56 protein-coding genes, 1 tRNA gene and 1 pseudogene (2 of these 58 running past the window's edge) are annotated in these 56,359 nt (G+C 70.2%); 43 read left to right on the top strand and 15 right to left on the bottom strand.

The annotated features are described in order from the left end of the window. The 9 genes and pseudogenes from ABZ642_RS29555 to ABZ642_RS29515 form a co-directional block, all read left to right on the top strand. Positions 1-1,560, top strand: partial view of a beta-N-acetylhexosaminidase gene (locus tag ABZ642_RS29555; protein ID WP_360489484.1) — the 3' portion only. 105 nt of this gene lie to the left of the window's left edge; 1,560 of the gene's 1,665 nt are visible here — the last part of the coding sequence; its start codon lies off the left edge, out of view; its stop codon occupies positions 1,558-1,560. 331 nt (positions 1,561-1,891) lie between these two features. Then, entirely contained in the window at positions 1,892-2,785 is an 894-nt protein-coding gene (locus tag ABZ642_RS29550; RefSeq protein ID WP_360489483.1) for an FAD binding domain-containing protein, read from the top strand. Then, positions 2,782-4,578: a 2Fe-2S iron-sulfur cluster-binding protein gene (locus tag ABZ642_RS29545; RefSeq protein WP_360489482.1), complete on the top strand. Its 1,797-nt coding sequence runs from the start codon at positions 2,782-2,784 to the stop codon at positions 4,576-4,578. Before ABZ642_RS29550 ends, ABZ642_RS29545 begins: the two co-directional genes overlap by 4 nt. Next, positions 4,575-6,887 (top strand): molybdopterin cofactor-binding domain-containing protein, encoded by a 2,313-nt coding sequence (locus tag ABZ642_RS29540; RefSeq protein WP_360489481.1) that lies wholly within the window; start codon positions 4,575-4,577, stop codon positions 6,885-6,887. Before ABZ642_RS29545 ends, ABZ642_RS29540 begins: the two co-directional genes overlap by 4 nt. 2 nt (positions 6,888-6,889) lie before the next feature. Next, positions 6,890-7,111, top strand: a pseudogene (locus ABZ642_RS29535) (phosphotransferase); the annotation flags it as partial. Positions 7,112-7,283: 172 nt separating this feature from the next. Next, entirely contained in the window at positions 7,284-8,462 is a 1,179-nt protein-coding gene (locus tag ABZ642_RS29530) for an SUKH-4 family immunity protein (RefSeq protein WP_360489480.1), read from the top strand. Between the two features lie 745 nt (positions 8,463-9,207). After that, on the top strand, positions 9,208-10,899 hold the full coding sequence (locus ABZ642_RS29525; RefSeq protein ID WP_360489479.1) for a helix-turn-helix domain-containing protein: 1,692 nt from the start codon (positions 9,208-9,210) through the stop codon (positions 10,897-10,899). 184 nt (positions 10,900-11,083) lie between these two features. Further along, a complete protein-coding gene (locus ABZ642_RS29520; protein WP_360489559.1) occupies positions 11,084-11,464 on the top strand; it encodes a GntR family transcriptional regulator in 381 nt (126 codons plus the stop codon). Position 11,465: 1 nt separating this feature from the next. Then, positions 11,466-12,032: an HD domain-containing protein gene (locus ABZ642_RS29515; protein WP_360489478.1), complete on the top strand. Its 567-nt coding sequence runs from the start codon at positions 11,466-11,468 to the stop codon at positions 12,030-12,032. Here the strand turns inward: ABZ642_RS29515 and ABZ642_RS29510 are convergent. Both ABZ642_RS29510 and ABZ642_RS29505 read right to left on the bottom strand, forming a co-directional pair. After that, on the bottom strand, positions 12,020-12,493 hold the full coding sequence (locus tag ABZ642_RS29510) for an NUDIX domain-containing protein (RefSeq protein WP_360489477.1): 474 nt from the start codon (positions 12,491-12,493) through the stop codon (positions 12,020-12,022). The genes ABZ642_RS29515 and ABZ642_RS29510 overlap by 13 nt on opposite strands. A gap of 2 nt (positions 12,494-12,495) precedes the next feature. Continuing rightward, positions 12,496-13,254, bottom strand: a complete 759-nt coding sequence (locus tag ABZ642_RS29505) for an XRE family transcriptional regulator (protein ID WP_360489476.1) — start codon at positions 13,252-13,254, stop codon at positions 12,496-12,498. A 488-nt stretch (positions 13,255-13,742) separates the two neighbouring features. Here ABZ642_RS29505 and ABZ642_RS29500 point away from each other — a divergent pair, with 488 nt between their 5' ends. From ABZ642_RS29500 to ABZ642_RS29425, 16 genes are all read left to right on the top strand, one after another. Beyond that, positions 13,743-14,192 carry a transcriptional regulator gene (locus ABZ642_RS29500; protein WP_360489475.1) on the top strand — a complete coding sequence of 150 codons (450 nt, stop codon included), beginning with the start codon at positions 13,743-13,745 and terminating at the stop codon, positions 14,190-14,192. A 93-nt stretch (positions 14,193-14,285) separates the two neighbouring features. Further along, positions 14,286-14,576, top strand: a complete 291-nt coding sequence (locus ABZ642_RS29495) for a hypothetical protein (RefSeq protein WP_360489558.1) — start codon at positions 14,286-14,288, stop codon at positions 14,574-14,576. After that, positions 14,573-14,926 carry a hypothetical protein gene (locus ABZ642_RS29490; RefSeq protein ID WP_360489474.1) on the top strand — a complete coding sequence of 118 codons (354 nt, stop codon included), beginning with the start codon at positions 14,573-14,575 and terminating at the stop codon, positions 14,924-14,926. Before ABZ642_RS29495 ends, ABZ642_RS29490 begins: the two co-directional genes overlap by 4 nt. Beyond that, positions 14,923-16,041, top strand: a complete 1,119-nt coding sequence (locus ABZ642_RS29485) for a conjugal transfer protein (RefSeq protein ID WP_360489473.1) — start codon at positions 14,923-14,925, stop codon at positions 16,039-16,041. Before ABZ642_RS29490 ends, ABZ642_RS29485 begins: the two co-directional genes overlap by 4 nt. Further along, complete coding sequence (locus tag ABZ642_RS29480; protein ID WP_360489472.1) at positions 16,038-16,652, top strand: GGDEF domain-containing protein; 615 nt, start codon at positions 16,038-16,040, stop codon at positions 16,650-16,652. The genes ABZ642_RS29485 and ABZ642_RS29480 overlap by 4 nt, the downstream gene beginning before the upstream one ends. Further along, on the top strand, positions 16,649-16,990 hold the full coding sequence (locus ABZ642_RS29475; RefSeq protein ID WP_360489471.1) for an RRQRL motif-containing zinc-binding protein: 342 nt from the start codon (positions 16,649-16,651) through the stop codon (positions 16,988-16,990). The genes ABZ642_RS29480 and ABZ642_RS29475 overlap by 4 nt, the downstream gene beginning before the upstream one ends. Before the next feature lie 76 nt (positions 16,991-17,066). Further along, positions 17,067-19,346, top strand: a complete 2,280-nt coding sequence (locus ABZ642_RS29470) for a cell division protein FtsK (RefSeq protein ID WP_360489470.1) — start codon at positions 17,067-17,069, stop codon at positions 19,344-19,346. A gap of 139 nt (positions 19,347-19,485) precedes the next feature. Next, positions 19,486-19,755: a hypothetical protein gene (locus ABZ642_RS29465; RefSeq protein ID WP_360489469.1), complete on the top strand. Its 270-nt coding sequence runs from the start codon at positions 19,486-19,488 to the stop codon at positions 19,753-19,755. Next, positions 19,752-19,946 carry a hypothetical protein gene (locus ABZ642_RS29460; RefSeq protein WP_360489468.1) on the top strand — a complete coding sequence of 65 codons (195 nt, stop codon included), beginning with the start codon at positions 19,752-19,754 and terminating at the stop codon, positions 19,944-19,946. The genes ABZ642_RS29465 and ABZ642_RS29460 overlap by 4 nt, the downstream gene beginning before the upstream one ends. Positions 19,947-19,958: 12 nt before the next feature. Further along, entirely contained in the window at positions 19,959-20,462 is a 504-nt protein-coding gene (locus ABZ642_RS29455) for a hypothetical protein (protein WP_360489467.1), read from the top strand. Between the two features lie 15 nt (positions 20,463-20,477). Further along, positions 20,478-20,810, top strand: a complete 333-nt coding sequence (locus ABZ642_RS29450) for a hypothetical protein (RefSeq protein ID WP_360489466.1) — start codon at positions 20,478-20,480, stop codon at positions 20,808-20,810. Between the two features lie 91 nt (positions 20,811-20,901). Next, positions 20,902-21,615 (top strand): SAM-dependent methyltransferase, encoded by a 714-nt coding sequence (locus ABZ642_RS29445; RefSeq protein ID WP_360489465.1) that lies wholly within the window; start codon positions 20,902-20,904, stop codon positions 21,613-21,615. Beyond that, on the top strand, positions 21,612-22,490 hold the full coding sequence (locus tag ABZ642_RS29440; RefSeq protein WP_360489464.1) for a bifunctional DNA primase/polymerase: 879 nt from the start codon (positions 21,612-21,614) through the stop codon (positions 22,488-22,490). Before ABZ642_RS29445 ends, ABZ642_RS29440 begins: the two co-directional genes overlap by 4 nt. Positions 22,491-22,662: 172 nt before the next feature. Next, on the top strand, positions 22,663-24,210 hold the full coding sequence (locus ABZ642_RS29435) for a YfjI family protein (RefSeq protein ID WP_360489557.1): 1,548 nt from the start codon (positions 22,663-22,665) through the stop codon (positions 24,208-24,210). A gap of 341 nt (positions 24,211-24,551) precedes the next feature. Beyond that, positions 24,552-24,779, top strand: coding sequence for an excisionase family DNA-binding protein (locus tag ABZ642_RS29430; RefSeq protein ID WP_360489463.1), 228 nt, complete (start codon positions 24,552-24,554; stop codon positions 24,777-24,779). A gap of 84 nt (positions 24,780-24,863) precedes the next feature. Continuing rightward, complete coding sequence (locus ABZ642_RS29425; RefSeq protein ID WP_360489462.1) at positions 24,864-26,108, top strand: site-specific integrase; 1,245 nt, start codon at positions 24,864-24,866, stop codon at positions 26,106-26,108. 850 nt (positions 26,109-26,958) lie between these two features. On the opposite strand, the gene ABZ642_RS29420 is transcribed toward ABZ642_RS29425, so the two are convergent. Continuing rightward, positions 26,959-27,033: transfer RNA gene (locus ABZ642_RS29420), tRNA-Cys, on the bottom strand. A 211-nt stretch (positions 27,034-27,244) separates the two neighbouring features. Between ABZ642_RS29420 and ABZ642_RS29415 the strand changes: the two genes are divergently transcribed. The 4 genes from ABZ642_RS29415 to ABZ642_RS29400 all read left to right on the top strand — a co-directional run bounded on the left by ABZ642_RS29415 (position 27,245) and on the right by ABZ642_RS29400 (position 32,550). Next, positions 27,245-28,687 (top strand): MFS transporter, encoded by a 1,443-nt coding sequence (locus ABZ642_RS29415; RefSeq protein ID WP_360489461.1) that lies wholly within the window; start codon positions 27,245-27,247, stop codon positions 28,685-28,687. Between the two features lie 174 nt (positions 28,688-28,861). Then, the gene (locus tag ABZ642_RS29410; RefSeq protein ID WP_360489460.1) at positions 28,862-30,664 is read left to right on the top strand and encodes a DEAD/DEAH box helicase; all 1,803 of its coding nucleotides are present in this window, start codon (positions 28,862-28,864) and stop codon (positions 30,662-30,664) included. Positions 30,665-31,028: 364 nt separating this feature from the next. Beyond that, positions 31,029-31,670 (top strand): helix-turn-helix domain-containing protein, encoded by a 642-nt coding sequence (locus tag ABZ642_RS29405; RefSeq protein ID WP_360489459.1) that lies wholly within the window; start codon positions 31,029-31,031, stop codon positions 31,668-31,670. A gap of 91 nt (positions 31,671-31,761) precedes the next feature. Then, positions 31,762-32,550: a S16 family serine protease gene (locus tag ABZ642_RS29400; RefSeq protein ID WP_360489458.1), complete on the top strand. Its 789-nt coding sequence runs from the start codon at positions 31,762-31,764 to the stop codon at positions 32,548-32,550. Positions 32,551-32,669: 119 nt separating this feature from the next. Here the strand turns inward: ABZ642_RS29400 and ABZ642_RS29395 are convergent, their stop codons facing one another. The 7 genes from ABZ642_RS29395 to ABZ642_RS29365 all read right to left on the bottom strand — a co-directional run bounded on the left by ABZ642_RS29395 (position 32,670) and on the right by ABZ642_RS29365 (position 37,725). Further along, a complete protein-coding gene (locus ABZ642_RS29395) occupies positions 32,670-32,843 on the bottom strand; it encodes a hypothetical protein (RefSeq protein WP_360489457.1) in 174 nt (57 codons plus the stop codon). Positions 32,844-32,853: 10 nt separating this feature from the next. After that, complete coding sequence (locus ABZ642_RS29390; RefSeq protein ID WP_360489456.1) at positions 32,854-33,438, bottom strand: helix-turn-helix domain-containing protein; 585 nt, start codon at positions 33,436-33,438, stop codon at positions 32,854-32,856. Positions 33,439-33,519: 81 nt separating this feature from the next. Continuing rightward, on the bottom strand, positions 33,520-34,401 hold the full coding sequence (locus ABZ642_RS29385) for a glycine betaine ABC transporter substrate-binding protein (RefSeq protein ID WP_360489556.1): 882 nt from the start codon (positions 34,399-34,401) through the stop codon (positions 33,520-33,522). 89 nt (positions 34,402-34,490) lie between these two features. Beyond that, the gene (locus ABZ642_RS29380) at positions 34,491-35,345 is read right to left on the bottom strand and encodes an ABC transporter permease (RefSeq protein WP_360489455.1); all 855 of its coding nucleotides are present in this window, start codon (positions 35,343-35,345) and stop codon (positions 34,491-34,493) included. Continuing rightward, a complete protein-coding gene (locus ABZ642_RS29375) occupies positions 35,342-36,574 on the bottom strand; it encodes a betaine/proline/choline family ABC transporter ATP-binding protein (protein WP_360489454.1) in 1,233 nt (410 codons plus the stop codon). The genes ABZ642_RS29380 and ABZ642_RS29375 overlap by 4 nt, the downstream gene beginning before the upstream one ends. After that, complete coding sequence (locus ABZ642_RS29370) at positions 36,567-37,214, bottom strand: ABC transporter permease (RefSeq protein ID WP_360489453.1); 648 nt, start codon at positions 37,212-37,214, stop codon at positions 36,567-36,569. The genes ABZ642_RS29375 and ABZ642_RS29370 overlap by 8 nt, the downstream gene beginning before the upstream one ends. 28 nt (positions 37,215-37,242) lie before the next feature. Next, a complete protein-coding gene (locus ABZ642_RS29365; protein ID WP_360489452.1) occupies positions 37,243-37,725 on the bottom strand; it encodes an Lrp/AsnC family transcriptional regulator in 483 nt (160 codons plus the stop codon). A gap of 121 nt (positions 37,726-37,846) precedes the next feature. Between ABZ642_RS29365 and hppD the strand changes: the two genes are divergently transcribed. Next, positions 37,847-38,995: a 4-hydroxyphenylpyruvate dioxygenase gene (gene hppD, locus ABZ642_RS29360; RefSeq protein ID WP_360489451.1), complete on the top strand. Its 1,149-nt coding sequence runs from the start codon at positions 37,847-37,849 to the stop codon at positions 38,993-38,995. A 207-nt stretch (positions 38,996-39,202) separates the two neighbouring features. Here the strand turns inward: hppD and ABZ642_RS29355 are convergent, their stop codons facing one another. Continuing rightward, positions 39,203-40,705, bottom strand: coding sequence for a tetratricopeptide repeat protein (locus tag ABZ642_RS29355; protein WP_360489450.1), 1,503 nt, complete (start codon positions 40,703-40,705; stop codon positions 39,203-39,205). A gap of 92 nt (positions 40,706-40,797) precedes the next feature. Here ABZ642_RS29355 and ABZ642_RS29350 point away from each other — a divergent pair, with 92 nt between their 5' ends. Then, on the top strand, positions 40,798-42,204 hold the full coding sequence (locus ABZ642_RS29350; RefSeq protein ID WP_360489449.1) for an FAD-linked oxidase C-terminal domain-containing protein: 1,407 nt from the start codon (positions 40,798-40,800) through the stop codon (positions 42,202-42,204). Between the two features lie 54 nt (positions 42,205-42,258). Here the strand turns inward: ABZ642_RS29350 and ABZ642_RS29345 are convergent, their stop codons facing one another. Then, entirely contained in the window at positions 42,259-42,672 is a 414-nt protein-coding gene (locus ABZ642_RS29345; protein WP_360489448.1) for an SsgA family sporulation/cell division regulator, read from the bottom strand. A gap of 237 nt (positions 42,673-42,909) precedes the next feature. Here ABZ642_RS29345 and ABZ642_RS29340 point away from each other — a divergent pair, with 237 nt between their 5' ends. Next, complete coding sequence (locus ABZ642_RS29340; protein ID WP_360489447.1) at positions 42,910-44,379, top strand: RDD family protein; 1,470 nt, start codon at positions 42,910-42,912, stop codon at positions 44,377-44,379. A gap of 68 nt (positions 44,380-44,447) precedes the next feature. Then, positions 44,448-45,149 (top strand): RDD family protein, encoded by a 702-nt coding sequence (locus ABZ642_RS29335; protein WP_360489446.1) that lies wholly within the window; start codon positions 44,448-44,450, stop codon positions 45,147-45,149. Between the two features lie 91 nt (positions 45,150-45,240). On the opposite strand, the gene ABZ642_RS29330 is transcribed toward ABZ642_RS29335, so the two are convergent. Beyond that, positions 45,241-45,534 (bottom strand): hypothetical protein, encoded by a 294-nt coding sequence (locus tag ABZ642_RS29330; protein ID WP_360489445.1) that lies wholly within the window; start codon positions 45,532-45,534, stop codon positions 45,241-45,243. A 424-nt stretch (positions 45,535-45,958) separates the two neighbouring features. Between ABZ642_RS29330 and ABZ642_RS29325 the strand changes: the two genes are divergently transcribed. Then, a complete protein-coding gene (locus tag ABZ642_RS29325) occupies positions 45,959-48,307 on the top strand; it encodes an immune inhibitor A domain-containing protein (protein WP_360489444.1) in 2,349 nt (782 codons plus the stop codon). Positions 48,308-48,428: 121 nt separating this feature from the next. Then, entirely contained in the window at positions 48,429-48,758 is a 330-nt protein-coding gene (locus ABZ642_RS29320) for a hypothetical protein (protein WP_360489443.1), read from the top strand. A 101-nt stretch (positions 48,759-48,859) separates the two neighbouring features. On the opposite strand, the gene ABZ642_RS29315 is transcribed toward ABZ642_RS29320, so the two are convergent. Together ABZ642_RS29315 and ABZ642_RS29310 are read right to left on the bottom strand one after the other, a co-directional pair. Next, a complete protein-coding gene (locus ABZ642_RS29315) occupies positions 48,860-49,444 on the bottom strand; it encodes an isochorismatase family protein (RefSeq protein WP_360489442.1) in 585 nt (194 codons plus the stop codon). A gap of 148 nt (positions 49,445-49,592) precedes the next feature. After that, entirely contained in the window at positions 49,593-50,939 is a 1,347-nt protein-coding gene (locus ABZ642_RS29310) for a nicotinate phosphoribosyltransferase (protein ID WP_360489441.1), read from the bottom strand. 56 nt (positions 50,940-50,995) lie between these two features. Here ABZ642_RS29310 and clpS point away from each other — a divergent pair, with 56 nt between their 5' ends. The 8 genes from clpS to ABZ642_RS29270 all read left to right on the top strand — a co-directional run. Beyond that, entirely contained in the window at positions 50,996-51,313 is a 318-nt protein-coding gene (gene clpS / locus ABZ642_RS29305; protein WP_351701234.1) for an ATP-dependent Clp protease adapter ClpS, read from the top strand. Between the two features lie 118 nt (positions 51,314-51,431). After that, positions 51,432-52,037 (top strand): DUF2017 domain-containing protein, encoded by a 606-nt coding sequence (locus ABZ642_RS29300; RefSeq protein ID WP_360489440.1) that lies wholly within the window; start codon positions 51,432-51,434, stop codon positions 52,035-52,037. 331 nt (positions 52,038-52,368) lie between these two features. Beyond that, the gene (locus ABZ642_RS29295) at positions 52,369-53,808 is read left to right on the top strand and encodes an amino acid permease (protein WP_360489439.1); all 1,440 of its coding nucleotides are present in this window, start codon (positions 52,369-52,371) and stop codon (positions 53,806-53,808) included. A gap of 142 nt (positions 53,809-53,950) precedes the next feature. Continuing rightward, entirely contained in the window at positions 53,951-54,373 is a 423-nt protein-coding gene (locus ABZ642_RS29290; RefSeq protein ID WP_360489438.1) for a M67 family metallopeptidase, read from the top strand. 230 nt (positions 54,374-54,603) lie between these two features. Continuing rightward, entirely contained in the window at positions 54,604-54,699 is a 96-nt protein-coding gene (locus ABZ642_RS29285) for a putative leader peptide (RefSeq protein ID WP_360489437.1), read from the top strand. A gap of 84 nt (positions 54,700-54,783) precedes the next feature. Next, positions 54,784-55,062, top strand: coding sequence for a MoaD/ThiS family protein (locus tag ABZ642_RS29280; RefSeq protein WP_360489436.1), 279 nt, complete (start codon positions 54,784-54,786; stop codon positions 55,060-55,062). 7 nt (positions 55,063-55,069) lie between these two features. Then, on the top strand, positions 55,070-56,020 hold the full coding sequence (locus ABZ642_RS29275) for a cysteine synthase (RefSeq protein ID WP_351322961.1): 951 nt from the start codon (positions 55,070-55,072) through the stop codon (positions 56,018-56,020). A gap of 245 nt (positions 56,021-56,265) precedes the next feature. After that, positions 56,266-56,359 carry the 5' end (the start) of a putative Ig domain-containing protein gene (locus ABZ642_RS29270; protein ID WP_360489435.1) on the top strand. Its footprint extends 1,961 nt past the window's final position, so 94 of the gene's 2,055 nt are visible here — the first part of the coding sequence; the start codon lies at positions 56,266-56,268; its stop codon lies off the right edge, out of view.

Here is a 56,359-nt window from a genome sequence, read left to right as displayed (position 1 = left end):
ACCGAGGGGACCGAACGCTGGCTGCGCTCGACTCTCGGTGCGGCCCTCGGGCTGCCGCTGCGGCCCGGCACCGAGGACGCCCGTGACTGCGTACGGCTGTACCTGGACGACTCGCTGGAGCCCGAGGCGTACCGGCTGAGCGTGATCGTCAACCGGGGGGTCGAGATCCGCGGCGGCGGTCCGGCCGGAGTCTTCTGGGGCGCCCAGACGCTGCGCCAGCTGCTGGGGCCGGACGCCTTCCGCCGTGCGCCCGTGCGCCCCGGGATCCGGTACGGAATCCCGCACCAGATCGTCGAGGACGCCCCCCGATTCCGCTGGCGCGGCCTCATGCTCGACGTCGCCCGGCACTTCATGCCCAAGGAAGGCGTCCTGCGCTACCTGGATCTCATGGCCGCGCACAAACTCAACGTCTTCCACTTCCATCTGACGGACGACCAGGGCTGGCGCATCCAGATCGAGCGCCACCCCCGGCTCACCGAGGTCGGCTCCTGGCGGGCCCGCACGAAATTCGGCCACCGCGCCTCACCGCTGTGGGAGGAGAAGCCGCACGGCGGCCACTACACCCCGGACGACATCCGGGAGATCGTCGCCTACGCGGCCGAGCGGCATATCACGGTCGTCCCCGAAATCGACGTGCCCGGCCACTCGCAGGCCGCCATCGCCGCGTATCCGGAACTCGGCAACACCGACGTCATCACTGCATCCAACGCAGGGGGCTCCGCCCTCTCGGTCTGGGACTCCTGGGGGATCTCTCCGAACGTACTCGCCCCCACCGACAACACCCTGCGCTTCTACGAGGGGGTGTTCGAGGAAGTGCTGGAGCTGTTCCCGGCCGATGCCGCCGAGTTCTCGGCGTTCATTCACATCGGCGGCGACGAATGCCCCAAGGACCAGTGGCGGGCCTCGCCGGCCGCCCAGGCGCGGATGAAGGAACTCGGGCTCGCCGACGAGGACGCGTTGCAGTCGTGGTTCATCGGTCACTTCGCCAAGTGGCTTTCCGCGCGCGGGCGCAGACCGATCGGCTGGGACGAGATCCTGGAGGGCGGGATCGCCGAGGGCGCGGCCGTGTCGTCGTGGCGCGGCTACGGCGGCGGGATCGCGGCCGCGCGGGCCGGGCACGACGTCGTCATGTGCCCCGAGCAGCATGTGTACCTGGACCACCGGCAGGCCGCCGGCCCGGACGAGCCCGTGCCGATCGGATACGTCCGCACCCTGGAGGACGTGTACCGGTTCGAGCCCGTTCCACCGGGCCTGGACACGTCCGAGGCGGCTCATGTGCTGGGCACCCAGGCCAACCTCTGGACCGAGGTGATGGAGGACCACGCGCGCGTGGACTACCAGGCCTTCCCCCGGCTCGCCGCCTTCGCCGAGGTCGCCTGGAGCGCCCTCCCGGCCCCGGGGGAACGGGACTTCGCCGGCTTCGAGCGCCGTATGGCCGCCCACTACCGGCGTCTCGACGCCCTGGGCGTGGCCTACCGCCCGCCGGCCGGCCCGCTGCCGTGGCAGCGGCGCCCCGGGGTGCCGGGCCGCCCGATCGACGGCCCGCCCCCGAAGCGCTAGCTCCCTTTCCCGGACCCTCCCAGGCCCCTTCCCGGAGCCTCCCGGTGCCCTCTCCGGCTTCCCCTCGCGGCTCCTCCGGCCCCGCTCCTCGCCCCGAACGCGGAGGGGAAAAAGACCCCAAGGGTCACCGAAGAGTGTCAATCGGTATGCACTGGCGATGGCGTACGAAAACGGACCAAGTGGCCGGTGAGGTGGGCGAATGCCTCCTAGCGGACCCGTGCGTTCGAGGCTTGCGAAGATGTGCCAGAGTTGCCACGTCCGCCCTGTGAGCACGTACCGTACGGCCACACAGGTGGGACCAGGTGGGGGCAGCGGGAAGGGGCAGCCGGTTTTGACCACGCACGCACCGCAGGCGGCGCAGTCCGTCACGCTGCCCACGACACTGAACGAAGCAGTGGCGGCCCTCACCGCCATGCCCGCCGCGGTCCCCGTGGCGGGCGGTACCGACCTGATGGCCGCCGTCAACTCCGGACAGCTCCGGCCCGCCGCCCTGGTCGGCCTCGGCCGGATCAGCGAGATCCGCGGCTGGCAGTACCAGGACGGCAACGCGCTGCTCGGCGCCGGACTCACACATGCGCGCATGGGCCGTCCCGACTTCGCGGCCCTGATCCCGGCGCTCGCCGCCGCCGCGCGGGCCGCCGGTCCGCCGCACATCCGCAACGCGGGCACCCTGGGCGGCAACATCGCCACGGCCGCGCCCACCGGCGACGCGCTGCCGGTGCTCGCCGCCCTGGAGGCGACGCTGATCATCGCGGGGCCGGGCGGCTCCCGCCGGGAGATCCCGGTGTCGCACCTGCTGGCCGGCGTGGAGATGCTCCGCGGCGGCGAACTGATCGGCTTCGTGCGCGTGCCGCTGCTGCACGCCCCGCAGGTCTTCCTGAAGGCCACCGGCCGCACCGGCCCCGGCCGCTCGGTGGCCTCCGTGGCGCTGGTCCTCGACCCCGCGCGGCGTGGGGTCAGATGCGCCGTCGGAGCCATAGCGCCGATGCCGCTGCGACCGCTGGAGGCCGAGCAGTGGGTGGCCCGGCTGATCGACTGGGACAACGACCGCGCGCTCGTCCCGGAGGCGCTGCACGCCTTCGGCGAGTACGTCGCGGCCGCCTGCATTCCCGACCCGGCACCCGAGCCGGACGGCTCGGTGCCCCCGCTTCCGCCTGCCGTACTGCACCTGCGGCGCACCGTCGCCGCGCTGGCCCGACGAGCACTGGGGAGGGCGCTGTCATGACCGACGAACAGCACGGAGAGGGCGCGCCCTCGGGTGGCGGCCGCTGGGACCCGCTGCCCCAGGGCGACTACGACGACGGCGCGACCGCCTTCGTGAAACTCCCCGAGGGCGGCATCGAGGCCCTGCTGTCCGGCGACAGCCCCCTGGCCGCGCCCGGGCACGGCTATGTGCCGCCGCAGATCGCGGTCGCCCCCGACGGCGAGACCTGGGGCGCGTCGGCCGACGGCGCCCAGTGGCCCGACCCGAACGCGGTCCCCCAGGAACGGCCCGTCGACGACCGGTTCACGTACCAGCCGGCGGCGACCCAGCAGTGGACGTACGAGGAGCCGCCGCCCGCGCCCGGTCACGATGTGACCGGGCAGTGGTCCATCCCGGTCGCGAGCGGTGATGTTCCGGACGAATCGGGTGAGTTCACCACATCCGCGCTCATGGAGCAGTGGGGCGGCACGCCGCCGGCGACCCTGCCGGGCGGTGCGTCCGCACCCTGGGCGACCGAGGTCCAGGGCTGGGAGCACCCCGCAGAGGCCCCAGAGGCGCCCTCAGGCGCCTCGACGGGCAACGGTGGCACTCTGGCCCCCGCCTTCGCCTCCGGGTCCGCTGACGCGACATCCGGGCCCGGCGCGCCCGCGGCGGATGAACCGGGCGATACGGGCGATACGGGCGAACTGCACCGGGGTGGCGAGTCACTTGACGCCACCGCACGCCGCGACTTCGGCGAGTCGCCCGGCACCGGCGGATCGCCCGGGGTCGGCCGGTTGCGCGCGGCCGCGGCCGGCCATACGGGCCCCGCGGGCGACACGGCCCTGATCGGCGGCGACCCGGCCCACGCGGGCGACGCGACCGCCGCCGGGCCGGCCCGGGCCCGCGCAGGCGACGACCCGCACGGCGCGCCCGCCCAGCACCCCACCGGGCGCTTCGACCCGCACCACCCCACCGACGACCCGCAGGCCGCCGACGGCGACGCGCCCGCACAGGGGCCACCCGCAGCCGACGACGAAAGCCGCGCGCCTGGTGCGGACGGGACGGAACACGCCGAGGGCGAAGCCGAGGCGGTCGACGACCACCCCCTGGCCTCCTACGTCCTCCGCGTCAACGCCACCGACCGCCCCGTCACCGACGCCTGGATCGGCGAGTCGCTCCTCTACGTCCTCCGCGAACGCCTCGGCCTGGCCGGCGCCAAGGACGGCTGCTCCCAGGGCGAATGCGGCGCCTGCAACGTCCAGGTGGACGGCCGACTGGTCGCCTCCTGCCTGGTCCCCGCGGTCACCGCCGCCGGCAGCGAGGTCCGCACGGTCGAGGGCCTCGCCCAGGACGGCCGGCCCTCCGACGTGCAACGCGCGCTCGCCCTCCGCGGAGCCGTCCAGTGCGGCTTCTGCGTCCCGGGCATGGCCATGACCGTCCATGACCTGCTGGAAGGCAACCCGGCCCCCACCGAGATGGAGACCCGCCAGGCCCTGTGCGGCAACCTCTGCCGCTGCTCGGGCTACCGGGGTGTCCTGGACGCCGTCCAGGAGGTCGTCGCCGAACGCGAGGCGCACGCCGCCGCCGACGCTGAGACGGACGGCGACGAGCCCCGTATTCCGCATCAGGCGGGACCGGGAGCCGGCGGCGTCAACGCGTCGGCGTTCGACTCCCCGGGCACCTTCGCGTCCCCCGCCCAGCGCGAGCAGTCGTCGTACGACGCCCGGCGCGAGCAGTCGTACGACCAGTCGTACGGCGGTGACCAGACGTTCGGCGACCAGAGTCAGAGCTACGGCGACCAGCCCTACGGCTCGGACGGAGGCCAGGCGTGACCAACGAGACCGTCACCACGACCACCGCCGCGGAGAGCCCCGTCCCCGCCCCCGAGCCGCTGCCGCACGGCCTCGGCGTGTCGCTGCCGGCCGCCGACGCGGGAGCGAAGACCGAGGGCACCTTCCCGTACGCGGCCGACCTGTGGGCCGAGGGCCTGCTGTGGGCGGCCGTGCTGCGCTCCCCGCACCCGCACGCGCGCATCGTGTCGATCGACACCAGCCACGCGCGCGAGATGCCCGGCGTCCGGGCCGTCGTCACCCACGAGGACGTGCCCGGCACCCCCCTCCACGGCCGGGGCACCCCGGACCGCCCGGTGTTCGCCGCCGACGTCGTACGGCACCACGGCGAGCCCATCGCCGCCGTCGCCGCCGACCATCCCGACACGGCCCGGATGGCCGCCGCCGCCGTCATCGTCGAGTACGAGGCGCTCGACCCGGTCATCGACCCCGAGCAGTCCTTCGAGGCCGAGCCGCTGCACCCCGACGGCAACCTGATCCGGCACATCCCGCTGCGCCACGGCGACCCGGACGCGGCCGGCGAGATCGTCGTCGAGGGCCAGTACCGCATCGGCCGCGCCGACCCGGCCCCCATCGGCGCCGAGGCCGGACTCGCCGTGCCCCGCCCCGACGGCGGGGTCGAGCTGTACCTGGCCTCCACCGACCCGCACACCGACCGCAACACGGCCGCCGCCTGCTTCGGCCTGTCGCTCGAACAGGTGAAGATCGTCGTCACCGGCGTGCCGGGCGCCACCGCCGACCGCGAGGACCAGGGCTTCCAGCTGCCACTCGGCCTGCTCGCCCTGAAGACCGGCTGCCCGGTCAAACTCACCGCCACGCGCGAGGAGTCCTTCCTCGGCCACGCCCACCGCCACCCCACCCTGCTCCGCTACCGGCACCACGCCGACGCCGACGGCAAGCTGGTCAAGGTCGAGGCCCAGATCCTGCTCGACGCCGGCGCCTACGCCGACACCTCCGCCGAGTCCCTGGCCGCCGCCGTCTCCTTCGCCTGCGGCCCCTACGTCGTCCCGAACGCCTTCATCGAGGGCTGGGCCGTACGCACCAACAACCCGCCCTCCGGCCACGTCCGCGGCGAGGGCGCCATGCAGGTGTGCGCCGCCTACGAGGCGCAGATGGACAAACTGGCGAAGAAGATCGGCATCGACCCCGCCGAGATCCGCCTGCGCAACGCCCTCGCCACCGGCGACGTGCTGCCCATCGGCCAGACGGTGACCTGCCCGGCCCCCGTCGCCGAGCTGCTCCAGGCGGTACGGGACTTCCCGCTGCCCGCGCTCCCCAAGGACACCCCCGAGGACGAGTGGCTGCTCCCCGGCGGTCCCGAGGGCGCGGGCGAGCCGGGCGCGGTGCGCCGGGGCGTCGGCTACGGCCTCGGCATGGTCCACATGCTCGGCGCCGAGGGCGCCGACGAGGTCTCGACGGCCACCGTCAAGGTCCACGACGGCATCGCGACCGTGCTCTGCGCCGCCGTCGAGACCGGCCAGGGCTTCACCACGCTGGCCCGCCAGATCGTCCAGGACACCCTCGGCATCGACGAGGTCCACGTGGCCCCGGTCGACACCGACCAGCCGCCGGCCGGCCCCGGCTGCCGCGGCCGCCACACCTGGGTCTCCGGAGGAGCCGTCGAACGCGCGGCCAAGATGGTCCGCACCCAGCTCCTCCAGCCCCTCGCCCACAAGTTCGGCATGTCCACCGAGCTGCTCCAGATCACCGACGGCAAGATCACGTCGTACGACGGCGTCCTGTCGACCACCGTCACCGAGGCGATGGACGGCAAGGAACTGTGGGCCACCGCACAGTGCCGCCCGCACCCGACCGAGCCGCTGAACGCGGAAGGCCAGGGCGACGCCTTCGTCGGCCTCGCCTTCTGCGCGATCCGCGCGGTCGTCGACGTGGACATCGAGCTCGGCTCGGTACGGGTCGTGGAGCTGGCCGTCGCCCAGGACGTGGGCCGGGTCCTCAACCCGGCGCAGCTCAACGCGCGGATCGAGGCCGGTGTCACCCAGGGCGTCGGCATCGCGCTCACGGAGAACCTGCGCACCCCGCGCGGGCTGATCCGCCACCCCGACCTCACCGGATACGCCCTGCCGACCGCCCTCGACGCGCCGGACATCCGGATCGTCAGACTCGTCGAGGAGCGGGACGTGGTCGCCCCCTTCGGCGCAAAGTCGGTCAGCGCGGTACCGGTCGTGACGTCCCCGGCGGCCATCGCCTCCGCCGTCCGCGCGGCGACCGGCCGCCCGGTCAACCGCCTCCCGATCCGCCCGCAGGCGGCGGTGGTCACCGGCCAGTGAGCCTGGCCGTCGTCGTCCTCGCCCCCAGCCCCGAAACGGTGGCGGAACGGGAGGCGGGGCGGCCGAAGACCGGGTACGGACCCGCGTGGACGATCGCCGACCTGGACGCGGAACTACGGCTGCGCACCCAGGCGTTGGGTCTGTGGCTGGACACCTCGGCGTTGACCGTGGAACAGACGGTGGCGGCGATTCTCACCGGGACGGAACGGGCGAGGGTCGCCTGACGTCTCTTTTCCACGGGGCGTTGTCAGTGGCGCGGCGTAGTGTTCTGGGCAGTGGGGACGGCCGTTTCGGAGGGGAAGCCCGAACGGCACACCATGCCCTGCTCAGGACGGCCTACGGCACACCACTCCGACCCACTTGCATTTCCTGAACACTTTGATCGCGGGGGCAGCGATGAGCACGACCAGCACGACCGGCAGCGGTGCGGCGGCGATCACGCTGACCGAGGCAGAACTGGACCGTTACATCACGCACGAACCGACCCGCATGTGGCTCACCGGCCCCGGACTCCCCGACACCGGCGGCCTGTTGACGTTCGAACCGCTCCGCACGGCCGGCCTGCGCACGCTCGCGGACGTCGCGGACATCACGGCCGGCCCGTCCCGGCTCGCGGAGGAGCTCCGGGACCGGCTGGTGATAGGCGAACTGCTGGCCCCGGCCGGCCTGGACACGGAGTCGATCCTCCTCGACGGCGGCACCGGCGAGATCAGCACGGCGTACCTGGTCGACCCGGCCGACCCGCGCCCGCTGGCGCCCTCGCTGGAGACGCTGCTGCGCTTCGCCGCGGTCACCGAGGAACTGACGGGCCTGCGCGGCCGTTTCGCCTCCCTCGCCGGGACCTACGGCACCAAGGCGGCCACCGAGGCCTCCCGCAAGCTCCTGGAGCTCTTCGAGGAGGGCACGGCCGGCCGCGTCCCGCCGTACTGGAAGGCGACGGCACTGATCCGCCCGCTCAGCCTGATCGCGGGCCCCGGCACGGGCTCCGGGCTCACCGTCGACCTGCCGGCCCGGCTCCTGGACCAGGAGTTCGGGCAGGGCCGGGTGGCCCGCTTCGAGGAGGTCGACTTCCCGCCCACGCTCGCCCATGAGCCGACCCGCCGCTTCCTGCGCGAGACCGGCCTCCCGGAGCACGCGGTCCTCTTCCACCTCGACCCGGACGCCCCGCTCCCCACCCTGCGGGAGTACTTCACCGACATCCACACCGGCGACTTCCCCCTGGACGCCCTGCCGCCCCACGCCGACCACCTCATACGCCTCGGCTACCTGGTCGAGGACAACAGCCTGGTCGTGGACGGCACCACGGGCGCGATCCTCAACTTCTCCGAGCCCGAGGCGACCCTCTACCCCCTCAACACGGACATCTCCACGCTCGCCTTCACCCTGTGGCTCCTCCACCACGAGCGCACCATCGACGAGCACCTGGGCCACGAACTCACCACGGAGGCCTACGACCAGCTCGCCGCGACCATGCTCCACACCCTCGCGACCATCGACCCGACCCCCACGACGATGGACGCAGATTGGCACTACTGGACGGAGCTGTTCCAGGACGAGGCGGGCGGGGTGCTCTGAACGGCCGTGGGCAAGGGGCGAGGAGCCGGCTCACCGGGCCCCGGCGGTAGGCGTGGACGACCGCCCGGACGCGGTCGCGCAGGCCGAAGGGCGGCACCCCTTCGGGGATGCCGCCCTTCCGTTCTGCCTGGTCAGGCAGGTGGAGGCCGTGGCGGGAATCGAACCCACGTAACTCGCTTTGCAGGTTTGTCCGTCCCGGCTGGGCTTGAACCCACACGCATTCGCGGGCGTTCAGGCTCGTACGATCGCCGCATGCGGCGTGGTGGAGCGAACGTCTCTGAACCAGCGCGCACTACGACGAACGAGACGGAAACTGAGACGGGCACGCCCTGCCAAGGGCGAGCGCTGGCCTTGTTCCGACCGAACGCAGGTCCCCCCAACCGTTGCTGCCGGGCTGTGTCATTGACGACTCGCAGTCAGGGTCTTCTGGGTCCAGCCAGCCAACTGGTGAAGCACCTGAACGGCCCGTAGGGCTCCCCTTGCAGTGAACGGCAGGACAGCCAGTGCCGGCAGACAAGCGATGGTCACTAGGGTCACGGGCACGAGGCAGAGAGCAACCAGCAAGACCCGTTGTGCAGTCCGTGAGACCGCGATAAGACGCGGCAAGAGGTGTGGCGAAACCAACGTTTGCTCCTAAGGAGGGGTGGTGGACGCATGCCACCTTGCTGCCGAGGAGCCGTTGCAAGTAGCCACATGTGTTGACTTCTTGGTGCAACAATAAATCGGCAGCGATAGGGGGGGCGCTTTGGAGCAAAACAGCAGGTCGGACGGGCGGCGCTCGGAAGTCGAGCTGAGCACTCTGCCTGAGGTTGCAGCATTGGCAACAGAGTTGACGCTGATGTTCAAGAGCCTTGGAGTCACACAGCAGCAATACGCAATTAGGACCAATTGGGACAAAAGTTACGTATCACGCTTTCTTAATGGCCGTCGTGTGGCAACTCAGGAGTTCATTGATCGTCTGCTGCGCGAAGTCGAAATTTGTCGCCACACGCCAGTAACGGATCAAACGCGGAATCGCCTCGGTGAGCTGCGGAGAAAGGCCCTCCGCGCTTATGATCCGGAACTGTGTCGCCTTGAGATTCTTCGAGATGAGGTCCATAAATCTCAGCGTGAGGTAAATCGCCTGCTGATGCATCAAGAGGCGCTCGAAGGTCTACTGGAGCGGCGACAGTCAGAAGCAGATAGCCTCCGTAAGGAATTGTCGCAAAGCCAGGCGGATTGGGTTGCTGATCGAGTTCAAGGTGAAGCCAGAATTTTGCAACTGGCGGGCGAAGCGGCAAGGCTAAAAGATGAGCGGGCCGAACTGCTTCAGGAGATTACGCGGCTTAGGGAGGAACTTAAGGCTACGGTCGAACAGAAGGAGGTTGCCGAGCAGCGGTGTGCTCTGCTGGAAGAGCAGGTGATGTCAGTAGAAATCGAAATGGCTCAACAGCGAGACTCTGATGGTGTTGATGAAATTGGTGTGCCAGTGGAGTATATCCAGGCGAAACTGGCGAACGCGGATGAAAGTGACGTCTACCGGGAGCTTTCAGAGTTTGCCATCAGTCGCTCTAGTGCCGATGTGGCGCGACTGTGTCTCTGGCTCGCTCTCAATTTGGCTTCCGAGTATGCGAGTCAATTGGTCGTCGACTACTGTCGACAGCGGGCAATAACTCACTCTGTTCGTCTGGTTCTATGCATCGAAGGACTTGGTTATCCCGACGGGTGGGATGCGCAAGTGGATGCAGTGTCGAATTCTCTAGTCCGTGTTGTAGCCCGGCGCTCCCTGAGCGAATTCCTAGAGTTTTGCACGCTTCTGGCGGAAGCTCGGCGCTATGATGCCCCTAGTTGGGAAGTGGTCTCTCTGGATGCTGCTGCCTATAGCTGGCTTTCGCATGATAGGCGTAGACCTGGTAGGGCCGAGAACCTTCTTCAAGTTCTCGATCACCTTGATGAGCTAGGTGAAATGGAGGCTTGGCAGAATGTTATTAAACGGTTTGCGATTGTCGGGGTGACATCGCAATACGCTCGCGCTATCGCGGAGTCGGGGCGTGAAGACTGCATTCGTATTTTTGTGCAGAGGTGGCTTCGTGGTGTGAAGTCGAATTCAAGTCCCTATCGAACAGCCAGGGGATTGGCGACGGCTTGTAGGTTCTCCAACCGCTCTATGGCTGACATGATGATTCGCGGTGTGTGTGATATTAATAGCGCTGAGGATGTTGCAAGAATGTTCCTTTCGGCCTTTGATCAAGATAAGCCTAAAAAAGAGCTAGGAAGGCGCTTGGCTATAGAGATTGTCCGTGGGGGCCTCGCTCGCCCGGTACGAGATTTCATCGCTCCCGAGCCAGCTCTGGCATTCCATGAAGAAGGGTGGCGAAATGTAGAGATTACGCCTCTCATGCGACAGGCCCTTGACTTGCTCGACGAAAGTGAGCGGAGGGCAACTAAGCAGTCCTGATTCGGGTGCTAATGGAAAATTGGCACAACCGGGGGTGGATTCGTAGAGTGTATTCCGAACGTGGCATCCTTGGTGATGAGTGACGAGCGATGCGAGAGGAGTTGAGGTGCCGGAGGCTAGTCCGCGCGGGACCTTCAAACAGATTGCGGACGCGTTGCGGGCCCAGATCGTCGATGACTCAGAGATGTCAGTGCTGCCCCCGGTCTCGCAACTTATGGAGAGGTATGCCGTCTCGCGTGGTGTTGTCCTTCGGGCGTTTCAGGTGCTACGGCGGAATGGCGATGCAGAGCCCGTACCCGGCGGGCGCTGGCGTGTGCTCAGGCGGGGGGCCGCCGTGGACCGTCGGCCGCTGGAGGAGCAGATCGCGGCCGTCATCACGGATGAGCGCTTGAAGGTCGGGGCACCGTTTTTTAGTGCGTCTGCGCTCGCCAGCAGGTTCGGAGTCTCACGGCCCACCGTGACCAAGGCTCTCGACAAGCTGGAGGCGGCTGGCGTGCTGGAGAGCGGTGGGCAGGGCAAGGTACGGACCGTCCGGGCCGTGCCGAATCGAGAGGAGCGTTCGTAGCTTGTCGGAGCTGACGGAGTGGGCGTATCCCGTGGCTGAGTCTCTGCTGGCTGAGCCGCTGCCGCGTCGCTGGAAGCATTGCCTCGGAGTGGCCGAGCGGGCGCGCACCATTGCGCTCATCCTCGGGGAAGACGCCGAGTTGCTGGAAGCCGCGGCCGTGCTGCATGACATCGGCTATGCGCCTGACCTCGCCAAGACCGGTTTCCACCCGCTCGACGGCGCCCGATACCTGCGAGACGTCGCCAAGGCAGACGCAAGGGTCGTGCACCTGGTGGCGCATCACTCCTGCGCGTGGATGGAGGCGGAAGCGCGCGGCATGCGCGAGGAGTTGGAGGGGGAGTTCCCGCGCGAGAGCGCGCACTTGAACGACGCCCTCTGCTACTGCGACATGAACACCACGCCGGATGGCACCCCCACGAATCCCGTGGACCGAATCAACGAGATCGCCGGCCGATACGGGCCGGAAAGCCTGATCGGTACGTTCATCCGTCGCGCTGAACCCGAGATCCTGGCGAGCACGGCGCGCGTCTTCGAAAGGGTGGCTGCCGCCAAGCGTCAGCCGATGTAGGGAGTCGGCCGGGCCCGGTCCATCGCGTGCTCGATACGCAGACGCATGGTGGGGTGGACATCCAATTCCGCTAGGTCCGCTGGGTCCACCCAGCGGACTTGCGTCGTCTCGTTGCTCGTCCGCAGGTCGCCGCCCACCGGCCGGGCGCGAAAGCAGATGCTGAACTGCTGGCGTACCTCGCCGTCGTCGTACTGCATGACGTGCCCCGGGTCGGTGTAGATCCCGGACATGTCTACGACTTCGGCCTTGATGCCGGTCTCTTCCCAGACCTCGCGGACCACCGTGTCACTGATGGATTCGCCCACGTCGTGACCGCCGCCCGGAAGTGCCCAGCGACCGTTGTCGGATCGCTGAATCATGAGCACCTGCCACGCGTCGTTCTGGACGAACGCGACGACCGAGGGAACGACTGAGTTGGCCGGCGGGGCGTCCGGGTCGTGCAGGTAGTCAATGCGTCCCATGATCAGGCTCCTGTGATGTCGTGTTCGGCTACTGGCCTGGCGCCTTCCCAGGTCTGCTGAACGCTATTGGCAAAGGTGTCGAACAGGCTGCCTCCGGGGAGCTGCCGCAGGTGAAGCACGGGCGCCATGTAGGCGCCGATGCCGTACACGTGCGTGTTGGCCAACATCTCGTCATCGGCGCGATAGATCGAGTTGTAGAGCACTGTGTCGTGCAGACGGAACGCAATCTCGGGGTGGCTGGTGAACAGCGGACGATAGTTGACCAGCGCATTGCGGATTTTTCCGTCCATAGTGCGGTGTCCTTCGTCAATGCCGCGTCGGATGACGGCTTCGCACTCCGGGTCGCCCATGAGTACTCGGATGCGTACGCCGCTCTCAGACTTCTCCTTCAAGGTCGAGAAGAAGAGCGGGTCCTCTGCCAGGTAGATGCCGGCATACACAAGGATGTCGATGCGCTCCGTGGCACGCTCGCACATCTCCCGCCAGAGACCTGCAGGCACGACGTGCCGATGCGGGTAGACGGCCAAGATCTCGGCCTTGCTCAAGTCGGCTGCGGAGTCCTGAGTCCGGGAGTCCTCCCACAGCGTCGTCACGTCGACCTTGAGTGCTGCTGCGGTTGTGTACTGGTGGCGCCGGTACGGCACCTTGTCCTGCGTGATCCAGCGCTCGACTGTCTTCGGGTTGACCTCGATCGCGTCCGCGAGGCTCTGGACGGTCATGCCACGGGCTAACAGGGCTGACCGCAAACGCTCGTTGGGCATCTGCACCCCTTCGAGGGACATCTAGGGACCTCTTGACGGTAGTGAGCTGATCGGGAGCTGTCCAGGTAAGGGGTGACCAACTCCCCTGACCTGCCGCGATTCTGAGTGTGCGCCAAGAAGTCCCGGTGCGAAACCAAGAGGTTCCGTCGATGTACTTGACGGATCCATGTGCGGTACCTGTAAAACAGGTACCGCAGCGACGACGCCCGGAGGGCCCTCGAAAGGGGCTCGAAGGAAGCGCCTGTTCCTTGAGAACTCAACAGAGTGCTTTGAGATTGGCGGGGCTTGTCCCCGTCCCCGTGGCGGCCGGGTGATGTCCGTCGGCCCCGGTATCCAGCCGTGAGGGCGCGGATTCGACGTCCGCCCGGGGTCACTTGGCCCGCCGCGACGTGCGGCGTTGGCCTACATCTCCGGTCGCGGCGGCACTCCCGGACAAGGACAGCCCGCCGGGCCGGATCTCCATCCCGACGCAGAGGAGTTCGCTACCGATGCAGGCTGCCACGTTCGCCGCCGTGTTCATCGCCCTGTACGTCGCCCACAGCGTGGGTGACCACTGGGCACAGACCTCGCACCAGTCCGCGCTCAAGGGCCGTCCCGGATGGGTCGGTCGGCTCGCGGACGCGCGGCACGTCGCCACCCTGACGCTCACCAAGCTCGCCGTCCTCATCCCGGCCGCCGCGCTGCTGGGACTGCACCTGTCGGTGCCCGGCACTGTCACCGGCCTCGCGGTGGACGCGGCCTCGCACTGGTGGGCCGACCGCCGCACCACCCTCGCCCGGCTCGCCGCACTGCTCGGCAAAGGCGAGTTCTACCGGCTCGGTGCCCCGCGCGCCGGCCGTGACGACAACCCGCACATCGGTACCGGCGCGTACGCGCTTGACCAGTCCTTCCACCACCTGTGGCTGCTGGTCGCCGCGCTGGTCATCGCCACCGGCTGACCCCGTTCTTCGCGGGGCGGTTCGCACTCCCGGACAGGACAGCCGACCGCCCCGCGTCCCTTCCCGACGTTCAAGGAGAGACCCACCATGCGTATGCGTACCTTCGTCGCCGGCCAGGAAGCGCACGGCGACACGGAGTTCGCGGAACTGGCGCTCGGCATTGACTTCGACCTGTTCCGGGGCCCGCTGGAGTTCGAGACCGACGGCGACCGCGAGGCCCGTGAGGACGTGGCCCGCGAGGTTCTGCGGGACCTGCGTGAGATGGGCGAGGCCGGTGACGAGATCGCCGGTTGGGACGCCCTTTACGCCGACGCGCTGACCCGTACGGTGCCGTTCCTGCGCGCCGCTCGCGGCTACCGGCCGATGACGGGGGAAGCGGCATGAGCTACGCCCTCACCCTGGAAGAGCTGACGCCCGCGCTGCGGGTGTTGCGGCTCATCGCTGCCGAGTGCGCGCATCTGCCGGCCCCGTTCGTGCACCTGACGCCCATCGAGCCGGAGCGGCTGGAGCTGTCGCTTCACGACGTTGACCTGACGGGCGACACCTTCACCGTGTTCGAGCTGTGGCGGGAGGCGCTCAGCATCCACCCTGACGCGGTGACCTTCCGTGTCCAGGGCAACGGCCGTACCCGCGTCCTGCGTGCGACCAGCCCCTACGGCGGCGGCGAAGTCACGCTGACCGCCTACGCGGACACCGCGGCCGTCGTCACGACCACGACGGGGGGTGCGGCATGAGCGAGTCCGGCAAGCCTTTGACATGGACTCAGATCGGTGTCCTGACAGCCGCGTTCGTGCCGATGCTCGCCACGGGCGTGGTCGGCGGGTTCGGTACGTACAGCAACATCGGGCACGCCTATGGCACGGGGACCGCGCTCGGTGCTTTGGGGGCCGGTGAAGGCGCCACGGCCGTCCTCGCCCTGGTCCTGCTGGGGTTGACCCTGCTGGGGCAGTCCTCGCCGCGCGTCGTGCGGATCGGGCTGTGGGCGCTGCCGGCCGCCGCTGCCGTCATGGGCGCGATGGCCGCGCCGGACTTCGGCCGGACCGTGATCTACGCCCTGACTCCGCTGGGCATGTCGGTGTCGGCGGAGGGCATGGCGTTCTTGGCCCGCCGGATCGTCGTCCACACGGACGGCCGCGACGCGGAACACGAGCAGCGCACCGCCGACATCGTGCAGGCCCTCGCCTACCACCGGGCCCGTGCCGCCCATCACCCAGTCGACCGGGTTCGCAAGCGGTCCGATCGGGCGTCGTGGCGCCTGGCCCGCAAGGTCGGCGTCGGTGACGTGGCGCTCGGATCGAGGCTGCTGGACGTGCAGCGCGACCGGATCACGGACGGCGCGGACGCGGCTCTTGCCTCGATGTTCGGCACGCCCGCTGCGATCCCCGCCAAGGTCGCAAATGTGGAGGAATCGACTGTAAGTAGTCGAGAACGGTCTACCTCTGACCTGCCCGTATCGACCCCGGCCACGGTCGTGGTCACGCGGCTGGTGGTGCCCGCTCCGGCGCCGGTCGACCTCGGCAAGTCGGGTGTCGGCATGAAGCCGATGCCCGCTGTCGTCCCGGCCGTGAAGCCGGTTCCGATCGCTCCGGCGCCCACCCGTTCGGTGCCGGCCGCGGCGACCCCGCCGCGTCGGGCGACGGGCCGTGTCCCGGTCGCCGCCAAGTCGACCCGGACCCGCCGCACCCCCGAACAGCTCTTGGCGGAAGCGCGGAAGGCGACGGCCGGATGGACGGACGCTGAGGTGACCGGGGAGGGCATCCGCCGGGCCCTGCGCACCTCGCCCGCCAACGCCCGCATGGTGCGTGACGCCCTGCTCGCCGAACGCGCCACCCAGGTGGTGACGCCGTGAGCACCCTCGCCGCGCTCTTACCGGCCGTGCCCGCTCTCGGGTGGGCGGTCCACGCCCGGTGGCTGCACTCACGGTTGACCACGGCCCGCCGTGACCCGCTCACCGGGTTGTGGACTCGGGACGCGTTCACCCGTCGGGCCCGCCGCTTGCTGCGCGACCCGCGCGCCGTGGTCGTGCTGGCGGACGTCGACCACTTCAAGCAGATCAACGACACCCACGGCCACGCGGCCGGTGACGTGCTGCTCACCACAGTCGCCGACCGCCTCGCCCACGGCACCACCCCCGGCGGTGTCGCGGGACGGCTTGGAGGGGACGAATTCGCCGCCGTCGTCATCGACCGCGACGGCACGATGGCCGACCGGCTGTACACCCTCGCCCGCGTCCTCGCCCGGCCGGTCGACACCGCCCCCGCCGTGCACACCACGGTGTCCCTGGGGTGGGTACGGGCCGGTGACCATCCCGCCGAGGACCTGTCCGCGCTGCTGCGCCGCGCCGATGAGGCCATGTACGCGGCCAAGCGGTCCGGCCGGTCCGGTCCCCGGCGGGCCCGCCTCGGGCGGCTGCTCGGATCGGTCGCCGGTCGCAGGCCGGGACGGCGCGGGGCGGCGTGAGCGCGCTGCCGGTCTTCCGGTGGCACCTCGCCCCGGACGGCTACGCCACCCGCCGCCAACTGCGGGCCCGCAACCTGCGCCCCGGCGGTCAGGGCGTCGCTGCCCAGCTCGAACGCCCCCGGCGGCGGGGCCGCCCGCCGCTGGTCGCCTACCTGTACCGCGTCGACCTCGCCAAACCGGTCCGGCCGATGACACCGGGCCGGTGGCAGGCCCACGCCGCGATGATGCGCGCCCGCCGCACTTGCCCCGAGTGCCGCCGGGACGCCGGATACGTCATCCCGCCCACGCTCGGAACCTGCGTGACCTGCGCATACCCCGAGGAACAGAGCGCCGCCTGACCCACACACGGGGCCCGGTCACGACCGACCAAGACAGCGGCCGGGCCCCACGCCTCCCCGAGAGAAGGAACCCTCAGTGAAGCACCCCGACGACGACAACGAACTCTTCAACCGACTCGAAGCCGAGATGACGGCCGACGAACTCCATGTCGTCGACAACGGCCGCGACCTCGACGCGTTCCGCGACCTCGACTCCCGCGTGGTCGACCTCGACAAGGCGCGGTCGGCCCGTACCGAGTCGGCCGACCCGACCACCCGACCCGATTCCGACCCGGCGGCCGACTCCGAGCCCGGTCGGTCGGGTGCCGAGTCGGGCGACCCGACGGCGCGGGTGTTGGTCGACTCGCCGTCCTTGAAGGCGGCCGGTCCCGGCTACCTCGGTCGGCTGGCCGCCGCCAAACGTCGCCCGGTCGTCCCCGTCTGGCTGCGGTCGCTCGCCGAACTGCGCACCGCATCCGCGTGGGTGGCCCGTCACTACGCTCACGCGGCCGGCTACCACGCCCTTCGCTCCCCGGTCTACGCCGGCCGTCTCGCCCTGCAAGCCCCCGCGGGGCTGGCGAAGTTCGTGGGCGGCACGATGCGGTGGATGGCCGACCGCGAGGGCGAACCGGTCCGCCTCGCCGCCGTCCGGCGCGAGGACGCTGCCGAGTACCTGAAGCTGTCGCGGCAGCGCGACGGCCGGGTACGCCTGCGCACCCTCGTGGCTGTGCTCGGGATGTTCATCGGCCTCGGGGCCGCGCTGGCCATCTACGTCCTCGCCCCCGACTGGCTGCAAGCCCTGTCGGTGAGTGCGGTCGTGATGGCGCTCGGTGCGGCCGGCCGCAAGGCCGACAACCCGGTCATCCACCGGGCGGTGGAACTGCCCAAGGCCACCAAGCTCACCAGTGACATCGTGCTGCGTGCGCTCGGTGCGATCGGCATCCCGGCCATCAACCAGGCGCAGGCCAAGGGCCGGGACGGGTTCGAGTTCACCGCCCCGATCACCCGCGACGGCCCCGGCTGGCGCGCAGAGGGCAACCTCCCCTTCGGCGTGACCGTCACCGACGTGATCGAGAAGCGGGAACGCCTCGCCTCCGGCCTGCGCCGGCCGCTGGGCTGTGTCTGGCCCGAGGCGGAGTCGGAGGAACACCCCGGACACCTCGTTCTGTGGGTGGGTGACCAGACCCTGAAGGCCGCGCGCAAGCCGGTGTGGCCGCTGATGAAGTCCGGCACGGTCGACCTGTTCAAGGCCATCCCGTACGGCACTGACCAGCGCGGACGCTGGGCCGAGGTCACCTTGATGTTCATCGCCGGGATCATCGGCGCGATCCCCCGCATGGGCAAGACCTTCCTCCTGCGCCTGCTGCTGCTCATCGCCGCCCTCGATCCGCGTGCGGAGCTGCACACCTACGACATGAAGGGCACCGGCGACCTCGACCCGGTCGGCGAGGCGGTCTCACACCGGCACGGCGTCGGCGAGGAAGACGAGACGATCCGCTACGCCCTGGCCGACTTCCGCGCCCTGCGCGAGGAACTGCGCCGCCGCACCAAGGTGATCCGCTCGCTGCCCCGGGACATCTGCCCCGAGTCCAAGGTGACCAGCCAACTCGCCGACAAGCGTTCACTCGGTCTGCACCCGGTCATCATCGGGGTGGACGAATGCCAGGTGCTGTTCGAGCATGCCGAGCACGGCAAGGAGTTCGAGGAGATCGCAACCGACCTGGTCAAGCGCGGCCCCGCCACCGGGATCGTGCTGCTGCTGGCCACCCAGCGGCCGGACGCGAAGTCGCTGCCCACCGGCATCAGCGCGAACGCCAGCACCCGCTTCTGCCTGAAGGTGATGGGCCAGACCGAAAACGACATGGTGCTCGGCACCTCCAGCTACAAGCGGGGCGTGCGGGCCACGATGTTCGCCTGGGGTGACAAGGGCCTGCACTACTTCGTGGGCGAGGGCTCCGACGCCCGGATCGTCTCCAGCACGTTCCTGGACGCGCCCATGGCCGAGAGCGTCGCGGCCCGCGCCCGCAAGATGCGCGAGAAGGCCGGACTGCTGTCCGGCTACTGCCTCGGTGAGACTGCCGAGGCGGTGACCGGCCCGGCCTACGACCTGCTCGCCGACGTCGCGGCCGTCGTGCCGGAGGGCGAGGAGCGGGTGTGGAACGAGCGGATCGCCGTCCGTCTCGCCGAACTGCGGCCCGAGGTCTACGGCGGGTGGAAGGGCGAGAACGTCACGTCCGCGCTCAAGCCGCACGGCATCAAGACCCGCGACGTCGCCGGCACCACGGACGACGGCACCCGCACCACCCGCCGGGGCATCGTCCGCGCCGACCTCCTCAAGGCGATTGCGGAGCGTAACGAAACTCCGGGCGCGGCGTAGGTCTGACGGGTGCTACCGGTAGCACCCACACCTGCTACCGGTAGCACCCCCGCTAGCACCCCAAACTGCACCCCATCTGCGATCTAGCGTATAGCACCCCGCCTGCGGAAACCCTCGAAAACCGCCTGGAAGGCCCCTGATGACCCCCACTGTCCTTGCTATCTCCTGCCTGATAGTCGTCACGCTCAGTTATGGCGGGTTGTGTGCGGTCTCGCCGTTCGGTGACTGCCGCCGCTGCCGTGGCATGGGCAACGCCCTCAAGACCGACCGCAAGGGACGTCTCAAGCGCGGCAAGGACTGCCGCCGCTGCAAGGCCACCGGCAAGCGCATCCGCACCGGCCGTTGGCTCTACAACCGCTGGGCCCGCGTCTACCGCGCCGGCACCGACACCCCGGGAGGCACCCGATGACCCTGACCGTCTCCGCCGTGCTGCTGTTCGGCGCCGCGTCCGCGTTCGCCGTCAAGACCAAGTCCGCCGGGGGCTTCGCCGCCACCGTGTTGTTCCTGTTCGGGTTCTTCGTCGCCGGGACCGGCGCGTACGAGCCCATCCACAACCTCGTACAGGCATCCGCCGACGCCATCGCCCAGCTCGGCAACTGACCGGAGGAACCAGTGAACGAGCCCACCCCCGCGCCGGTCCGGACCGGCGTCCCGCTCACGGACGACGAAGCCGCGACCGAAGCGCGCCGGATCATCGCCGACGCCTACCGGCCCGCTCCCGACGTCCCGACGTCCTACCGCGACACCAGCCCGCTGCCCGCCTACGGCGACACGCCCCCGGTCGCGCAGCAGGGCACCCCGCCCATGTCTCAGCGGGCCGTGGACACCGGCCGGCTCATGCTCACCGCCGGACTGTCCACCGTCCCGCCCGGACTCATCGCCATCGGGGTTCTCATCGCCTCCCGGGACGCCGACCCCACGGTCATCGGCATGATCTGCGCCGCTCCGGCTGCCCTCGCCGTGCCGATCCTCGCTCTCGCCCGCTTGTTCACCCGCGTTGCCGAGGCCGCTCCGGATGAGCACCACCACCACTACAACGGCCCGGTCTGGCAGGAGAACACCACCACCCACACACACGGACTGATCGCCCGCACCCGCAACGAGCACCACGGCTGACAGGAGAAGACCGACATGAGCGCCACTCTGATCCCCGTCGCGGCCCGCATCGCCGCCGCGCTGAACACCGCCAACGGAACCAGCGAACACGAGGCCGCCATGCGGCTGATGAAGGTCGCGGAAGAGGCCGCCGAGGCATCCGCTGCGTACATCGGGATGACCGGCCAGAACCCCCGTAAGGGCATCAGTCACACCACCGCCGACGTCGCCGACGAACTGTGTGACGTCATCATCGCCGCCACCGTCGCCCTGCATTCCTTCACCGCGACCCCGGCCGGCGACCTCACCGCGAAGCTCGACGCGGTTGCCCGCCGCCTGGCGGCCGGCGCCTCGCAGCGCGGCCTCTGAATGTGCCCGTGGGCGGTGGCACTCCCGGACAAGGACAGCCCACCGCCCACGGTCTCCGAGTCCCGACGTAGCAGAACAGGAGACCTACAGCATGACCCAACTGCGTGTTTTCGGCGAGGGCCCTTCGGCCCTGGCCACCCTTTCGGGGCGAGTGCCCCGGCCGCGCCTGCTGGATCTGTACTGCTGCCAGGGCGGTGCGGCCAAGGGGTACACCGATGCCGGGTTCGAGGTGACCGGCGTCGACAAGGACCCTCAGCCGCGCTACCCGTACCGGTTCGTGCAGGCGGACGCCATCGCGTTCGTCCTCGAACACGGGGCAGAGTTCGACGTCATCCACGCCTCGCCGCCGTGCCAGCATGACAGCGACTGCCAGCGCATCCAGGGCAACACCCATCCGGACCTGATCGCCCCCACCCGCGCCGCGCTGGAGTCCACCGGCCGCCCGTGGGTCATCGAGAACGTGCGCGGTGCGCTGCCCAAGCTGCACCGCCCGGTGATGCTGTGCGGACCCATGTTCGCGGTGGCCACCTACCGGCACCGCTACTTCGAAGCGGGCGGCGGCTTCCGGCTCCCGCAGCTCCCGCACTCCGACCACACCGTTCCCCAGGCGAAGATGGGCCGCCCCGTACCGCCGGGCCACTACGGGCAGTTCGTCGGCAACTTCTCCGGTGTCGCCCTCGCCCGCCGGATGATGGGCGTGGGCTGGATGAACCGTGACGGCATCCGCGAGTGCATCCCGCCCGCCTACGCCCAGTGGATCGGCCGGGGCTTCCTCGCCGCCCTCGCCCTGAGTGAGGCAGCATGAGCGCGCTGCCTGAGGCATTGCGGGTTGCCCTTGCCCTCGCGGCGGCCGGTGTCCCGGTGCTGCCCCTGCGGGCGGGAAAGGTCCCGTTCGGCAACTGCCGCACGTGCAAGGCCAACGCGTGCGGTGGCCGGCCCAACATGATGGCGGCGGGCCCCTGCCGGTGCCCCGCGCCGTGCCACGCGTGGGCCGCGGCAACCACCAACCCTCACGTCCTTACCTCGCTCGTGTGGGTGCCGGTGTGGCGTGAGGCGGTGGCGGTCGCCTACCACCCCGGCGGTGCCGGGCTGACGGTCGTCGACCTGGACAATGCGGCGGCCGTCGCATGGGCCCGCGAGACCCTGCCCGCCACCCGCACCGTGCCGACGACGCGGGGCGAACACTGGCTGTACCAGGGCACCATGCCCTCATCGAACGGGGTCCGCCCGGGTGTCGACGTCAAATCCCTGACTCAGTACGCCCGTTGGCTCGGTCCCGGGACCGGACGGATGGCCGTGCTCCCGTCGGCCGTCCGCACCCTGCTGGTGAAGGAAGACACCACCCCCGCCCGGCGCGGGGTGGCCTCTTCTCTCCCCGCCCGCGCCCCGTGGGACCGGGCGGTGGCCACCGGGTGCCGCCACACCGAGCGCTACGTCCGCACCGGACTGGAACGCGGCCTCGCCCTCGTACGGGCCCGCACCGAATCCGGCGCCGGCTCACAGGCGTTCGGCGTCGCCCGGTTCCTCGCCGCACAGCACACCGCATGTCCCGGCCCCTGCGGACTCCCGGAGATCGGCGAGGAGATCACGGCCGCCGCCGTCTCCGTGGGCGTCCCGGAGGCCTATGCGCGCCGCGCGGTCGCCAACGGCCTTGAGGCGGCTGTGGAGCGCGCGGCATGAACAAAGCATCCCGAACTACCGCGAACGGCCCTCAGGGCGCCGTACAGGGCCCGCCACGGCCGTCCGTGGGCGAACCGAAGGTCGCCGCCCGCAAGGGCGTCCATATCGCTGTTGGTTCTGACCCGCAGACGGTCACCGCCGAAGGGAGGGCGGCCTCATGAGTCCACAGCCTGTGGACAGCCCCGACCTGTGGGCCGGATTGCCCTCCCTGGAAGACCCGCAGGGCGAGGACGACGCGGCACCGGACGTGTGGGAGGAACCCATTCCCCTCACCGGTCAGCGCCGGCGTCCTCCGTTCCCCGCCCACGTCTTCCCCGCATGGCTGGGGGAGTTCGTGGCGGCCGTCGCGGAAGAGACGCAGACCCCGGCGGACCTCGCTGGATCGGTCGCCCTCGCCGTGCTCGCCACGGCGGCCGGCGGCCGGTCGGTGGTCCACGTGCGTGGCAACTGGCGTGAGCCGACCAACCTCTACACCGTGGTCGCACTCCCGCCCGGCAACCGCAAGACCGCCGTGTTCACCTTGCTTACCAACCCCCTGTACGAGGCGGAGAAGCAGCTCAAGGCAGCCATGAAGCCGGTCATCGTGGAAGCGGAGCTAACGGCGAGGCTGGCCAAGGAGGCAGCGGACAAGGCCGCCGCCAAGGCCGCGTCCGCCGACGGCGACAAGCGGGACGAGATCGTGGCCACCGCCGTCGGACTCGCGCAGACCGCCGACACCCTCACCGTGCCGGCCGAACCCCTGTTGCTGGCGGACGACTGCACCCCGGAGACGGTCACCTCGCTCATCGCGGAACAGGGCGGGCGGCTGTCGGTGATGAGCGATGAGGGCGGAATCTTCGACATCATCGCCGGCCGCTACTCGGGCAGTCCCAACATGGAGGTCTTCCTCAAGGGCCATGCCGGGGGGCGTCTGAGGGTGAACCGACAGACCCGCCGCGAGTACGTTGACGCCCCCGCGCTGACCATGGGATTGGCTGTTCAGCCCGATGTGCTTGTGGACATGGGGAAGATCAAGGGCGGGAAGGGGCGCGGTCTGCTGGGCCGCTTCCTGTACTCGCTGCCGGTGTCGATGGTCGGCGAGCGGAAGGTCATCACCGATCCGGTTCCCGAACCGACGGCCGCCACCTACACCGCCCGGATCATCGACCTCACCCTGTCCCTCGCGGGATGGACCGACCCGGCCCTCATCCAGCTCACCCCCGAAGCGAGCGCGGCCCTGATCGCCTATCAGGAACGGGTGGAGCCGTGGCTCAAGGAGCGCGGCGGGAAGCTGGGCCACATCACCGACTGGGCCGGGAAACTCGTCGGGGCGACCGCCCGCATGGCCGCGCTGCTGCACCTCGCCGAACACGGCGGCAACGGCTACGCCCACCCGGTCACCGAAGACACCATGCGCGCGGCCATCGAGCTGGGGGAGTACTACACCGCCCACGCCCTCGCCGTGTTCGACGCCATGGGCGCCGACCCCGTGGTCGGCAGGGCCCACAGCGTCCTGGAAGCACTGCGGGACAACGGATGGGAGGACGTCAGCCGGCGGGACGTCTTCAGCGTCCTGTCCCGCAGCGAGGTGCCGACCGTCGCCGACCTGGAACCGGCCCTCGCGCTGCTGGAAGACCACGGATACCTGCGGTCCTACCAGCCCGAGCGCACCGGCAAGCGCGGACGCCCACCGGCACCCCGCCTCACCGCCCACCCGTCCCTGCGCCACGGCGGCCGGTGACCCCCTCCCGCGCGGACAACCCCTCCCGCACAAACCGCAAAATCCGCAGAAATCCCCGGACACCACGCTGACCTGCGACGGGTCACCACGCCGACCCCGGCCGGGGGCCCGTCGCACAATCCCGCGATGTTCCGCAAAAAACGGAGTGCCATCCCGCCCACGGGGACCGGCTGACGGCCGCCCCTGATTTTTGCGGAATATCGCGGGTTTCTGCGGAGCACCACCCGGCACCACCCGCACACCGCATCACCGCAGGTCATCCACCCTCCCCGGGTTTTCTGCGGATATTGCGGTTTGTGCGGCGGCACTTGCCCCTGAACTCAGCCTCACAGGAGTGAGCCGTGGACGACCCCACCACCCTTCCCCTCGCCCCCGCCGACGACCCGACCCTTGTCCTCCTCAAGGTCGAAGAGGCCGCCCGCCGACTCCGCGTCGGCCGCACCACCTGTTACGCCCTCATCCGCACCGGCGAATTGGAATCCGTGACGGTCGGCACCCTGCGCAGGGTCCCGGCCGCCGCCGTTCCCGAGTACGTCACCCGTCTCCGCACCGCCCAACGCGCCGCTTGACGACGCCCGGGGCGGCGGCACTCCCGGACAGGACAGCCCGCCGCCCCGGTCCCCATCCCGACACCCAGAAACAGGAGCCTGCCTGTGGCAGAGGACAGGAAGAAGCGCACCCGACAGCCCAACGGCCGTAGCTCGATCTACTTGGCCAAGGACGGTAAATGGCACGGTCGTGTGACCGTCGGCGTCCGCGACGATGGCACGCCGGACCGTCGCCATGTCGAGCGCAAGACCAAAGCTGAGGTAGCGGAGGCTGTTCGAGAGCTGGAGAAACAGCGCGACACCAAGACCGTGAAGAAGCCGGGCAAGGCGTGGACGGTCAAAGCGTGGCTGACGCACTGGGTTGAGAACGTCGCACCCCTCGCTGTCAACGACAACACGATGGTCGGGTACGGCGTCGCGGTCCGGAAGCACCTCATCCCCGGCTTGGGCGCTCACCGGCTCGACAGGCTCAAGCCCGAGCACATCGAGACGTTCTACGCCAAGATGCAAGCCAACGGCAGTAAGCCCGCCACCGCTCACCAGGTGCACCGAACCTTCCGCGCCGCCCTCAACGAGGCCGTACGGCGCGGCCACCTCGGGAAGAACCCCGTCCTTTTGGCCAAGGCCCCGAAGACGGGGGATTACGAGGTGGAGCCCTACAGCGTCCAAGAGGTACAGCGACTGTTGAAGGCCGCTGACCAGCATCGCAACTCCGCACGATGGGCCGTCGCGCTCGCCCTCGGACTGCGTCAAGGGGAGGTACTGGGGCTGACGTGGGACGACGTCGACCTTGAGGGTGGATTCCTCGTTGTCCGCCGTAGTCGCCACCGCCCGCAGTACGCCCACGGGTGCACGGAGCCCTGCGGACGCAAAGCCGCCGGGTACTGCCCCCAGAGACGACGAACCAACCCCGAGTTGTCCACGACCAAGTCGCGCGCCGGTCGGCGCGCGGTCGGTCTCCCCGATCAGCTCGTCGACCTACTCCGTACGCACCTCAAGGCGCAGAGAGCAGAGCGAACGAGGGCCGGGAAGCGCTGGGAAGAAAACGGCCTGGTCTTCCCGGATGAATACGGCCGTAGTCCGTCCCACCGCCGGGACTGGACCGAGTGGAAAGCTCTGCTGACAGAGGCGAAAGTCCGGGACGGGCGCCTGCACGACGCGCGTCACACGGCCGCCACGGTCCTACTCATCCTCGGTGTCCCCGAGCGAGCCGTCATGGGCCTCATGGGGTGGTCGACCACCGCCATGGCTGCGAGGTATCAGCACATGGTGGATGCTGTACGGACGGATATCGCGCGGCAGGTGGACGGCTTGCTGTGGATGCCCGGAGACGAGCGGCGGGGTGAGTGATTGGGCGCGGGACGGTTGCTGTGCGGCCGTCCCAAAGGCTCGCTATGTAATCCTGCGCTCGCGTAGGTTGCGCTCGTGGATGCAGCCGTAGCCGGACTGGTTGGTGCGCTTGGTGGCGCCGTGCTGGGTGCAGGGAGTGCTTGGGGAGCGGCGGTGGTCGCTTTTCGAGCCGCGAGATACCAAGCAGACAGCCAGGCTGAATCGCAACATCAGCAATGGCTGAGGCAGGTTCGCCGCGAGACATACAGTGCGTTTCTGAAATCCGCGGACGCATGCCTGACGCATCTGTACGTAGTACCAGCATCCCGCGACCTTCCCTTGGACGAAGCGGGGCAGGCGGAGCGGCGTCGACGCCGTCGTGCTGCCACGGCCGAGCAAGAAAAGTTTGAGGCCGCGCGAGCGAACCTCGATCTGGAGGCCCCGGCGGAGATCAGGAATTTGGCAGGCGAACTCGCTCAGCACTTCACGGCCCTGTTTATGCCTGACTACTGGACTTGGAGTGAACCCCGCAATGCGAGTACGCCGCCGCCGTCCAGCCTGTTGTTGCCACATACGCAGAAGGCAGAGCGAGTTGCGGAGCTTATAAGTGAGATCAAGCGACGATGTCGGGAGTCCCTGACGAGTGACCAGTGAGCCTTGACTAGCGCGCTGCTCTTCCTGGAGGGAAGGGAGATGCGCCTCCCGCAACGCCACCGGTCGTCGCGAGTGATTGCCTGTCGACCTGGGAGCGATCGGTTGCCGCACGGGGTTGGGGCGCAAGGTCGTCAACTGAGACGGGAACTGAGACGGACGACCGAAAGGGCGGCGCCCCCTCCGGGGTGCCGCCCTTTCGTTCTGCCTGGTCAGGCGCTGGAGGCCATGGCGGGAATCGAACCCGCGTAACTCGCTTTGCAGGCGAGTCCCTAAACCACTCGGGCACACGGCCGTCGCCGACTTCGTCCTGGTCGGGCCTGTCGGTGATTTGAAGGTACGGGGGAGCGGGGGCGGGGCTCAAGGGGAGCGGCGGGGCTGCAACGGGACTGCCATGCGGCGTTCATGAATGGGGGGGGCGAACGGCGGGTCTACGACCAAGGTCCGAGGTGGGGTGGGGCTCGGGACAGGGGCCAAAGCGGGGATTGGGGCTTACCTTGGTCGGTATGACCGCTCTTGGGCCCAGCGACGCCGTTGTCGCAGATGAGACGACAGATGACGCGGCCCGAGGCACGGGTGTGCTGGGGCGGTCGTACCGGGCGCTGAGCGTCGGGATCGTGTCCGTGGTGCTGCTGATCGCCTTCGAGGCGACCGCCGTCGGGACGGCGATGCCCGTGGCCGCCCGGGAGCTGGACGGGGTGTCGCTGTACGCGTTCGCCTTCTCCGGGTACTACACGACCAGTCTCTTCGGGATGGTGCTGTCCGGGCAGTGGTCGGACCGGCGGGGGCCGCTCGGGGCGCTGACCACAGGGATCGGGGCCTTCGCCGCGGGGCTCGTCGTCGCCGGGACCGCTCAGGCCATGTGGGTGTTCATCCTGGGGCGGGCCGTGCAGGGGCTCGGCGGCGGGCTGGTCATCGTCGCGCTGTACGTAGTGGTGGGGCGGGCCTATCCGGAGCGGCTGCGGCCCTCGATCATGGCCGCCTTCGCCGCCGGCTGGGTGGTGCCGTCCATCGTCGGGCCGCTGGCCGCCGGCGCGGTGACCGAGCACCTCGGGTGGCGGTGGGTGTTCCTCGGAATCCCGGTGCTCGTGGTCTGTCCGGTGGCGCTCGCCCTGCCCCGGATACGGCGGCGGGCCGGCGGCCCGGTCGCGGAACGGGCGCGGGAGACCTTCGAACGGCGGCGAATCCGGCTCGCGTTCGGTATCTCCGTCGGCGCGGGGCTGCTGCAGTACGCGGCTCAGGACCAGCGGTGGGTCTCCTTGCTGCCGGGGGCCGTCGGGGGTGCGCTGCTCGTCCCCGCCGTACTCGGGCTGCTGCCGCGCGGGACCTACCGCGCGGCCCGCGGGCTGCCGTCGGTGGTGCTGCTGCGCGGGGTCGCGGCCGGTGCGTTCGTCTCCGCCGAGTCCTTCGTGCCGCTGATGCTCGTGACCCAGCGGGGGCTCTCGCCCACCCTCGCCGGGTTCTCGCTGGCGGCGGGCGGGGTGACCTGGGCGCTGGGTTCGTGGGTGCAGGCGAGGCCGCGCGTGGCGCCGTACCGGGAGCGGCTGATGACCCTCGGGATGGTGCTGGTCGCCGCGGCGATCGCCACCGCGCCCAGCGTGCTCGTGCACGGCGTGCCGGTGTGGATCGTCGCCGTCGCCTGGGCCTTCGGCTGCTTCGGGATGGGCCTGGTGATCGCCTCGTCCAGCGTGCTGATGCTGCGGCTCTCCGCCCCGCAGGAGGCCGGCGCCAACTCGGCCGCCCTGCAGATCTCCGACGCCCTGTCGAACGTCGTCCTGCTCGCCGTGGCCGGCGCCGCCTTCGCCTCCCTCGGCGGCGGCAGCATGACGGGGACGGCCGGTTCCGGTTCCCACCCGGTCGCCTTCGCCGTCGTGTTCCTGCCGATGGCCGCCGTCGCGCTCGTCGGGGTGTGGGTGACGACCCGGCTTCGTGACGACCCGGCTTCGTGACGACCCGGCTTCGTGACGACGCGGCTTCGTGACGACGCGGCTTCGTGATCTGTGACGTGAGTCCCACCCGAGGGTGAGGCGGGCTTGTCTGCGCGTTGACCCCCGCGGGGCGCCGGTAGGGTGGCCCGGTTGTCATATCCATACGTAGCCGCCCGACCCCTTACTACGGAGACCGTGACTACCTCCACAGCTTCTGCCTCCTCGTCCTCCCACCACCTCTCGCCGGCCTTCCCCGGCCGGGCGCCCTGGGGTACCGCCAGCAAGCTGCGTGCCTGGCAGCAGGGGGCCATGGAGAAGTACGTCCAGGAGCAGCCGCGTGACTTTCTCGCCGTCGCCACGCCCGGCGCCGGCAAGACGACGTTCGCGCTGACCCTCGCGTCCTGGCTGCTGCACCACCATGTCGTGCAGCAGGTCACCGTCGTCGCCCCCACCGAGCATCTGAAGAAGCAGTGGGCGGAGGCCGCGGCCCGGATAGGGATCAAGCTCGATCCCGAGTACAGCGCCGGACCGCTCAGCCGGGAGTACGACGGGGTCGCCGTCACCTATGCCGGTGTCGGGGTGCGGCCGATGCTGCACCGCAACCGGTCCGAGCAGCGCAAGACGCTCGTCATCCTCGACGAGATCCATCACGCCGGTGACTCCAAGTCCTGGGGCGAGGCCTGCCTGGAGGCGTTCGAGCCGGCGACCCGGCGGCTGGCGCTGACCGGTACGCCCTTCCGGTCCGACACCAACCCCATCCCCTTCGTGACGTACGAGGAGGGGCAGGACGGGATCCGGCGGTCCGCCGCCGACTACACGTACGGGTACGGCAACGCGCTCGCCGACCATGTAGTGCGGCCCGTGATCTTCCTCTCCTACAGCGGCAACATGCGCTGGCGGACGAAAGCCGGTGACGAGATCGCCGCCCGGCTCGGCGAGCCGATGACCAAGGACGCCGTCAGCCAGGCCTGGCGTACCGCGCTCGATCCGCGCGGTGAGTGGATGCCGGCCGTGCTGCGCGCCGCCGACCAGCGGCTCACGGAGGTGCGGAAGGGGATTCCGGACGCCGGGGCCCTGGTCATCGCCTCCGACCAGGAGTCCGCCCGTGCCTACGCCAAGCTCATCCGTGAGATCACGGGGAACAAGGCCACGCTCGTGCTCTCCGACGACACCGGCGCGTCCAAGCGGATCGACGACTTCAGCGCGAGCGACGACCGGTGGATGGTCGCGGTGCGGATGGTGTCCGAGGGCGTCGACGTCCCCCGGCTCGCCGTCGGCGTGTACGCCACCACCATCTCGACTCCGCTCTTCTTCGCCCAGGCCGTCGGCCGTTTCGTACGGTCCCGGCGGCGCGGCGAGACGGCCTCCGTGTTCCTGCCGACCGTCCCGGATCTCCTGACCTTCGCCAACGAGATGGAGGTCGAGCGCGACCACGCCCTCGACAAGCCGAAGAAGGACGGCGAGGAGGACCCGTACGCGGAGTCCGAGAAGGAGATGGAGGAGGCGAACAAGGAGCAGGACGAGGACACCGGCGAGCAGGAGCAGTTCGCCTTCGAGGCGCTGGAGTCCGAGGCCGTCTTCGACCGGGTGCTCTACGACGGCGCCGAGTTCGGCATGCAGGCGCACCCGGGGAGCGAGGAGGAGCAGGACTACCTCGGCATCCCGGGCCTGCTGGAGCCCGACCAGGTGCAGCTGCTGCTGCAGAAGCGGCAGGCCCGGCAGATCGCGCACAGCCGCAAGAAGCCGGACGACGAGGCCGACCTGCTGGAACTGCCCGCGGAACGGCGGCCCGTCGTCTCCCACAAGGAGATGATGGAGCTGCGCAAGCAGCTGAACACCATGGTCAGCGCGTATGTGCACCAGAGCGGCAAGCCGCACGGGGTGATCCACACCGAGCTGCGCCGGGTGTGCGGGGGGCCGCCGAGCGCGGAGGCCACGGCGGGACAGCTCCGGCAGCGGATCGCCAAGGTGCAGGAGTGGGCTACGCGCATGAGGTAGTCGGTGGGCCGCGGTTGAGCGGGGGCTTGTCGCGCCCACGCGGCGGAGCCGCACATCGACATGGCCTCGCGCCCCTGTGGGCGCGTTATCTGAGCGCAAACCGTCACATACCGAAGTAGTCCGTACCCGAGCGTGACCGGATTCTGGACGGAGGCTTCCGCTCAGCGAACCCCCTTCGCTACTGTCCGCCTACGCACACGCCCCGTGGCAGCGCCGCCGCGGAGCGCAGCCGTGAAGCGACAGGGTCCGGAGCCGCCGGGCCGTCCTGCCGATCGGCGGCCTCTGAAGCGCGTCGCTGACGGGACTCGGCGACGCATCCGCCGCGTCGGAGGCTGCCGACCTCACCACTTAAGGAGTGGGCGTCGTGACCGCGGAGACCTCTCAGACGCTCGACCGGGGCCTCAGGGTCCTCAAGCTGCTGGCCGACACGGACCACGGGCTGACCGTCACCGAGCTTTCCAACAAACTGGGCGTGAACCGGACCGTGGTGTACCGGTTGCTTGCCACGCTTGAGCAGCATGCGCTGGTACGGCGCGATCTGGGCGGGCGAGCCCGGGTCGGCCTAGGGGTACTGCGGCTGGGACGGCAGGTGCACCCGCTCGTACGGGAGGCCGCGCTGCCGGCCCTGCGGTCGCTCGCCGAGGACATCGGGGCGACGGCACACCTGACGCTGGTCGACGGGACCGAGGCGCTCGCCGTCGCGGTCGTCGAACCGACCTGGACCGACTATCACGTGGCCTACCGGGCCGGGTTCCGGCACCCGCTGGACCGGGGGGCCGCCGGGAAGGCGATCCTGGCCGCACGGCACTCGCCGAAGGACGACCCCGGGTACACGCTGACCCACGGCGAACTGGAGGCCGGTGCGAGCGGTGCGGCCGCGCCCCTGCTCGGGGTCACCGGGGTCGAGGGGAGCGTCGGGGTCGTGATGCTGGCCGACGCCGTGCCCGAGCGGGTAGGAGCGCGGGTCATGGACGCGGCGCGGGAGGTCGCGGAGGCGTTGCGCTGAGGGGCCGGCGAGGGGCTGGGGCGAGGGGGGCGGGGCGAGGCCGGGGCGATGGCCTGAAGTGGTTGCCACGTTGCCGCGTTAGATTGACTCCGTGCTCTCACGTCTCACGCGTCTCCAGGCCGTCGCCGTCTGTGCGGTTCCCGTCGTGGCTCTGATCGGTACGGCCGTCTTCGCGCCGTTGCCGTTCTCGGTGGCCCAGCCCGGGATGACGGCGAACGTGCTCGGCGACAACCAGGGCACCCCGGTGATCACCATCTCCGGGGCGCCCACCCGGACGACCGGCGGGCAGCTGCGGATGACGACGATCGAGGCGACCGGGCCGGACACCCGGGTCTCGCTGGGCGACGTCCTCGGCAACTGGTTCCGCACGGACCGGGCGGTGATGCCGCGCGACTCGGTGTATCCGAGCGGCGACAACGTCAAGGAGATCGAGCAGCACAACACCGAGCAGATGGAGCAGTCGCAGGACGCGGCGGCGCAGGCCGCGCTGAAGTACCTGAATCTCGGCGCCGACGAGGTCAAGGTGACCTTGAAACTGGCGGACGTGGGCGGTCCGAGTGCGGGGTTGCTGTTCTCGCTCGGGATCGTCGACAAGCTGGACGGGAACGGCAGCGGGGGCGACCTCACCGGAGGGAAGAACATCGCCGGTACGGGGACCATCAGTGCCGACGGCACGGTGGGGGCCGTGGGCGGGGTGGCGCTGAAGACGCAGGCCGCGCGGCGGGACGGGGCGACCGTCTTTCTTGTGCCGAAGGACGAGTGCGCGGATGCGAAGGCCGAGCTGCCGAAGGGGTTGCGGTTGGTGCCGGTGACCAGTCTCAAGGGGGCTGTGTCCGGCTTGGTCGCGTTGGAGAAGGGGACGAAGGTCCCCAGCTGTTGAGTTGTGGGCGCGGCGCGTGGGGGCTGGTCGCGCCCGCGCGGCGGAGCCGCATATTGATACAGCCCCGCGCCCCCGAAGGCGCGCTGAGCGTGCCGCGTGCCGAGAAGTCCCGTGCCCCTTCAGGGAGTTGCCGGCACCGGAGTCGCAAGGCGCAGGCCGACCTCGACCAACGCCCAGCCGAGCCGCGTGCGGATTTCCTTCTCGGGCTTGGCCTCCTTCGCCAGACGGTACGCCTGCGCCTGCGTGTGCAGTTCCGTCATCCGGTACTGGGCGAGCTGGGTCTGGGTGTGCATGTCGGGCCTCTCAGTCCGTCTCGATGGGGAAGAGGTGCGTGTGGATGCGTACTTGCTCCGACTGCGGGGTGTCCTGGTCGGGGACCCGGTCCCGGTAGCCGTCGATCAGGTCGTGCATCCTGCCGATCAGTTCGACGGCGAGATCCGGTGTGAGCCGCAGGCTCATGTCGCTCATGTCGGTGGCACGGGCCCAGGCCTGTGACCACTGGTCGCGGGTGCCGAGCCAGGCGGACAGCTCGCGGGCATGACGTGCGGCGCCCTCCTGGAGGAACACCTCCGTCAGCCCCCGCACCTCGGGACTCGCGTCCTCGAAGTCGGCGCTGTCGAAGCGGAGGCCCTGGTCCACCGCCTGCCACCACCGCTCCCGGCCCTTGCCGCGCTCGGGGGCGTCCTCGACGAAGCCGTGTTCGGCGAGCTGGCGCAGGTGGTAGCTGGTCGCGCCGCTGGACTCGCCCAGCCGCTCGGCCAGTTGGGACGCGGTGGCGGGACCGTGCTGTCGTAGCGCGTCCAGCAGCTGCATCCGCAGTGGGTGGGCGAGTCCGCGCAGTGAACGCGCGTCCAGCCGACGCTGTTTCCGGTCCTCGTGCTCCGTCATGCGTACAAAGATAGCGATGCAAAGGATGCTTTGCAACGACTCTTTTGCATCGAGTCCTTTGGAACTCCCGGGCCGGCCGTGCTACTTGACGAACCCCTCCGCCTTCATCCAGTCCAGTGCCACCTGGTGCGGGTCCTCCCCGGCCACGTCCACCTTCGCGTTCAGCGTCTGGGCCACCGTGTTGTCCAGCCTCGCCGTCACCGGGTCCAGGACCGTCGCGATCGCCGGCCACTTCTTCAGGGCCTTGGTGTTGATCACGGGCGCCGCGTTGTAGTTGGGGAAGAACTTCCTGTCGTCCCGCATCACCACCAGGTTCATGGACCTGATGCGGCCGTCGGTCGTGAAGACCTCGCCGTAGGTGCAACTGCCCTTCTCCACCTGGGTGTAGATGATCCCGGTGTCCATCTGCGTGATGTTCCTGGCCGGCACGCTCATGCCGTACGCCTTCTCCATGCCGGGCAGGCCGTCGGCGCGGTTGGCGAACTCGCCCTCCACGCACAGGGTCACCGCGCCCGGGTCCGACTTCGCCAGCGCGGCCACGTCCGACAGGGTCCTCGTGCCGTACTTCTTGAAGTTGGCCTGGTTCATGGCCAGTGCGTAGGTGTTGTTGAGCCGGGAGGGCGGAAGCCAGGTCAGGCCGTTGCGCAGGTCGGCGTCGTGGACCGCCTGCCACTGCCGCTGCGGGTCGGGGATGGGGTGGCTGTTGCCCAGGTAGGTGATCCACGCCGTGCCGGTGTACTCGTACATCCCGTCGGCCTCCCCGGACCTGACCGCCTCGCGGGCACCGATCGAGCCCTGGATGCCGGTGCGGTCGAGGACCTCCGCGCCCGCCGCCTCGAAGGCGATCCCCATGATCGCGCCGAGGATCAGCTGTTCCGTGAACTCCTTCGAGGTGACCGTGAGGTGGGCGCCCTTGAGGGGCTCACCGGCTCCGATCGAGCCCGGTGTCACGTCGTCGACCATGGGGGAGCCGCTCGTCAGACCGCAGCCGGCGGCCGGCAGCAGGGCCAGCAGCAGCACCGGCGGCAGCGCAAGCGGTACGCGGAGCCTTCTCACCGGCCCACCTCCAGGCCCCGCGGCCGGAGCAGGATCTCCGCCAGCGAGGCCAGCCAGTCCACCAGCAGGGCCAGGGCCACCGTGAGCACCGAGCCGAGGACCAGGACCGGCATGCGCTGGTTCGTGATGCCGGTGGTGATCAGGACGCCCAGGCCGCCGCCTCCGCCGAAGGTGGCCAGCGTCGCCGTACCGACGTTGAGGACCAGGGCCGTACGGACGCCCGCGAGGATCAGCGGGACGGCCAGCGGCAGCTCCACCTTCCGCAGCACGCCCAGCGGGGACATGCCGATGCCGCGCGCCGCCTCCAGGAGGGTGGGGTCGTTCGCCTTCAGGCCCGCGATGGTGTTGGAGAGGACCGGCAGGATCGCGTAGATGATGATGCCGATCAGGGCCGCCTTCTCGCCGACGCCCAGCCAGATGACCAGGAGGGCCAGCAGGCCGATCGCCGGGGTCGCCTGGCCCATGTTGGCGAAGGCCATCGCCACCGGGGTGGCCTTCCGGAAGGCCCTGCGGGTCAGCAGGATGCCCAGCGGGATCGCGATGATCAGCACGAAGAACGTGGAGATCGCGGTCAGTCTCACCTGCTGCCACAGACATGTGGAGACCTGGCCGTGGGAGAGGGCGTTCGCGGAGATCGTGTCCAGGTGGGCCTGCTGGAACCACAGCCAGGTGGCCAGCAGCAGCGCCACCAGGAACGCCGGCAGGAACGTCAGCTTCCGCCAGGTGATACGGCGGGCCGGCGGGCCCTGCCGCGGCGGCGGGGCCTCCTGTTCCGCCTCGCCCTCGTCGCGGAAGGCGAGGCCCTTGACCTCGTGCTCGCCCTCCGGGCGGGCGTCGGGGGACGTGCTCACGCCTTCTGCTCCCCTCCCTCGCCCTCCTGTTCGGCATGGGTCTGGGCGGCCCGGGCCTCCTCGAGTTCGTGCTGGGCCTCCATCGCCTCCAGGCGGTCGGCCTCCAGAAGCTCGTGCACCGAGTTCATCAGCGTCTCCATGTCGACCACCCCGATGAACTGGCCGCGCCGCCCGGTCACCGCGACCCGGCCCGCGTTGTCGGTCAGCACCGCCTCCAGCGCGTCGCGCAGGGTCGCGTCCCGGGTCACCGTGTCGTGCACCAGCGTGCCGGCGCGGGCCAGCGAGCCCCTGGCCCGCATCAGGTCGCCGCGCCGGAGCCATTTGTAGGGGCGGTCGTGCTTGTCGAGCAGCAGGATCTCGTTCGTACCGCTGCCGCGCAGCTTGTTGAAGATCTCCTGGAGCGGGGTGTCCAGGGTGACCGTCGGATAGTCCCCCATCTCGACGTCCCGGACCCGGGTGAGGTTCAGCCGCTTCAGGGCCGCGCCCGCGCCGACGAAACCGGAGACGAAGTCGTCCGCGGGGTTGGTGAGGATCGCCTCCGGGGTGTCGAACTGGGCGATGTGCGAGCGCTCGCGGAGTACGGCGATCCGGTCGCCGATCTTGATCGCCTCGTCGAAGTCGTGGGTGACGAAGACGATCGTCTTGTGCAGTTCGCGCTGGAGCCTGATCAGCTCGTCCTGGAGATGGTCACGGGTGATCGGGTCCACGGCGCCGAACGGCTCGTCCATCAGCAGCACCGGCGGATCGGCGGCCAGTGCCCGGGCGACGCCCACCCGCTGCTGCTGGCCGCCGGAGAGCCGGCGCGGATAGCGGCCGTGGAACTCGCCGGGGTCCAGGCCGACCAGGTCGAGCAGCTCCTCGACGCGGGCGCGGATCCGGGCCTTCGGCCAGCGGAGCATCTTCGGGACCAGGGCGATGTTCTGGGCGACCGTCATGTGCGGGAACAGCCCGGCGGACTGGATGGCGTAGCCGACCTTGCGGCGCAGCTTCACCGCGTCGATGCCGGTGACGTCCTCGCCGCCGATCCGGATCCGGCCGCCGGTCGGCTCGATCAGCCGGTTGATCATCTTCAGGGTGGTCGACTTGCCGCAGCCGGACGGGCCGACGAAGATCACCGTCTCGCCCGCCCTGATCTCCATGTTCACGTTGTCCACGGCCGGCTGGGGGCTGCCCGGGTAGCGCTTGGTCAGGTTCTCCAGCTCGATCGAGGCCCCATGGGATTCAGTCACGGATCCCCCTCGGAATGGTCAACCGCCCGATCAGGACGTACGCCGCGTCGAACAGCAGCGCGAGGATGATGATCCCGACGGTGCCCGCGAGCACCTGGTTCAGCGCGTTCTTGCTGCCCAAGGAGGCCAGTCCGCGGAAGATCTCGTTGCCGAGGCCGGGACCGGAGGCGTACGCGGCGATCGCGGCGATGCCCATCAGCATCTGTGTGGAGACCCGGATGCCGGTCAGGATCGGCGGCCAGGCCAGCGGCAGCTCCACCCGCAGCAGCCGTGTCAGCCGGGACATGCCGATGCCCCGGGCCGCGTCCACCAGCATCGGGTCGACCCCGCGCAGGCCCACGATCGAGTTCCGCACGATCGGCAGCAGCCCGTACAGCGTCAGGGAGATCACCGTCGGCGGGACGCCGAGGCCCACGACCGGGATCAGCAGACCGATCATGGCGAGGGAGGGGACGGTGAGGATGGTGGCGGTCGCGGTGGTGGCGAGGTTGCCGGCCCACTCGCTGCGGTAGGTGACGAGACCGATCAGCACGCCGATGAGGGTCGCCGCGACCATGCACTGGAAGACCGCGCTGGCATGCTGGTAGGCGTCGGTGAGCAGGGTCTGGTGCCGGTTGCCCAGGTACTCCCAGAAGCTCACGCGCGCTCACCTTCGAACTCCGAGCCGGTCAGGCCGTCCCCTCGCTGTCCGCCGCGGCCTGTTCCACCAGCGGGATGATCCGCAGCGGAACGGGGTTCTCCATGACGATCGCCGTGGAGGCCCGGACAATGCCATCAAAACCGACGACCCGGTCGATCACCCGCTGGAGATCGGCGTTGGAGCGGGCCACCAGCCGGCACAGCATGTCGCCGGTGCCGGTGGTGGTGAGCAGCTCCAGCACCTCCGGCACGGTCGCCAAGTGCGCCCGCACGTCCGGGCCTTGACCCTGCCGGATCTGCAGCGTGGCGAACGCGGTGACCGGGTAGCCGAGGGCCGCCGGGTCCACCTGCGGGCCGAATCCCTGGATCACTCCATTCGACTGAAGCCGGTCGAGCCGGGCCTGCACGGTCCCGCGCGCCACCCCCAGCCGACGGGACATCTCCAGCACGCCGATCCGCGGTTCCCGGGCCAGCAGCACCAGGATCCGCCCGTCCAGATGATCGATCGCCATGCCCGCCTCCGGATGGTCATCCTGCACAGAAAGTCCGCTGCTACGGCCGTACCGCTGAACATATTGCCCAGTGAATACGGGAACTATTGCGCACCTTGTGGGCCAGGGTCACCCTTCGACCATGACGCAGACCACACAGCACGCTCCCGACGCGACCACCCGGCAGGACGACCCCTTCCCGGTCAAGGGAATGGACGCGGTCGTCTTCGCCGTCGGCAACGCCAAGCAGGCCGCGCACTACTACTCCAGCGCCTTCGGCATGCGGCTGGTCGCGTACTCCGGACCGGAGCACGGCAGCCGGGAGACCGCGAGCTACGTCCTGGAGAACGGCTCGGCGCGGTTCGTCCTCACCTCCGTCGTCAGGCCGGAGACCGAGTGGGGCACGTTCCTGTCCCGGCACGTCGCCGACCACGGTGACGGGGTCGTCGACCTGGCCATCGAGGTCCCGGACGCGCGGGCCGCGTACGCGTACGCCGTCGAGCACGGCGCCCGGTCGGTGGCCGAGCCGTACGAGCTGAAGGACGAGCACGGGACGGTGGTGCTCGCCGCGATCGCCACGTACGGCGAGACCCGCCACACCCTGGTCGAGCGCACCGGGTACGACGGCCCGTACCTGCCGGGGTTCGTCGCCGCGTCCCCGATCGTCGAACCGCCCGCCCGCCGCACCTTCCAGGCCGTCGACCACTGCGTCGGCAACGTCGAACTCGGCCGGATGAACGAGTGGGTCGCCTTCTACAACCGGGTCATGGGCTTCACGAACATGAAGGAGTTCGTGGGCGACGACATCGCCACCGAGTACAGCGCGCTGATGTCCAAGGTCGTCGCCGACGGCACCCTCAAGGTCAAGTTCCCGATCAACGAGCCGGCCGTCGCCAAGAAGAAGTCCCAGATCGACGAGTACCTGGAGTTCTACGGCGGGGCGGGCGTCCAGCACATCGCGCTCAACAGCAACGACATCGTCGAGACCGTACGGACCATGCGCGCGGCCGGCGTCGAGTTCCTCGACACCCCCGACTCCTACTACGACACCCTCGGCGAGTGGGTCGGCGACACCCGGGTGCCGGTCGACACCCTGCGCGAGCTGAAGATCCTCGCCGACCGGGACGAGGACGGCTACCTGCTGCAGATCTTCACCAAGCCGGTCCAGGACCGTCCGACCATCTTCTTCGAGATCATCGAACGCCACGGCTCCATGGGCTTCGGCAAGGGCAACTTCAAGGCCCTCTTCGAAGCGATCGAGCGCGAGCAGGAGCGCCGCGGCAACCTGTGAACCGGGGGCCGGGGGCCCGGTGGGCCGTTGGGCGAGCCGCCCTGGCCGGGGCCGACCCGGCACCGCCGGGATCCGCCGCCGTGGCTGATCGCCGCCGTGGCTGATCGCCGCCGTGGCGGAAAGAAACTGACCTCGGTCAGACTTCTCTCCGCCGCGACGGCGCCCGGCCACGACGGCGGTCTCCGGCGGTGCCCGGCTGCCCGTGGGTCACTGTGGGGCCTCTTCGTTCGGTGGCTGGTCGCCCAGGGTGGTCAGGGTGGCTCGGGCCAGCGGGGCCTGCAGCGGGGAGAAGTAGGGGTTGATGCGCAGGGCGTCCTGGAGGTGGCGACGGGCGGACGCGTCCAGGTCCAGGTCGCGTTCGATCATGCCCCGGTGGAAGGCGTACGACGCGCTGCGGACCCCGCCGCCCTTCGTCGAGTCCGTCGCGATCGAGGCGTAGCCCAGCGCCTCCTTGTCGTCGCCGGCCCGGTGCAGCGCCCACCCGAGCGCGTCCGCGACCTCGACGCCGGGCTGCTGCTCCCACTCGGCCGTCAGCCGCTGCACCGCCTCCTCGACATCCCCGTGGTCCGCCTCGTACTGCCCGATCAGCAGCTCGTCGTCGACCCCGGCGTCCACCTCCCGCCGCACCTGCGTCTGCAACAGCGCGTACTGCGTCTCCGCCTGCTGCCCCATCCCCAGCGACTCGTACAACTCGGCCAGCTCCAGGGTGATCCGCGGAGCCGGCCGGTGCGCAAGCGCCCGCTGGTACGCGCTCAGCGCCTCCTGCGTGCGGCCCAGCGCGGCCAGCGCCCGCCCCTGCCCGGCCCGCGCCGCCGACTGGTCGGGGTCCAGGCGCACGGCCGCCGTGAAGTGCCGTAGCGCGTCGTCCCTGTCTCCCCGCTCCCAGGCCAGCTGCCCGGCCTGGGTCAGGTACGCGGCCTGCTCGGCCGGCGTCCCCGCGGCCGCCGCCGCGTCCGTCACCTGCGCCACCGCGTCCTCCCGCCAGCCCCGGTCCCGGTACACGGCCGAAGCCCGTGCCATCACGGCCGGCTTCACGGCCGCCCCGACCTTCAGCGCCATCAGCTTGTCGAGTGCGGACCGGGCCGCCTTGTAGTCGCCGAGCCCGTCGTAGGCGTCGATCAGCGCCGGATACGTCGACCACCGCTTCGGCGCCGCCTTCAGCGCCTCCTCGCCGAACTGCTTGGCCGTCGCGAAGTCCCGGCGCGCGTTCGCCAGCGCGGCGAGACCGGCCAGCGCGTCGGTGTTGCCCTTGCCGGCCACCTGGAGGGAGGTCCGCAGCGCCCGCTCGGCCCGCGGATAGTCGGCGGTGTCGGCGGTCCGGCGCGCCCGCTCCACGTACGCGGCCCCGAGCACCGCCCAGGCCCGCGCGTCCTTCGGCTGCGCCCGCACCCGGCTCTCGCGCGCGCCGATGAGCGTGGTGAGGTCGGGCAGCGCGGCGGGCAGGCCGTCGAGGACGGCCGTCTGCGTCGCCGCCTGGGCCGCGGCCCGCGCCCTCGCCTGGGCCCGGGGCCCGGCCGCCGGGGGCGGCGCGGCGGCGTGGCGCGGCTCCGGCTCGTGCGGCCAGAGCGTCAGCGCCGCGCCGGCCGCCGCCCCGCCCGCCAGCGCGACGACCAGAAGCCGCCGCAGCACCCGGCGACGGCGGCGCGGTGGCCCCGACTCCGTGAGCAACGAGGTGGTGGGCCCTGACGGTCGGTTATCGAGCGCGCACATGCCGCATACTGTGCGTCAATAGGACGACCGTGCCCGGGCGGCCCAAGGAGGGCACCTGTGGGGTTCACACCGATGGCCCCGGGTGCGACGCTGTGATCATGAGCCGTATCGAAGCGCCTCGGGACGAGACCACCGGCAACCTCACCGACCGGCTCCTGGCGGGCCTGCCGGCCGACGCGGTTCTCGTGGACCCCGATGTGACCACCTCCTACGCCAACGACATGGCGAGCTTCTGCCCGGCCGGCGCCCCGGCCGTCGTCGTACTGCCGCGCACGGTCGAGCAGGTCCAGCACGTCCTGCGGGTCGCCACCGAGCTGCGTGTCCCGGTCGTTCCGCAGGGCGCCCGCACCGGCCTGTCCGGCGGCGCCAACGCCACCGACGGCTGCATCGTGCTGTCCCTGACCAAGATGGACCGCATCCTGGAGATCTCGCCGGTCGACCGCATCGCCGTCGTCGAGCCGGGTGTCATCAACGCCACCCTCTCCCGCGCGGTCGAGGAACACGGCCTCTCCTACCCGCCGGACCCCTCCAGCTGGGAGATGTGCACGATCGGCGGCAACATCGGCACGGCGTCGGGCGGGCTGTGCTGTGTGAAGTACGGGGTGACCGCCGAGTACGTGCTCGGCCTGGACGTCGTCCTCGCCGACGGGCGGCTGCTGTCCACCGGCCGGCGTACCGCGAAGGGGGTCGCCGGGTACGACCTGACCCGGCTGTTCGTGGGTTCCGAGGGCTCGCTCGGTGTCGTCGTACGGGCCGTCCTGGCACTGAAGCCCAAGCCGCCGCAGCAGCTGGTGCTGGCCGCCGAGTTCGGCTCCGCGGCCGCCGCCTGCGACGCGGTGTGCCGGATCATGGCGGCCGGGCACGTACCGTCCCTCCTCGAACTGATGGACCGTACGACCGTGAAGGCCGTCAACGCACTCACCCGCATGGGCCTGCCGGAGTCGACGGAGGCGCTGCTCCTGGCCGCCTTCGACACCCCGGACCCGGCCGCCGACCTCGCCGCGCTCGGCGCGCTGTGCGAGGAGGCGGGCGCCACCCAGGTGGTCCCGGCCGAGGACGCCGCCGAGTCCGAACTCCTCCTCCAGGCCCGCCGGTCCTCGCTGGTCGCCCTGGAGGCCGTCAAGGGCACCACGATGATCGACGACGTGTGCGTGCCCCGCTCCCGGCTCGGCGACCTGATCGAAGGGGTCGAGCGCATCGCGGAGAAGCACGGGCTGACCATCGGGGTGGTCGCCCACGCCGGCGACGGCAACACGCATCCCACGGTCTGCTTCGACGCGCAGGACCCCGACGAGTGCCGCCGCGCCCACGAGTCCTTCGACGAGATCATGGCCCTCGGACTGGAGCTCGGCGGCACCATCACCGGCGAACACGGCGTCGGCGTCCTGAAGAAGGAGTGGCTGGCCCGGGAGATCGGGCCGGTGGGCGTGGAGCTGCAGCGGGCCGTGAAGGACGCCTTCGACCCGCTGGGCATCCTCAACCCCGGCAAGCTGTTCTGACCCCACACGGTCCATACGGTCCATACGCCCCGTACGCCCCGTCCGTCGGGGACCTCACTGGGCGAGCAGCTGGTCGAGCGCGCCGTCGATCCCCAGCCGGCCGCCCTCGGTCCCCGGGGGCACCACCCGCAGGGTCCGCTCCAGCCAGGCGGACACCTGGGCGGTCGGCGCCTCCAGGAGGGCGTCTCCGTCGGGTGAACTCAGCGCCATCAGCACGACGCTGCGGCCCTCCACCTTCGTCGGCCACACCCGCACGTCCCCGTGCCCGCACGGCCGGAACACCCCCTCCACCAGCAGGTCGCGGGCGAAGGTCCAGTGGACCGGGGACGCCGAGTTGATGTGGAAGCCGACGTGGACGGCGTAGGGGTCGTCGGAGCGGTAGTTGAGCCGGGCCGCGACCGGGATGCTCCGCTCGGGGGACAGGATGAGCCGCAGCTCCAGTTCGCGCTCCACCACGGTGTGCTGCATGACGTTCGGTTCCTCTCGCTCGGTCGTACGGGCGCCTGTGGCCGGGCCCGTACGAGTGGAGAGGGCGTGGGGCCGTGAGCATTACGCGGGTTCGGGAAATTTTTTCCGCCGGGTCGCAGGGGGCGCACAGGATGCCCGGAAAGGGGCGGGTCCTGCGGGACTGGCGGTGGTGGGCACGCGCGTCTGATAGATGTGGAGCCTCCCACACGACCCCCGAGCAGATACGGGATGACGGACATGACCGCCCCTACCCCGGCACCCGGTGACGAACGGCCCCGCGAGGGCTACTACCCGGACCCGTCCATCCCCGGCTACGTCCGTTACTGGAACGGCGCCGCGTGGGTGCCGGGCACCAGCCGCCCGGCTCCGTCCGGTGGCGAACCGCTCGCCCCGCCGCCCGGTTCCCACCCCGCGACCCCCGTGGTGGAGGAGACCGGCCCGCACTTCTTCGACGAGGACCCGCAGCAGGCTGGATCCGGCTGGGCGGCCGAGGGGAGTGCCTGGGGCACCGACCCCCGGGCGGCGGCGGGTTCGCCGCCCCAGCCGGACGGCCGGTCGGCCCACACGGACGGCTCGGCGACGATCCCGCCGGCGGACCAGGGGGACGTCGACTCCGGCGGCACGTTCATCTTCCGCAGGCCGACGCTGGGCCCCGCGGGCACCCCGCCGGCCGCCCGGCCTCCCATGGACGACGGCACGATGACCTTCCGCCCGATCCGCGCCGAGAACCCCCCGAACACGGGGGCGGCGACGGCCGGTACGGGTTCCGGCGGGGCCGGATCCGGTGGTCAGGGTTCCGGTGCGGCGGCTTCGGGCGGGTTCGGTGCACCGGGGTCCGGTGGTCCGGGCGCGGCCGGGGCCTCCGGGTCCGGTGGCTACGGCGCTCAGGGCCCCGCCGGCGCGCCCGGTGCGCCCGGTGCGGGCGGGTTCGGTGCGCAGGGCCCGGTCGGCGCTCCCGGTGGCGCCCGCCCCGGCTTCGGCGCCGGAAAGGCCGCCGCGGAACGCGCCGCCGCGGCCCCGGCGCCCGCCGCTCCCCAGGTCGTCGCTCCCGCCGTACCCGGGCAGTCCGCCGGGTCGCAGGCCGCCGCCCCCATGGCCGCGGGGCCCGGCGGGGGGCAGTCGTCCTGGGCGCAGCAGGTGCATCAGCTCGCGGGTGATCAGCAGGCCGCGCCCTGGAAGCCGCCGGTGGAGGACGTCTTCCAGGCGGCCGCCCGGCGGCAGGCGTCGGCCCGCCCCGCCGGACTCGGCAAGCGGTTCGCCGCGCGGCTCGTCGACAGCCTGGTCGTCGGCATGGTGACCGCCGCGGCCGCCGTACCGTTCGGCACCCAGGCGGCCGACCACGTGCGGGACAAGATCGACGCGGCCAAGCTCTCCGGCCGTACCGAGACCGTCTGGCTGCTCGACGGCACGACCGGCCTCTACCTCGGCATCGTGCTCGCCGTCCTGCTCGTCGTCGGCGTCCTCTACGAGGTGCTGCCCACCGCCAAGTGGGGCCGCACGCTCGGCAAGAAGCTGTTCGGCCTGGAGGTACGGGACATCGAGGGCCACGAGCCCCCGGCGTTCGGCGCCGCGCTGCGCCGCTGGCTGGTGTACACGGTGCCCGGTCTGCTCGGCATCGGGATCGTCGGCGTCGCCTGGTGCCTGTTCGACCGGCCCTGGCACCAGTGCTGGCACGACAAGGCGGCGCACACCTTCGTCGCCGGCTGACGGGGCGTCGTACCCCGTACGGCCCCGCGCCGGATGCGGACCGGGTGGCTTCGCGGTCCACTCGGGCCATGAGCACCGAACCGCCCCCGGGCTCCGGACAGCCGCCGGAGGACGACCCGTTCAAGAAGCAGCCGCCGTCCGGTGAGCCGGGCGCGGGCCAGGGGCCGGGCTCGCCGTACGACACCCCGTACGGCGGCGCGCAGCCCCCGCCGCCCTCCTACGGCGGTGGTCCCTACGGAGCGGGCGGTGGCGGTCCCTACAACGGCGGCGGCGGTCCCTTCGGCGCAGGCGGCGGCCATCCCGCCGATCCGCTCGCCGGGATGCCGCCGCTCGCCGACAGCGGCAGACGCACCCTCGCCCGGATCGTCGACATGGTCCTGGTGCTCATCGTGGTCTGGCTGCTCACCTGGGCCTTCGGGGTGCGCGAGTACCAGGTGAACGGCGACAAGATGGAGGTCGGCAAGTCCTTCGCGCAGTCGCTGGTCGCCGCCGTCCTGTTCGTCGGGTACGACACCCTGATGACCGTCAGGGGCGGGCAGACCCTCGGCAAGAAGTGGCTCGGCATGCGGGTCGCCGACCTGGCCGACGGCGCCACGCCCTCCGCCCAGACCTCGCTGGTGCGGGCCCTGGTGCTGTGGCTGCCGTTCGCCTTCTGCTGCGCCTGTGTGTGGACGGTCATCTGCGGCGGCTGGAGCTTCTTCGACAAGCCGTACAAACAGGGACTGCACGACAAGGCCGCGAAGACGGTCGTGGTCAGTACGAGGAACTGACACCGGGAGGGGCGGGGGGCGCACAAGCAGTCGGCGGGTCCGTCAGTCTCACGGATCCGCCGACTTCACTTGCTTCTCGGGTGTACGTGCGTCAGGGCGCGGTGGGCTCCCGGACGGACTCGACCGTGGCGGCGGCCACGGTCTCCCGGTGCAGGGGCACCCGCACCTGGGGCGCCGCGATCGGGGCGGGCTCGGACCGGGCGACCGTGCGCGGCCGGGGGAGTGGCACCGTCATGGCGACCAGCAGTCCCAGACCGAGCGCCGCGAGCGCGATGACCGCGATCCCGATGCCCGAACTCGTCTGTGACAGCAGCAGCATGGCGAGCGTCGAGCAGATCACGGTGCACGAACCGTAGACGAGCTGTGCCGGGGTCGGACGAGGCATGGCAATCGTGTCCTCGGAAGATGTGGGGGTGAGACGGGGAGCCGGCCTTGCTTTCCACCGGCTTCCGGACGTTCCACCGTTCGACTCTATTCGCGTGCATGCCCGAGAGGAACGGCCGGTAAGCGTGACCTAACCCACGGTACCGGTGCACAGGGGGCGCACGGTCGCATGGCATACGGCAACCGGAGGCATATGCGCGCCGGTCGACCGAGGCCCGTCAGGGGTCAACCCCTACCACGGTGTCCGTAAAGCGAACTTCCTCTCCGCATAGTGCAGTTGAACTGTCCAAGTCAAGGTCTGTCTTTTCTCGTAAACCAGTAGTCAAATGACGTCACTTGAATCGACGCGTTGAACGTGCGCGCACGGATACCTCCATGAATCCGGACCCCCCTTCCGTGCGCGCGGGCGCGGGGGAGGACCTCAAGTGACCAGCAGATCTTGGACGTTGAGAGCGCTCGCCATCGGGGTGACACTCGCGACGGCATCCGCGGGCTTCACCACCTTCGCGGTCGCCCAGGCGGCGACGAAGCCGGCGAGCTCCACCGTCGACCGGAAGGATCCGTCGACGAAGCAGGACGAGCACAACCTCGACGGCCCCCTGAGCAAGACCCAGGAAGCTCAGCGGCAGGAGGCGCTCGACCAGGTCATAGCCGGCAAGGCCCAGGTCAAGGACCGGGACGGCTCGAAGGTCGTTCAGCTCAAGGGCAAGAAGGGCGACAGCAAGTACGTCGAGCTCGGTCGGGAGAAGACCGACAAGATCTTCACGATCCTGGTGGAGTTCGGCGACCAGAGCGACCCCCGCTACGGCGGCACGGTCGGCCCGCTGCACAACCAGATAGCCGAGCCGGACCGCACCAAGGACAACTCCACGGCCTGGCAGGCGGACTACAACCAGGCCCACTTCCAGGACCTCTACTTCGGCACCGGCAAGAAGACCGAGTCGCTGAAGAAGTACTACGAGAAGCAGTCCTCGGGCCGCTACTCGGTCGACGGCGAGGTCACCGACTGGGTCAAGGTCCCCTACAACGAGGCCCGTTACGGCAACAACGCCTGCGGCTCCACCACCTGCTCCACCGTCTGGAACCTGGTCCGCGACGGACTGACGTCCTGGGTCGCCGGCCAGAAGGCGGCCGGCGAGTCCGACGCCGCCATCAAGGCCGACCTCGCCCAGTACGACCAGTGGGACCGCTACGACTACGACGGCGACGGCAACTTCAACGAGCCCGACGGCTACGTCGACCACTTCCAGATCGTGCACGCCGGCGAGGACGAGTCCGCGGGCGGCGGCGCCCAGGGCACCGACGCCATCTGGGCGCACCGCTGGTACGCCTTCGGCACCGACGCCGGCGCCACCGGTCCCGCGGGCAACAAGCTCGGCGGCACCCAGGTCGGCGACACCGGCATCTGGGTCGGCGACTACACCATGCAGCCGGAGAACGGCGGACTCGGCGTCTACGCCCACGAGTACGGCCACGACCTGGGCCTGCCCGACGAGTACGACACCAACGGCGGCGAGAACTCCACCGGCTTCTGGACCCTGATGTCCTCCGGCTCCTGGCTGGGCACCGGCAAGGAGGCCATCGGCGACCTGCCCGGCGACATGAACGCCTGGGACAAGCTGCAGCTCGGCTGGCTCAACTACGACGTGGCCAAGGCCGGCACGAAGTCCTCGCACAAGCTGGGCGTCGCCGAGTACAACACCAAGAACAAGCAGGCCCTGGTGGTCTCGCTGCCCGACAAGGCGGTCACCACCACCGTCGTCGCCCCGGCCCAGGGTGTGACCCAGTGGTGGAGCGGCAGCGGCGACAACCTCAAGAACACGCTGACCCGTGAGGTCGACCTGACCGGCAAGTCGTCGGCGGCACTGAGCCTGGACGGCTGGTACGACATCGAGTCGGGCTACGACTACCTCTACGCCGAGGTGTCCACCGACGGCGGTGCCAACTGGACCGCCCTGGACGGCACGGCGGGCGGCCAGGCCATCCCGCGCGACGGCAGCGACAAGCCGGCGCTCACCGGTTCGGTCGACGCGTACACCAAGCTGTCGTACCCGCTGGACGCCTACGCGGGCCAGAAGATCCAGCTGCGCTTCCGCTACCAGACCGACGGCGGGGTCGCCCTGAAGGGCTTCGCGGCCGACGAGATCACGGTGACCGCGGACGGCTCGGCCCTCTTCTCCGACAACGCGGAGTCGGCGGACCCGGCTTGGACCGCGTCCGGCTTCTCCCGCATCGGCGCGTCCTTCACCAAGGACTACGCGCAGTACTACATCGCGGAGAACCGCCAGTACGTGTCGTACGACAAGACCCTCAAGACCGGTCCGTACAACTTCGGCTTCTCGACGACCCGTCCGGACTGGGTGGAGCACTACCCGTACCAGAACGGCCTGTTGATCTGGAAGTGGGACACCTCCGAGGCGGACAACAACACCGGTGACCACCCGGGCACCGGCCTGATCCTGCCGATCGACTCGCACCCGACGGCGCTGAAGTGGTCCAACGGCACGCTGATGCGCAACCGCGTGCAGGCCTACGACTCGCCGTTCAGCCTCTACGCGAGCGACGGGATCACGCTCCACAACGCGGACGTGGCGACCAAGCTCAGGCAGTCGTCCGGGGTGTCGGTCTTCAACGACCACAAGAGCACCTACTACGACGCCTCGAACCCGGCCGGCGGTGTCAAGATCACTGACACCAACACGAAGATCAACATTGTCACGGAGGCCCGAGACGGCTCGACGATCTCCCTCCAGGTCGGCCCTGCGGTGAAGTAGCTCGCATCTTCGCAGGTCAGAGACGTATCGGCGGCGACCCCCTGGCGGGTCGCCGCCGATCGTGTTTAGGTGCGTCCTGTGGCTTTCTTATTGACACCGACTCGTACGGGGGTATGACCGCATGGCCGCAGGAGGGTTCTGCAAGCTGCCGAACGGCAGCGTGGTGGTGGCACTGAACCTGCCCAGCCCCGCCCCTGCCGGGGGCACCGCCGGGGTGCGGGTACTGGTCCTCGCCCAGAACCGCGCCCGTGCCCTGACCAGGCTCCGCAACCTGGGCATGCGAGCGGTCTACCTGCGGGGCAACGCCGCCCCGCCGACCCCGGACGAGATCACGGCCGTCCTCCATCACCCCGACGGCCTCATATGGCGAACGGCCCCTGACAACGGTGTCACGGTGACGGAGCTGTGGCATCCGATCAGGTCGTTGCTGCGAAGATCGGCGGTCGCCTAGCCCGCACCGGCCCGCAGGTGCGCACCGGCCGGTTCGGCACCGCCGGAATCCGTCGTCGCGGCGGAGCGCCGCCGCGGCGGAGAGGGAGGCGACCGGGGGCTTCACACCACCGGCTTGCCCGTCAGCTCCACGCCCGCCTCGCGCATCTCCTCCAGGGCCCGTTCCGTCGTCTCCTCGGCCACGCCTGCCGTGAGGCCCAGGAGGACCTGGGTGCGGAAGCCCTCCTTCGCGGCGTCCAGCGCGGTGGCCCGCACGCAGTGGTCCGTGGCGATCCCGACGACGTCCACCTCGGTGATCTCCCGGGCGTGGAGCCAGTCGGCCAGCGGGACCCCGTTCTCGTCCGTGCCCTCGAAGCCGCTGTAGGCGGCGGAGTACGCCCCCTTGCTGAACACCGCGTCCACCGCGCCGGAGGCGACCGCCGGGGCGAAGTTCGGATGGAAGCCGACGCCTTCCGTGCCGGCCACGCAGTGCGCCGGCCAGCTGTGCACATAGTCGGGGTTGTCCGCGAAGTGGCCGCCCGGCGCGATGTGGTGGTCACGGGTCGCCACCACGTGTCGGTAGCCGGCGGGCGCCTGCCCGATCAGCTCCGTGACCGCGGCGGCCACGTCGGCGCCGCCCGCCACCGCGAGGCTGCCCCCCTCACAGAAGTCGTTCTGCACATCAACGACGATCAAGGCGCGGCGCATGGTCGGTGTCCTTCGCAGTCGGTATCGGGTCTGTCGAGGGGGGAGACGCGGAAAGAATGGGTGCGGGCCCGGCCTGAACCTCCGAGCGTAGAGACTTACGGGGGCGTAGGGGAGGGGGCTTTGCGGGGCGCGTACGCGGGCACCCGCTCTAGCTACCCGAGCGCCCCTGGACGTACTCCGTCGGAAGGACCGCTTCTCCGCGGGAGAGCTGGGTCGCGGACAGGGGCAGATTGGCCCTGGCCGCCGCGTGGCGGGCGCGGGACGCGTCGAGCGGTTCGCGGGCGACCACCTGGCCGGACTTCACCAGTTCGACCAGCAGCTGCTGGTCCACGAGGTCGGCCGGCACCTCCCCGGTGCCGATGACCTCCGCCTCCGCCACCCCTTCGGCGTCCAGCCGCCGCGCCGCCCACTTGCGGCCGCCGACGGACGTCTTGCCGCCGGTCGATTTCTTGGCGACCGGCAGCAGCGGGGCCTTCGGGTCGGCGGACCCGGCGCGGGCGACCAGCTTGTAGACCATGGAGCAGGTGGGGTGCCCGGAGCCGGTCACCAGCTGGGTGCCGACGCCGTACGCGTCCACGGGCGCCGCGGCCAGCGAGGCGATGGCGTACTCGTCGAGGTCGGAGGTGACGATGATCCTGGTGTCGTTCGCGCCCAGCTCGTCCAGCTGCTGCCGGACCCGGTGGGCGACCAGCAGCAGGTCGCCGGAGTCGATACGGACGGCGCCCAGCTCGGGGCCGGCCACCTCGACGGCCGTACGGACCGCCTCGGCGACGTCGTAGGTGTCGACCAGCAGGGTGGTTCCCCGGCCGAGCGAGTCGACCTGGGCCTGGAAGGCGTCGCGCTCGTGGTCGTGGAGCAGGGTGAAGGCGTGCGCGGAGGTGCCCACCGTCGGGATGCCGTAGCGGAAGCCGGCCGCCAGGTCGGAGGTGGTGGCGAAACCGCCGACGTAGGCGGCGCGGGAGGCGGCCACGGCGGCCAGTTCGTGGGTGCGGCGGGCGCCCATCTCGATCAGCGGGCGGTCGCCCGCCGCCGAGGACATCCGGGAGGCGGCGGCCGCGATCGCCGAGTCGTGGTTGAGGATGGAGAGGATCACGGTCTCCAGGAGCACGCACTCGGCGAAGGAGCCCTCCACCCGCATGATCGGCGAGCCCGGGAAGTAGACCTCGCCCTCGGGGTAGCCCCAGATGTCACCGCTGAAGCGGTAGCCGGCGAGCCAGCGCAGGGTGGGCTCGTCGACGATCTTCCGCTCGGCCAGGAAGCCGAGGACGTCCGGGTCGAACCGGAAGTTCTCCACGGCGTCCAGGACGCGTCCGGTGCCCGCCACGACGCCGTACCGGCGCCCCTCGGGGAGCCGCCGGGTGAAGACCTCGAAGACGCTGCGCCGCTCGGCCGTACCGGCCTTGAGCGCGGCCTGCAGCATTGTCAGTTCGTACTGGTCCGTGAAGAGCGCCGTCGACGGAACATCCACCGGCAGCCCAAGGTCCGCTGTGTTCATGGCGAGGATGGTACCCCCATCTCGTCAGTGTGACGATTTGTGGGACGCGTGGCAGCATGGGCCATGTGACGTCACCCGCTCCCGTAGAGATCGAACGCACCGAGTCGGCGGAGGAGGTCTTCGCCGTACCCGAGCCCGACGTCCCCTGGGTGACGATCGTGCACAACGACCCCGTCAACCTCATGAGCTATGTGACGTACGTCTTCCAGACGTACTTCGGCTATCCCAAGGACAAGGCCACCAAGCTCATGCTGGACGTCCACCACAAGGGCCGGGCGGTCGTCTCCAGCGGCAGCCGCGAGGAGATGGAGCGCGACGTGCAGGCGATGCACGGCTACGGCCTGTGGGCCACCCTCCAGCAGGACCGGAAATGACCCCCGCCGGCCGGACCGGGAGTGATCCCCCGCCCGCAGGACCGGGAGTGATCCCCCGCCGGCCGGACCGGACGTAGCCAGACCCCTCGACCAGCACCGGAAGCAGCGAACCCCCTCCATGCCAGGAATCTTCGAACCGCTCCCCGGCGGCGGCGCGGCCGTCGCGCTCGACGACGTCGAGATCTCGATCATCCGGACGCTGGCCGTCCAGCTGCTGGAGCTCATCGGCCCCGGCCCCGCCGAGGACGCCCCCGACGACCCGCTCGCCGAACTCTTCGCCGAGGGTCCGAGCGAGGCGCCCTCCGACCCGGTGCTGCGCCGGCTCTTCCCGGACGCCTACGGCGACCCGGAGCGGCTGCCCGACACCTCGCAGGAGGCCGAGGAGCAGCAGGCCCACTCGGCCGAGTTCCGCCGCTACACCGAGAACGACCTCAGGGCCGGCAAGCGGGAGAGCGCCCTCGCGGTGATCCGCTCCCTGGACGCGCTGGCCCCGGTGGGGGAGGGCGGCGCGGTCCTGAAGCTGGCGCCCGAGGAGTCCCGGCAGTGGCTCGGCGCCCTCAACGACCTGCGCCTGGCCATCGGCTCCCGCCTGGACATCACCGACGAGGACGACACCGACCTGCTCTACCGGCTCCCCGACGAGGACCCGCGCAAGCCGATGGTGATGGCCTATCTGTGGCTCGGCGGCCTCCAGGAGACCCTGGTGACCACCCTTATGCCGTAATCCGTCCCGATTTTGCGTTCGCTCAGAGAACGCTCAAATCCGGATAACGATCCAGTCACCGTTGCGGCCTGGTATGACATTTTCTGCCGCGTTTTGTCCGCTTCTTCCTGTGGTGCGCGCCACAATCCCTCTCGGCGGAACCCGGTGATCAGTATTGCGGCCGTGATAAATCTTCACGACCGCCCGGCGACACCACCCACGTGTCCGTCCGGGTGCGCCACCGAATCGGCAACAGCCGGTCAGGCACCACTCCAGCAATCCGGGGGGATCGAAACCCGATCCGCGGCCGACCAGAGGCCCGGGTCGGCATGGAGAAAGGCGCACACCACACATGACCTCCGCTCAGGTCGACACGTCGGAGCAGTCCTCCGAAGCCTCGGAAGAGGGGTACGAGCGCGGGCTCGGCAGCCGCCAGGTCCAGATGATCGCCATCGGCGGCGCCATCGGCGTCGGCCTCTTCCTGGGCGCCGGGGCGAACATCGCCAAGGCCGGACCCAGTCTCATCCTGATGTACGCCCTCGCGGGCGGCATCATCTTCTTCATCATGCGGGCGCTCGGCGAGCTGCTCCTGTACCGCCCGGTCTCCGGCTCCTTCGCCGAGTACTCCCGGGAGTTCCTCGGCCCGTTCTTCGGCTACTTCACCGGCTGGACGTACTGGCTGATGTGGGTCGTCACCGGCATGGCCGAACTGACGGCCGCCGCGATCTACGTCAACTACTGGTTCCCGTCCGTCCCCCAGTGGGTGACCGCGCTGGTCTTCCTGGTGATCCTCTTCGGGGTCAACCTGATCTCCGTGAAGGTCTTCGGAGAGCTGGAGTTCTGGTTCTCCATGGTCAAGGTCACCGCCCTGATCGGCATGATCGTGATCGGCCTCGGCGTCCTCACCTTCGGCTTCAGTGCCGCCGGTGACACCGCGTCGGTCGCGAACCTCTACCAGTTCGACGGCTTCTTCCCCAAGGGCGTCGGCTCCTCCCTGATGACCCTCCAGGGCGTCATGTTCGCCTACCTCGCGGTCGAGCTGGTCGGCGTCACCGCCGGCGAGTCCGAGAACCCGGAGAAGACCCTCCCCAAGGCGATCAACACGCTCCCCTGGCGCATCGCGCTGTTCTACGTCGGCGCGCTCACCATCATCCTGTGCGTCGTCAAGTGGACCGAGTTCGCCCCGGGCGTCTCCCCGTTCGTCGCGGCCTTCGCGAAGATCGGCATCCCGGCCGGCGCCGGCATCGTCAACTTCGTCGTCCTGACCGCCGCGCTGTCCTCCTGCAACTCCGGCATGTACTCCACCGGCCGGATGCTGCGGAACCTGGCCGACAGCGGCGAGGCCCCGGCCGTGTTCCGGAAGCTGTCCGCGTCCAAGACCCCGGCGCTCGGCATCACCGTCTCGGTGCTCTTCATGGGCATCGGCGTGGTCCTCAACTACATCGTCCCGGAGAAGGCGTTCGGGTACGTCACCTCGGTGGCCACCGCGGCCGGCATCTGGACCTGGCTGATGATCCTGATCAGCCACGTCCTCTACCGCCGCGCGGTCGACGCCGGCCGGCTGCCCGCCTCCTCCTTCCCGGCGCCGGGCGGGGCGGTGTGCAGCTGGATCGCCATCGTCTTCCTGCTCTTCGTGACCGGTCTGATCGCGTACGACGGCGACTCCCGGGTCTGCCTGTACGTGATGGCCGGCTGGGCCGCCGCGCTCGGCGTCGGCTGGCTGGTCCTCAAGTCCCGCAACCCGGAGATCGCCGAGCGGCGCGAGCAGGCGCCGCTGGAGAAGGTGAGCTGACCCCCCCTCGCCACCCCCCAGGACGTCCCGTCGCAGGGAGCACTCGTGGCGCCCCCTGCGGCGGCCGCTCAGGACGTCCGGCATATGGGCCGCCCCGTACCAGCCTTCGGTACGGGGTGGCCCTCTGCTTATCCTGGCCGACATGCTGACCATCACCCAGGCCCTCGTCGACCAGATCGTCGCCCACGCGCGCAAGGACCACCCCGACGAGGCGTGCGGGGTCGTCGCGGGAGCGGCCGGCTCGGACCGGCCCGAGCGGTTCATCCCGATGCTGAACGCGGCGATGTCCCCGACGTTCTACGAGTTCGACTCCGGCGACCTCCTCCGGCTCTACCGCGAGATGGACGACCGCGACGAGGAGCCGGTGGTCGTCTACCACTCCCACACGGCGACGGAGGCGTACCCGTCCCGGACGGACATCAGCTACGCGAACGAGCCGGGCGCCCACTACGTCCTGGTCTCGACGGCGGACACCGACGGCCTGGGCGACTTCCAGTTCCGGTCCTTCCGCATCGTGGCGGGCGAGGTCACGGAGGAGGAGGTCAACGTCGTCGAGGGGTACTGACCCGGTTCTCTTCTGCGCCGCGCACCCGGACTTCTCCGCCGGGACGGCGCTCAGCCGTGACGGCGGATTTCGGCGGCGCCGGACCGAGCGGCGGTCACCTGCGGGCCGGTGGGGGCTGAGCGCGCAGTTCCCCGCGCCCCTTGGTTGGTCATCTCACCCTTCGGTCGAATCATGTCCGTCATTCGGGATCACACTCCGGAACACGGGCCGGGAATCGATACGATGACCCCATGGTTTCCCACGACGTGAGCGAGAAGGCGGCGGGCGGCATGCTCGTGGCGCGGCTGCACGTCGACCTGTGCAGGCTGAACAGCGCCATCTGTTGACGTTCCCTGCCGCCGTACGGCCGTGAGCCGCGGCGTGCCGCTGCGCGCCCACCCACCCAGACTTTCCGACAGGAGCCCTGAGCCATGGCCATCGAGGTCCGCATCCCGACCATCCTCCGCCAGTACACCGACGGTCAGAAGGCGGTGGACGGCAGCGGTGGCACCCTCGCCGAACTGCTCACCGACCTCGAGAGCCGGCACCCGGGCATCCACGCCCGCATCGTGGACGACGGCAAGCTGCGCCGCTTCGTCAACGTGTACCTGAACGACGAGGACGTCCGTTTCGTCGACGGCATCGAGACCAAGCTGACCGACGGCGACACCGTGACGATCCTGCCGGCGGTCGCCGGCGGTATGGCCTGAGATCGGCATGCGCTACGACTCCCCGCTGGCCGCGGTCGGCAACACCCCCCTGGTGCGCCTGCCGCGGCTCTCGCCGTCCGCCGACGTCCGGATCTGGGCCAAGCTGGAGGACCGCAACCCGACCGGCTCGGTCAAGGACCGCCCCGCCCTGCACATGATCGAGCAGGCGGAGAAGGACGGCCGGCTCACCCCGGGCTGCACCATCCTGGAGCCGACCTCGGGCAACACCGGCATCTCGCTGGCGATGGCGGCGAAGCTCAAGGGCTACCGCATGGTGTGCGTGATGCCGGAGAACACCTCGCAGGAGCGCCGGGACCTGCTGGGCATGTGGGGCGCGGAGATCATCTCCAGTCCGGCGGCCGGCGGTTCCAACACCGCCGTGCGGGTGGCCAAGGAGATCGCCGCCGAGCACCCGGACTGGGTGATGCTCTACCAGTACGGCAACCCGGACAACGCGGGGGCGCACTACGCGACGACCGGCCCGGAGATCCTCGCCGACCTCCCCTCCGTCACGCACTTCGTCGCCGGGCTCGGCACCACCGGCACCCTCATGGGCGTCGGCCGGTACCTGCGCGAGCAGAAGCCGGACGTGCGGATCGTCGCCGCCGAACCCCGGTACGACGACCTCGTGTACGGGCTCAGGAACCTCGACGAGGGCTTCGTACCCGAGTTGTACGACGCCTCCGTGCTCACCACCCGCTACTCGGTGGGCTCGGCGGACGCCGTCACCCGGACCCGGGAACTCCTCCAGCAGGAGGGCATCTTCGCGGGCGTCTCCACCGGCGCCGCGCTGCACGCCGCGATCGGCGTCGGGAAGAAGGCCGTACAGGCCGGCGAGAGCGCGGACATCGTGTTCGTCGTCGCCGACGGCGGCTGGAAGTACCTGTCGACCGGGGTCTACACGGCCGCCACCACCGAGGAAGCCATCGAGACCCTCCAGGGTCAGCTCTGGGCATAGTGCTCATCATGTACGCGCCAACCCCCTCCTATGAGGGGGCTAAGCGCTGCCTATGGCGTAGCAAAGATCTTCGCCCGGGGGAACCGGTCTCCGGCGAACCCCGCTAGGTTCCTCACCGTCCTGTCATGCCACGCACATCGGCATCCCAGGGTGTTCAAAGTGTCATGCTCATGACCGCGCACTCTGCCGCCGCTACGCGCGTCACGGGCCTGCCTTGTAACCCCACCGATGGAGGCAGTACCCCCATGCGTGAATCACGACGGAGCCTGCGAAGACTCCTGGCCGTAGCCTTCCCCGCCCTAGCCCTCGCCGTCTCCGGATTCGTCGCGGCGCCCACCG

Origin of the sequence: Streptomyces sp. NPDC007157, assembly GCF_040634235.1 — a bacterium.
Lineage (GTDB): Bacteria > Actinomycetota > Actinomycetes > Streptomycetales > Streptomycetaceae > Streptomyces.
The sequence above is the reverse complement of the archived record's forward strand: the minus strand, read 5'-3'. Positions and strand labels throughout refer to the sequence as shown.

What these genes read in the sequence shown, in the direction of transcription:
- ABZ642_RS29545 (WP_360489482.1), top strand. Translation starts at nt 2,782, where the DNA reads ATGACCGACGAACAGCACGGAGAGGGCGCGCCCTCGGGTGGCGGCCGC.
- ABZ642_RS29530 (WP_360489480.1), top strand. Translation starts at nt 7,284, where the DNA reads ATGAGCACGACCAGCACGACCGGCAGCGGTGCGGCGGCGATCACGCTG.
- ABZ642_RS29520 (WP_360489559.1), top strand. Translation starts at nt 11,084, where the DNA reads ATGTCAGTGCTGCCCCCGGTCTCGCAACTTATGGAGAGGTATGCCGTC.
- ABZ642_RS29510 (WP_360489477.1), bottom strand. Translation starts at nt 12,493, where the DNA reads ATGGGACGCATTGACTACCTGCACGACCCGGACGCCCCGCCGGCCAAC.
- ABZ642_RS29505 (WP_360489476.1), bottom strand. Translation starts at nt 13,254, where the DNA reads ATGCCCAACGAGCGTTTGCGGTCAGCCCTGTTAGCCCGTGGCATGACC.
- ABZ642_RS29500 (WP_360489475.1), top strand. Translation starts at nt 13,743, where the DNA reads ATGCAGGCTGCCACGTTCGCCGCCGTGTTCATCGCCCTGTACGTCGCC.
- ABZ642_RS29495 (WP_360489558.1), top strand. Translation starts at nt 14,286, where the DNA reads ATGCGTACCTTCGTCGCCGGCCAGGAAGCGCACGGCGACACGGAGTTC.
- ABZ642_RS29490 (WP_360489474.1), top strand. Translation starts at nt 14,573, where the DNA reads ATGAGCTACGCCCTCACCCTGGAAGAGCTGACGCCCGCGCTGCGGGTG.
- ABZ642_RS29485 (WP_360489473.1), top strand. Translation starts at nt 14,923, where the DNA reads ATGAGCGAGTCCGGCAAGCCTTTGACATGGACTCAGATCGGTGTCCTG.
- ABZ642_RS29465 (WP_360489469.1), top strand. Translation starts at nt 19,486, where the DNA reads ATGACCCCCACTGTCCTTGCTATCTCCTGCCTGATAGTCGTCACGCTC.
- ABZ642_RS29460 (WP_360489468.1), top strand. Translation starts at nt 19,752, where the DNA reads ATGACCCTGACCGTCTCCGCCGTGCTGCTGTTCGGCGCCGCGTCCGCG.
- ABZ642_RS29450 (WP_360489466.1), top strand. Translation starts at nt 20,478, where the DNA reads ATGAGCGCCACTCTGATCCCCGTCGCGGCCCGCATCGCCGCCGCGCTG.
- ABZ642_RS29445 (WP_360489465.1), top strand. Translation starts at nt 20,902, where the DNA reads ATGACCCAACTGCGTGTTTTCGGCGAGGGCCCTTCGGCCCTGGCCACC.
- ABZ642_RS29440 (WP_360489464.1), top strand. Translation starts at nt 21,612, where the DNA reads ATGAGCGCGCTGCCTGAGGCATTGCGGGTTGCCCTTGCCCTCGCGGCG.
- ABZ642_RS29415 (WP_360489461.1), top strand. Translation starts at nt 27,245, where the DNA reads ATGACCGCTCTTGGGCCCAGCGACGCCGTTGTCGCAGATGAGACGACA.
- ABZ642_RS29395 (WP_360489457.1), bottom strand. Translation starts at nt 32,843, where the DNA reads ATGCACACCCAGACCCAGCTCGCCCAGTACCGGATGACGGAACTGCAC.
- ABZ642_RS29390 (WP_360489456.1), bottom strand. Translation starts at nt 33,438, where the DNA reads ATGACGGAGCACGAGGACCGGAAACAGCGTCGGCTGGACGCGCGTTCA.
- ABZ642_RS29385 (WP_360489556.1), bottom strand. Translation starts at nt 34,401, where the DNA reads ATGGTCGACGACGTGACACCGGGCTCGATCGGAGCCGGTGAGCCCCTC.
- ABZ642_RS29365 (WP_360489452.1), bottom strand. Translation starts at nt 37,725, where the DNA reads ATGGCGATCGATCATCTGGACGGGCGGATCCTGGTGCTGCTGGCCCGG.
- hppD (WP_360489451.1), top strand. Translation starts at nt 37,847, where the DNA reads ATGACGCAGACCACACAGCACGCTCCCGACGCGACCACCCGGCAGGAC.
- ABZ642_RS29355 (WP_360489450.1), bottom strand. Translation starts at nt 40,705, where the DNA reads ATGTGCGCGCTCGATAACCGACCGTCAGGGCCCACCACCTCGTTGCTC.
- ABZ642_RS29345 (WP_360489448.1), bottom strand. Translation starts at nt 42,672, where the DNA reads ATGCAGCACACCGTGGTGGAGCGCGAACTGGAGCTGCGGCTCATCCTG.
- ABZ642_RS29340 (WP_360489447.1), top strand. Translation starts at nt 42,910, where the DNA reads ATGACCGCCCCTACCCCGGCACCCGGTGACGAACGGCCCCGCGAGGGC.
- ABZ642_RS29335 (WP_360489446.1), top strand. Translation starts at nt 44,448, where the DNA reads ATGAGCACCGAACCGCCCCCGGGCTCCGGACAGCCGCCGGAGGACGAC.
- ABZ642_RS29330 (WP_360489445.1), bottom strand. Translation starts at nt 45,534, where the DNA reads ATGCCTCGTCCGACCCCGGCACAGCTCGTCTACGGTTCGTGCACCGTG.
- ABZ642_RS29320 (WP_360489443.1), top strand. Translation starts at nt 48,429, where the DNA reads ATGGCCGCAGGAGGGTTCTGCAAGCTGCCGAACGGCAGCGTGGTGGTG.
- ABZ642_RS29315 (WP_360489442.1), bottom strand. Translation starts at nt 49,444, where the DNA reads ATGCGCCGCGCCTTGATCGTCGTTGATGTGCAGAACGACTTCTGTGAG.
- ABZ642_RS29310 (WP_360489441.1), bottom strand. Translation starts at nt 50,939, where the DNA reads ATGAACACAGCGGACCTTGGGCTGCCGGTGGATGTTCCGTCGACGGCG.
- clpS (WP_351701234.1), top strand. Translation starts at nt 50,996, where the DNA reads ATGGGCCATGTGACGTCACCCGCTCCCGTAGAGATCGAACGCACCGAG.
- ABZ642_RS29300 (WP_360489440.1), top strand. Translation starts at nt 51,432, where the DNA reads ATGCCAGGAATCTTCGAACCGCTCCCCGGCGGCGGCGCGGCCGTCGCG.
- ABZ642_RS29295 (WP_360489439.1), top strand. Translation starts at nt 52,369, where the DNA reads ATGACCTCCGCTCAGGTCGACACGTCGGAGCAGTCCTCCGAAGCCTCG.
- ABZ642_RS29290 (WP_360489438.1), top strand. Translation starts at nt 53,951, where the DNA reads ATGCTGACCATCACCCAGGCCCTCGTCGACCAGATCGTCGCCCACGCG.
- ABZ642_RS29285 (WP_360489437.1), top strand. Translation starts at nt 54,604, where the DNA reads ATGGTTTCCCACGACGTGAGCGAGAAGGCGGCGGGCGGCATGCTCGTG.
- ABZ642_RS29280 (WP_360489436.1), top strand. Translation starts at nt 54,784, where the DNA reads ATGGCCATCGAGGTCCGCATCCCGACCATCCTCCGCCAGTACACCGAC.
- ABZ642_RS29275 (WP_351322961.1), top strand. Translation starts at nt 55,070, where the DNA reads ATGCGCTACGACTCCCCGCTGGCCGCGGTCGGCAACACCCCCCTGGTG.